This is a genomic window from Martinezella miluonensis, assembly GCF_900094545.1.
Classification (GTDB): Bacteria; Pseudomonadota; Alphaproteobacteria; order Rhizobiales; family Rhizobiaceae; genus Rhizobium; species Rhizobium miluonense.
This window is the reverse complement of sequence record NZ_FMAH01000034.1, coordinates 1-56153: the sequence shown is the minus strand read 5'-3', so window position 1 is coordinate 56153 and position 56153 is coordinate 1. Positions and strand designations below refer to the sequence as shown.

Here is a 56153-nt window from a genome sequence, read left to right as displayed (position 1 = left end):
ATGGTGTCTCGCCGGGCGCCCCGAGCATGGACGTGTGGGACGTCCGGCCAAAACACCCAACGGACAGCCAAAGCATGTCGCGCAAGAGTGTTTCGCGGTTTTGCGATAACGACATGCAAAAGATCAAAGACATAAAGCGCAAGAAGCGAATCTGAAGGATCGCAACGCGCGTTAGCCATCAACGTCAGATCGGGAGAAGACCGGACCGATGACCAGCCCCAGCAACCCTAAAAAGGGTGCTTTCGCTACCCGTCCGGCGCTGGCGCGCATGGTTGCGGTCAAGCGCTTCCTTGCCCGGATCGTGCTGGTCTCGGAGCAGCTTCTGCCGCGGCTGCTGCTGCCGGCGTCCATTCTTGCCCTGTTTCTGTCTGCCGCCTGGTTCGGCATTTTCCGCATCGCGCCGGATATTCTGCACTATTTGCTGATTGCCGCCTTCGCCATCGGTTTCGCCTTCTCCCTCCATCCGCTGCGCCGCCTGCGCTGGCCGAGCATCGGCGAGGCCGACCGCCTGCTGGAGGAGCGCAATGGCCTCGCGCATCAGCCGGTCACCGTGCAGGAGGATGAGCCCGCGCTCGACACCCCCTTTGCCCGCGCGCTTTGGCGCGAGCATCAGACCCGCATGGCGGAACGCATCGCCGCTTTGGATGCCGGCCTCCCCCGCCCGGATATCGCGCGCTACGACCGCTTTGCCCTACGCGCCGTTCCGGCACTGCTGCTGGTCACGGCCTTCAGCTTTTCCATGTCGAACAACGGCGGCTCTTTGAGCGACGTCTTCGCGGCGCCGGTCTCCATGACGAGCAATCCGGATGTCCGCGTCGATGCCTGGGTCACCCCGCCCTATTACACGGGCGAAGCACCGATCTACCTGACCGGGAATGTCGCCAACGCCAGCGACAACCTCAACGTACCGCAATTCTCGGAACTCACCGTGCGTGTCACCGGCACGTCGGCGGACGAAAAGGTCCTGTTCCAGGCAGCCGGCACCGGCAAGGGCGTCGAGGTTCCGGAACAGGTCGGCGATGCCGTCAAACAAGCAGCGCCAGTCGGCAGCGGCCCCATCACAGGACAACCGGCGACAGCCGGCAATGCCAATTCGCCGGCCGCCGATGGCATGATTGCCCGCACTCATGTCCTGAAACTTGAAAAGGGCGGCGCGCTCACCGTCAACGGCAGGTCCTGGTCCTTCAATGTGATCGCCGACAAACCGCCGGAGATCGCCTTTGATGGCATTCCGCATGCGACCGCCAGCAGCGCACTGGAACTCGGCTTCAGGGTCAAGGACGATTACGGCGTCGAGGAAGCGCATGCCGAAATCGTGCCTGTCGTTCCGGATGTGGCCGCGACCCCGCTCTATGGATTGCCGGAATACAAGCTGGACATTCCCCGCCGCGACCGTCGCAACGGCAAGGGCCTGGCGAGCCGCGACCTGACGCAAGATCCGCTTGCCGGCAGGCGCGTCCGCATTACCTTGGTTGCCAAGGACGGCGCGGGCCAAACCGGCCGCAGCGCACCCTACGAAATGGTGCTGCCGTCGCGCAATTTCAGCCAGCCGCTGGCTGCCGCCGTCGCTGAAGAGCGCCAAGTCTTTGCGCTTGATACCCGCAAGATGCCGGAGGCGATCGAGCTCAACAAGTCGCTGACCATCCGCCCGGAAGAGGCCATTCCCGATCTCGGCAACTTTCTGGCTATTAAATCGGCGCTGACGCGCATGAAGCTCGCAAACACCCAGGCTTCGCTGAAGGATACGGCCGATTATCTCTGGCAGATCGCGCTCGGCATGGAAGATGCGCAGCTGACCGATGCGGAAAAAGCCCTGCGCGACGCCCAGCAGAAGCTTTCCGACGCTCTGCAGCGCAACGCTTCTGATGCCGAGATCAAGAAGCTGACCGATGAGCTCCGCAAGGCGATGAACGCCTATATGAAGGAACTGGCGGAGCGCATTCGCAATATGCCGGCTCAGCCCAACCAGCGCTCGGCCAACATCCTGCGGCAGCAGGATCTGCAGCGGATGATGGACCAGATCGAGAACTTGGCCCGCTCCGGCGATCGCCAGGCGGCTCAGCAGATGCTCTCCGAGCTGCAGCAGTTGATGAACAGCCTCCAGGCCGGCAAGCCACAACCCGGGCAGCAGCAGAGCCAGGCAAATGACAAGATGCGCGAGCAGATGGATAAGCTCGGCCGCATCATGCGCGATCAGCAGAAGCTGATGGATCAGACCTTCAAGCTCGATCAGGCCATGCGCGACCGCATGCAGCGCGGCGATTCCAACGAGGACGGCGATGGCCTGATGGACCAGCCGCTACCCAATCTCGGCGATCCGATGCGCCCGGATATGGGCCAGCGCAATCAGGGCCAGCAGGATCAGCAGCAAGGTCAGAACCAGCAGGGCCAAAAGGGCAAGGATCCCACCGATGGCATGACGGCAGACCAGCTGCGCGACGCGCTGAAGCAACTGCGCCAGCAGCAGGACGATCTTGGCAAGCAGCTCGGCGAACTCCAGAAAAACCTGGGCTCACTCGGCATGAAGCCGAACCAGAATTACGGCAAGGCTCAGCAGGAAATGAAGGGCGCATCAGGCCAGCTCGCCGAGGGTAACGGCGAAGGCGCCGTACAGGGCCAGGGTCGCGCACTGGACGCTCTGCGCAAGGGCACACGCGACATGATGAACCAGCTCATGGCGCAGATGCAGCAGCAGGGACAAGGTCAAGGCCAGGGGCAAATACCGGGACAAACGGGCCCAAGCGGCCGCGATCCGCTTGGCCGGCTACGGGATGGCCCCTTGGATAGTCCTGATAAGGAAATGGTGCCGAAGGTCATCGAAGCTCAACGCGCCCGCGAAATCCTCGACGCCATTCGCGAGCGGTTGAGTAACAATCCCTCGCTTAGCGAAGAGCGAAGCTACCTGGAACGATTGCTGAATCTGGGGCAGTAGGACGAGCGGGAACGGATCACGCGGCCAAGGCGCGAGCGACGGCCTTGCGGATATCGGGCAGCGCAAACGGCTTGGCGACGACATCGACGATCTTTTCCATGAGATCGTCGGCACGTTCGCGCTGTTCGGCATAGCCGGTCATCAGCAGGATCTTCATGCCAGGGCAGGTCAAATGCGCCTGATGCGCAAGCTCGATGCCGTCCATGACGGGCATACGGATATCCGACAGCAGCAGGTCGTAGCCGCCCGCCTTCAGCTTTTCCAAACCTTCGGCGCCATCGGCTGCCTCTTCAGTCTCGTGGCCGTCCAGGCGCAATGCGCGCGCGACGAAGGTGCGAAGCGAGTCTTCGTCTTCCGTGATCAGAATTTTTGCCATAGCCCGTGCTCCTGGTCCGTCATGTTCCGCGACCGAAATCACCAGAATTCCGTTTGCGATAGGTAAACGACGGGAGGGCGATAGGCTCCGTGGTTAATGAGTGGTGATCACTGGAGCAGAATGGGACAGCCAGTTCGGCTGTCCGCGTTAACGCAAATTCACGAGGCAGCGTCGCCCGTGACGACGCCCACGAAGGGCAGCTCGCGGAAAGCATAAGCAACGTCCATGCCGTAGCCGACGACGAAATAATCGGGACATTCGAAGCCGACATAATCGGCCTCCAGCTCCTCCTGGCGCTTGACGCTCTTGTCGAGCAAGACGGCCAGACTGACATGGCGGGCACCGCGCTCATAGAGCAGCTCCTTGGCAAAACGCAGCGTGCGGCCCGATTCCAAGATATCGTCGATCAGCAGAACGTCGCGATCCTTCACGTCGCTGTCGATGTCCTTGACGATGCGCACGCCCTGCGAAACCGTGCCGGCGCCATAGCTCGAAAGGGTGATGAACTCGACCTCCGGAGCAAGCCCGGTCTCATGCAAGGCGCGCAACAAGTCGGCCGCGAAAATGAAGGAGCCCTTGAGGACTGCGATGACGAGGAGGTCCTTCGTCGGTCCGCTGGCGATTTCCTTCGCCATGGCGTGATTGCGCTCGGCAATCTGCTCGGCAGTGAAAAGCGGCTCGATATTCTTCCCGCGTACGACAGGCATTGATTGGCATGCTCCATGGCTGCGCGGCCCTTGGCCGCCGATCAAGCTGTAGCCCGTAGCACAATCAGCAAGCCCGACACACCCCCTAAGGCATGAAGGAGAGCCGAACATCCGGCGTTTTTCCACCGGGATGCTGCAATCGCGTCGAAAACCCGCGGCTTTCATGCGGTCCGAGGCGATCGATCGGCGTGTCCACAACGATGCTTCTGACCAGCTGATCGCCAGCGAAAAGATTGGCGCGCACCTGCGGGACAGACAGCGTAGCACCGCTGACATTCTCGATGATGCCATTCAGCCGCAATACGCGCAGGCCATTCTCGTCCCGTGGCGTCAGCGTCACATGCGAGAATTGCAGCGGCTCGGCCGCCGTCGCGACCGGTGCGCCGGAAAGGCCGGAAAACCCGCCCGAAAGACCGAAGATCAATATGGCAAGGGAAACGATGAGCGCCACGAAGCTGCGCCGCGACGCCTGCTGCAAAACCTGTTCGACGCCGCGCAGGACGGAGAGGATACGCGAGAAGGCATTCCTGCGCGTCGCCGGCTGCGAACGTGATGCGGCACGGCCGCCATAGCGCATGTTGACGCCGGAGGCGGCCCTTCCGCGCGCGCCGGAAACGGTCACGAATTCGGCATCGACGATATCGGGCTTCGGCACGAAGCGATGCGGCTGGCCAGCCCCCGATCCGCGTTCGGGCGGAATGAGGTCATATACCAGCCCCGCCTGCTGTTGACGGTGGCGAAAAGCGCCCATGATGGCCTTCCTTTGCGGTTGATCCACATGGTTTCGACGCCCATAGCCAATCTGGGCATTGAAACGAATCCTGCCCAGTCGTAAATTTTATTGGTTAATGCTTCGCAAAGATCGCCATGAATCGGGCGCCTTTCCAGAAAAATTTACCGGCTGTTAATGCCATTGGTTAACAAGTCGCCTGATTGAACACTGCGGAAGACTGGACAGCCCGTTGATTCATTTTGAGAACGTCGGTTTGCGCTACGGCATGGGTCCGGAAATCCTCCGCGATCTGAGCTTCGACATTCCGCGAAAATCGTTCCAGTTCCTGACCGGTCCGTCCGGCGCCGGCAAGACGACGCTGCTGCGGTTGCTCTTCATGTCGCTTCAGCCGACCCGCGGGCTGATCCGCATGTTCGACCGGGAGATCTCCTCGATCCCGCGCAGCGAACTGCCGCTGCTGCGCCGCCGCGTCGGCATCGTCTTTCAGGATTTCCGCCTCCTCGAGCATCTGACGACTTATGAAAACGTCGCATTGCCCCTGCGCGTGCGCGGCAAGGAGGAAAGCTCCTATCGCACCGACGTGTTGGAGCTGCTGAAATGGGTCGGCCTCGGCGAGCGCATCAATGTGCTGCCACCGGTGCTCTCGGGCGGTGAGAAGCAGCGAGCCGCCATCGCCCGCGCCCTCATCGACCGCCCGGAAATCCTGCTCGCCGACGAACCGACAGGTAACGTCGATCCGCCGATGGCGCGCCGCCTCCTCAACCTGTTTCTGGAACTCAATCGCCTCGGCACGGCCGTCGTCATCGCCACGCACGACCTCGCTTTGATGGATCAGATCGAGGCGAGGCGCATGATTCTATCGGGGGGGCATCTCGATATCTATGACTGAGCCCGGCCCCCGCAGGAATACCCCGAACGCCAAGGCGCCGCAGGCACGGCAAGCGCCCGCAGCATCGGCGGAGCGCAAGCGCCCGGAGATGCGCGTGCGCCCGACAGGGCCGATCGTGCCCTCCTCCAATATTCAGGGCAATGCACTCATCGTCGTCATCGCCATCATGGCCTTTCTCGCCTGCCTCACGCTCGGCGCAGTCAGCATGGTGCGCGCGACGGCGGCGAGCTGGGAGAGCCAGATTTCCCGCGAGATCACCATCCAGATCAAGCCTGACGACAATCTCGACATGGACAGGGCGCTCGCCAGCGCCCGCGATATCGCACTCAGCTTCGTCGGCACCAAGTCGGGCCAGATCGTCGACGAGGCGGCAACCGCACGCCTTCTCGAGCCTTGGCTCGGCGCCGGCCTCGACATCAAGGAACTGCCCGTCCCGCGCCTCGTCATCATCACCATCGACGAGACGCATCCGCCGGATTTCGAGGCGATGCGCAGCCTGCTCAAGGCACAGATCCCGCAAGCGACCTTGGATGACCATCGCACCTGGGTCGACCGGCTCGTATCAATGGCGCACACCACCGTTCTCATCGGCACCGGCATCCTGCTGCTGGTCTTCACCGCCATGGTCCTGACCGTCGTCTTCGCCACGCGCGGCGCACTGTCAGGCAATCGCCATATCGTCGAGGTACTGCATTTCGTCGGGGCCGAAAGCACCTTCGTCGCCAATGAATTCCAGAAGCATTTCCTGAAGATCAGTCTGAAGGGATCGGCAGCCGGCAGCGCGCTGGCCGCCCTGTTCTTCGCCAGTGCCGGCTTCCTGCAGAGCCGCACGCTCGCGACGCCCCAGACGGACCAGGCAACCGCCCTCTTCGGCACATTTTCCGTCGGCGCGCTTGGCTATATCGGCATCCTCGCGACCATGATCGTCATCGCCCTGCTCACGACGCTCACGGCGCGCTTTACCGTGATGCGCACGATTTACGAGATCGATTTGATCCGTTCCGACCCCGGCAGATCCGACAGTGTGCAGAATTGATGCCCCGGTGATAATTTTTTGCCGATTGGCAGCCCGTTCCTTGCCGCAATTGTCGTATAATGACGAATCATGAGCATGGATCTGACGACTCGCAAGACCGTGAGTTCGCAGCCGTTGCGGGAGCAATCCAGCAGCGATAAACCCGTACGCCGCAGCCTATTCCGGCGTCTTCTGCGCTGGGGCGGCTTCGCCTTCATCTTCCTCGTCGCCATCATTTTCGGCGGTTTCCTGCATTTTGCCGATTCGATCACGACGCTGAAGCCGCCGCTCGAGCCCAAGGCGGATGCCATCGTCGTGCTGACGGGCGGCTATCAACGCATCGATCAGGCCGTGGAACTGCTGCGCTCCGGCGCCGGCAACCGCCTGCTGATATCGGGCGTGCACCCGACCACCACGCCATCGCAAATCCGCAGGCTGACGCAGAGCTCCGTCAATCTGTTCAGCTGCTGTGTCGACATCGGTTATGACGCGCTCGATACCATCGGCAATGCCCGCGAAGCGGCAAAGTGGATCCATGCCAAGGGCTATAAGAGCGTCCTGGTGGTCACCAACAACTACCACATGCCCCGCAGCCTGGCGGAACTGAAATATGTCGATCCAACGACCGATTTCATCCCTTATCCGGTCGTCAGTTCCGACCTGAAGGCCAAGAACTGGTTCACGGATCCGAACGCATTGCGCACGATGATCTCTGAATATGCCAAGGTGCTTCTCGCCGGCGCCCGCAACATCACCGGCCTTGGACGTCCGACCGGCTTGAGGTCGCGCCAACCGACCGATGACGACGACTGAAGCATGTCGCGCAAACTGTGCAGCGGTTTTGCGATAACGACGCGCCTGAAGACGCGAAAACCACGCAGGCACCGACTTTTTATTGACGTTGTAATCGTGTAGGCAAACCCTTGGATGCCGGCGCAAGCCGGCGCGTTGGGAAAGCCTCGATGATTATCTTGCGTTCGGTCCTGTTCAATACACTCTTCTATGCCAATCTGATCATTCGCATGATCGTGTTGACGCCGATCTATTTCCTCATGCCGCGCAAGGCCGCCTACGCGATCCCCAAGGCATGGGCGAAATCCAGCACCTGGCTGATGGAAAAGATCGTCGGCACGACCTTCGAGGTCGAAGGCCTGGAGAATATCCCCAAGGGCAGCTTCATCTTCGCGCCCAAGCATCAATCCTTCTGGGATACGTTTGCGCTGCTGCCCTATCTCGACGATCCGGTCTACATTCTGAAGCGTGAGTTAATGTGGATTCCGTTGTTCGGCTGGTATGCCGGGAAGCAGCGCATGATCCCCGTGGACCGTAGCGCGCGCGGCAAGGTGATGTTCGACGTCCTGAAGCGCACGCGCGAAGAGCTCGCCACCGGCCGGCAGCTGATCATTTACCCCGAGGGCACGCGCCGCCCGCCGGGCGCCGAGCCCGTCTACAAATACGGCATCGCGCGCATGTACCGCGACCTTGGGATTCCCGTCGTCTCGGTCGCCATGCATCCTGGCCTGTTCTGGCCACGCCGCACCTTCCGCAAATATCCCGGTCACCTCAAGGTGCGCGTCCTGCCGCCGATCGAGCCGGGCCTGGACCCTGATGTCTTCTTTGCGCGCCTGATCGAAGAAACGGAAAAGGCAAGCGACCAGCTGCTGGTAGAGACGATCGCTGAAAACCCGCATCTGCCAATTCCGCCGACGGCGGCTCAGCGTCTGGCTGAAATCAGCAAGACGAAACCGGTGACCGCCGCGGTTTGAAGCTGCGCGAAGGCTCGCAACCGGACTAAATGGAATCAGGATGCCTTTCGCATCCGCTCCACTTCGCCGGCGACCTGCTCGAGCCAGTGATCGCGGATGCCCATATCGCGCAGATGCGTCAGCGTATTGAAGAGATAGGCATCGTTCGGGCCGGAACGCCCGCTGGCGGCTTCCACCACATGGGCTGCCTCGACCGCATCCAGAGAGCCGGCATATTGCCTGTGAGCGCGATCGACGACATAGGCGACGGCGATAACACGCCGCCCATCGGCAAGCCGGATCGGCACCGTCTTTTCCAGATAGACGTTGGTGACCAGCTCCCGCTCGCGCAGATAGATCAGCACCTCGTCCCAAGTGGAGGCCGGCACGCGAAAAGCCATGCCGCGGCAGGAGCCGCCATGATCGAGGCCGAGCACCAGGCCGGGACTTTCCTCCGTACCGCGATGAACCCAGGAACGGACGCAGAGCGAGCGACGATAACCGAAAATAAGGGCCTCGGCCCGTTCGTCATAACCAAAGCCCGGATTCCACATGAGGGATCCGTAGCCAAATACCCAAAATTCGTCCATATCCAACGCCAAATCACTATGAAGCTTCGGTTCAACCATTGGAGAACAACATGGCAGCGTCAAGCCAGAGCGTAGCAACCAGTCGAGGCAAACGCCTTTGGCTCGTCCTGCTCGGTCTGTTGGTGGTTCTCGCCGCGCTCTATACCGGCGGATGGTATTACGCGACAGGCTTTGTCAGGGCCAATATTTTGAAGGCGCTCGGCCAGCAGAACAGCGCCGGCATTGCCGGAAAATGCGAGAACATGGCCTTCAGCGGCTTCCCCTTCTCCATCGGGCTGACCTGCGACAGGGTGATGGTCGACAACCAGAACCAGGGCGTATCGGCCAATTTCGATACGCTGAGCGCATCCGCGCCGGTCTTCCAGCCCAACCACGTTAGCTGGAGCCTCAAATCGCCGGCAGAATTGCGCACCACCCAGGGCCTGACCGTATCGGCCGAGTGGACGGACCTGCAATCAAACCTCGTCGCCAAGGGCCGTGGCGTCGCGCGGACCCAGACCGTTATCGACGGGTTGAAGGCAGGCATCGTCTCCTCCTTCACTGGTCAGAGCGCCAATGTGACCGCCGCCCACACCGAGATGCACGCCAGCCAGAACGGCAACGATTTGGATTTTGCCATCGGCGTCGAGAATGCCAATGCCGTGATCAAGGATTTCCCGCAGACGCTGCCGACCGCATCGACAAGCGCCAGCGTCACGCTGACGGGCAAGGCCGGCCTGCTCGACGGCAGCGACCGCGAGGGGTTGCATGGAGCGGCGGGCGTGTTGCATCGAGCCGTCATCGATATCGGCGACGGCCGCATCATGACGCTTTCCGGCCCCTTCAATTTCGACGGGGACGGATTTTTGTCCGGTCAGTTCAAGCTGGAGATCAATCAGATCGGCCCTTGGGGCGATAGCCTGACCACCACGCTTCCCGCCGCCAAGAATCTGATCAAGACGGCCACGAAGATGCTGAAGGCGCTTGCCAGCGGCGCCGACAAGGTCTCCGTCGACCTTACCGCCGATCGTGGCCGCCTCTCGCTCAGCGGCTTTATCCCGCTCGGCAAGATCCCGCCGATCTGAAGCCCTATCCTCTACGTGCGCCGGAGATATCCTTCAGGAAGAATATCTCCGGGCTCGGCTGGACAATGCGAAGGTCGATGCTGCCCGCAGCCTGAAAGCCATTGCGGCGATGCCAGGCCTGGGGCTCGGCTTGCGCCCATTCGCTTGACGTCATCAGATGCTGCTCGCCCTCTTCGATCATGGCGTCTTCCCAAGCACGGAACAGGGCCGTCCCGACGCCGGGGCGCTGATGCGACGACAGCACGCGGATCATGTCCATATAGGGTATTTTGCCCCAGAAGCGGCTGAATCGCAGGAAGCCCGTCAGTTCGCCATCCTGCTCGGCCACGAAATATTCTTCGAATTGGATGCAGCGCCTGATCCAATCCTCACTCGCATCGTCGTGACCGACGAGCCAGGGCAAATCTTCGGAGCGCCCGCGTCTGACGATCATGACCGCCCCTCCCTCGCGTGAGGATTTCTATTCCTTCACATCCAGGGCATGACGGCCGAAATCCGGTGCATCGACGTCCTGGCCGGCCTCGACGATCGAGCGGCGGATAGCACGGGTGCGGGTGAAAAGTTCGAAGATCTTGTCGCCCTCGCCCCAACGGATGGCGCGCTGCAGCGACGCAAGATCTTCCGAGAAACGCGACAGCATCTCCAGAATGGCATCGCGATTGTGCAGGCAGACATCGCGCCACATGGTCGGATCGGACGCGGCAAGACGGGTGAAGTCGCGGAAACCCGAGGCCGAATATTTGATGACTTCCGACTCGGTCACCGTTTCCAGATCGTCGGCCGTGCCGACAATGTTGTAGGCGATGAGATGCGGCAGATGCGAAACGATCGCCAGCACCTTGTCGTGATGCTCGGGGTCCATCTCATCGACGCGGGAGCCCAGGGTTTCCCAGAAATCGCGCAGCTTCGTGATCGCGGCCGCATCGGTGCCAGGAACCGGCGTGAAGATGCACCAGCGTCCCTTGAACAGCCCCGGAAAGCCGGCATCCGGGCCGGATTTCTCCGTGCCCGCCAGCGGATGGCCCGGAATGAAATGCACGTTGGAGGGCATATGCGGCTGCATCTGCGCGATGACGGACGCCTTGGTCGAACCGACGTCGGTGACGATGGCACCCGGCTTCAGCTGCGCCGAAATTTCCCTGGCGACGCTCTCCGAGGCGCCAACCGGCACGGAGACGATGACCAGATCGGCACCCTTGACCGCTTCAGCCGAGGACGGCGTATAGCGATCGGCGAGTTTCAGCTCCTCAGCACGCTTCAGCGTTTCGGCGCTGCGCGTCGAGATCACCACTTCCTTGGCAAGGCCCAGCCGCTTGATGTCATAGGCGATGGAAGAGCCGATCAGGCCGATGCCGATCAGCGCAATGCGATCGAACTGGGTCGTGCTCATGCCTTACGTCCCATAAACTCCGTCAGCGTGTCGATGACGCCGAGATTGGCCTCTTCGGTGCCGATGCTCATGCGCAGCGAATTCGGGAAACCATAGGCGCGAACCGCCCGCACGATATAGCCGCGGCTGGTGAGGAAATCGTCAGCCGCGACGGCGCGCTTGCCATCGATGTCGGGGAAATGGATCAGAACGAAGTTCGCGACCGACGGCGTTACCTTGAGGCCGATGGCCTCCAACGCAGCCGTGACCTTCTCGATCCACTGCAAATTGAATGCAACTGTCTCAGCCGTGAACGCCTGATCGCGAACGGCAGCAGCCCCAGCGGCGATGGCGGCGCTGTTCACGTTGAACGGGCCGCGCACACGATTGACGGCATCGATGATATCGACCGGCGCATACATCCAGCCGACGCGCAGCGCCGCCAGGCCATAGACCTTCGAGAAGGTGCGGGTCATCACGACATTCTGGTTGGCCGAGACGAGCTCGAGGCCAGCCTCGTAGTCGTTGCGGCGAACATATTCGGCATAGGCTGCGTCAAGCACGAGGATGACATGCTTCGGCAGGCCCGCCTGCAGGCGGCGGATTTCGCTCACCGGAACATAGGTGCCGGTCGGATTGCCTGGATTGGCGATGAAGACCATCTTGGTCTTCTTTGTAACGGCGGCAAGGATGGCATCGACATCGACCGTGCAATCCTTTTCCTTGACCGTCACCGGCGTCGCGCCGGCAGCCATGATCTGGATCTTGTAGACCAGGAATCCATGCTCGGTGATGATGCCTTCGTCGCCGGCACCGAGATAGGTGTGGCAGAGCAGGCCGAGCAGCTCGTCGGAGCCGTTGCCGCAAAGGATGTTGGCGATGTTCAGCCCGTGCACGTCGGCAAGCGCCTGACGCAGCTCCTTCGCCTGTCCGTCAGGGTACCGTTCCAGTTGGTCGGCAGCCGCACGGAAGGCTTCGATGGCCTTGGGGCTCGCGCCAAGCGGTGTCTCGTTGGAGGAGAGCTTGAACACGCGCTCGACGCCCGGCGCATGCTCCTTGCCCGGCACATAAGCGGCGATGTCGAGAATACCGGAACGCGGGACGGGCTTGCTCATTTCCATGCTCATGGGATCGACCTTGCGAAGGACCGGGAAATTCCGGCTTGAAACACCTCGTCGCATTAAAGCGGAAACGCAGTTTTGTCGAGTGTCAGCGCCTCATCGATCGCATCAGGCGCCATCGCGCGTCGTCGGAATGCCGCGCGGTGCCAGCACAGGCACGAAGACGCGACGCGACGCGCGCACGGCGACCGGCAGGCCCTGATAGAGCCTCTTTTGCGCCTCGACAATGATGACCCCGGAAAAAGCCGGCCAAAGAGCGCGGCCAATCCGTTCGAAAGCGCGGCGCAGCCGCAGCACGGTGCGCAGCTTGGAGGGCGGGAAAAACAGCGCTTCGGCCGTCGCACCCGGCGTGAAATTGGTTTCCCGCAATAGCGAAGTCAGCTGGCCGCGCGAATAGGGCCTACCGGAACCGAACGGTGTGTGCTCCATGCGCGCCCAGACGCCGCGGCGGTTCGGTACGGCGATGACAAGCCGCCCGCCGGGCGCCAGCACGCGCCAAAGCTCCTTCAAGGTCTCGCGCGGGCTCTCGGCAAATTCCAGCGAATGCACCATCAGCACACGGTCGATCGAGCTGTCCGGCAAGGGCAGCTCTTCATCGAAGATCAGCGCCGTCGACGATGCCGAGCCCATCGGCCAGTTCACTGCGCCCTGCCCCGCCGGCATGAAGGCGAAAGTGCGCTCGGTATCGGCACGGAAACGATCGAGATAGGGAACGGCATAGCCGAGGCCGACAAGCCGCTCTTCCGGCATGCGCGCCCAAATGGAGGAAAGCGCCATGGCAATCGACTGCTCCGCCAAGCGACCAAGCTCGGAATGATAAAACTGGCGGAGATCGACAATATCGGCGTGCATCGAAACAAATGTTATCAGCCGAACGTTGGACTTCAAGACCGAACGACTTACATTCTCTACCAACGTAAAAGACGAGGACGATTTCAATCATGAAGCCATTGGAATTAGAGATATTTATCTGCCGTTCCGACAATTTCGGCGTCTTGGTCCATGATCCGGAAACCGGATTGACGGCATCGATCGACGCTCCGGAGGCGGATGCGATCATGAAGGCGGCCAAGCGCCGCGGCTGGACCATCAGCCATATCCTGACGACCCACCACCACACCGATCACGTCGAGGGCAATCTCGCGCTGAAAGAGCAATTCGGCTGCCAGATCATCGGCCCGATCAATGAAGCCGTCGCCATTCCCGGCCTCGATCGCGCCGTCGGCGATGGCGACAGCTTCGAGTTCGCCGGCCATACGGTCAACGTCATCGAAACCCCCGGCCATACTGCCGGTCATGTCTGCTATCATTTCGCCGATGACAAGCTGCTCTTTGCCGCCGACACGCTGTTTGCGCTAGGCTGCGGCCGCCTGTTCGAGCGAACGCCGGCTGATATGTGGGCCTCGCTGCAAAAGCTCGCTGTCTTGCCGGACGAAACGGCCGTTTATTTCGGCCACGAATACACGCTCTCCAACGCCCGCTTTGCGGTGACGATCGATCCCAACAATGAGCGGCTGAAAGCACGCGCTGCCGATATCGAGGCACTAAGGGCGCAAGGCAAATTCACCATCCCGACGACGCTGGCTCTGGAGAAGGAGACGAACCCGTTCCTGCGCGCCGCAGATCCTGCAATCCGCCGCCACCTGCTGATGGAAAGCCGTGGCAATGACGAGGTCTTCGCCGAAATCCGCAAGCGCAAGGACAATTTCTGATGCAGGTGAAAGAGATCATCGAAACGCTTTCCATGCAGCGGCATCCGGAGGGTGGCTGGTACGTGCAGACGTTCCGCGACGAGAATGGCGGTGCACGCGGCCACTCCACGGCGATCTACTATCTGCTTGAGGCCGGCGAGCGCTCGCATTGGCACCGGGTGCACGATGCCGCCGAGGTCTGGCACTACTACGCCGGCGCGCCGCTCGCCTTGCACCGTTCGGCGGACGGCAAGGCGAGTGAAAGGCTCGTTCTCGGCACCGATCTGGCAAAGGGCGAGCGCCCGCAGGCCATCATTCCAGCCAACTGGTGGCAATCCGCCGAAAGCCTCGGCGAATTCACGCTCGTCGGCTGCACGGTCTCCCCCGGCTTCGAGTTTTCGAGCTTCGAAATGGCCCCGCCGGACTGGAAGCCCGCCTCAGACCGAACCTCACTTGCCTTTCGTTGACATCACGCGAGATGCGGCCACAAAACGCGGACCGGCAGCCTTGAAAAGACGTCGCACCGTCGCAGCTTCACACGGGGAGAGAGAAGATTGATCTATCTGGAGGAGGTTTTTTCGTGCGATTGTTGTTTTCTTTGCTCGTCGCGGGAGGCTGTGTCATGAGCGCCCCTGTCTTTGCCCTTGATGCGCCGGCGTCGCCGCCGGCCGAAAAGCCTCTGAAAAACTTCGTCACCTCGGTCGAAAAGGACGGCTCGATCACTTTTCGGCTCTATGCCCCTGGCGCAAAGGCCGTCTCCGTCGGCCTCGGCTCGCGCGATCCGATCGCCATGCAACGTGGTGATGATGGCACCTGGAACGCGAAGACCGAGGCATTGAAGCCCGACCTTTACGAATATTATTTCAACATCGACGGCTTCCGCAGCATCGACACGGGAACCAACGCGCCCAAGCCGCAGCGGCAGGTCAACACCAGCCTGATCCTCGTGCCCGGCAGCATTCTCGATATCCGCAACGTGCCGCATGGCGATCTACGGCTGGTGACCCTGCATTCCAACGCACTCGAATCGGAGCGGCAGATGTATGTCTACACTCCGCCCGGCTACACCGATGCCTCCGAGCCACTGCCCGTGCTCTACCTCTATCACGGCTTCGGCGATACGGTCGGCTCCTGGGTTGCGCAGGGACGCGCACCGCAGATGCTCGACAATCTCCTCGCCGAGAAGAAGATCGAGCCGATGATCGTCGTTATCCCGGATACGGAAACCGACGTGCCGATCGCGATTGCCGAAAACTTCCCAGCCGCCGATCGTCGTGCGAATTTCTATCCGGCCAATGCCGAGGCAGCCGATCGCGAGCTGATCGACGATCTCATCCCATACATTAAGACGCACTATCGGGTGCGAAACGAGGCTGACGGCCGTGCCGTTGCCGGGCTCTCGCAGGGCGGATATCAGGCCCTCATCTCAGGCCTCACGCATCTGGACGCCTTCGGCTGGGTCGCGACCTTCAGCGGTGTCAGCACCACGACCGTTCCAAACAAGGCGGTAGACGCCGTGCTGAACGAGCCGGAAAAGATCAACAAGGCATTGCGCAATTTCACGGTAACCGTTGGCAGCAAGGACCAGGTCGTTGGCAAGGACGTTGCCGGCCTGAAGGCGACGCTCGACCAGAAGAAGATCAATCACGAGTACTACGAATATCCGGACCTCCAGCACGAGATGGACGTCTGGCGGCCGTCGCTCGCGGCTTTCCTCGAAAAAGTCTTCAGAAAATAGCTGGCAGCGATCGCGGCGGAGCTATTCCGCCGCTTCCGCCTGCACCTGCTCCGCACGGCCATGACGCAGGATCATGCGATGCGCGGCGAGCACCGCGCCACCGGTCACCAGCAGGCAGGCAAGCGCAATGCCCCAGCTCGGCTCGGCAAAGCCGAAAAGCGTCAGGATCAGCGTCGACAGCAACGGTGCGGCATAGCTTGCTGCGCCGAGAATCTGGATATCTCCATTCTTGACGCCGTAATCCCAGGCGTAGAAGGCGGCTCCGACTGGAAAAAGGCCGAGGCCGAGCACGGCGATCCACTGAGCCGCGCTCTCCGGCCAGATGGTCTCCTCCAGGCCGAGATGGCAGAAGAAGGAGAGGATAGCCGTGACGAGGCAGAATATGGTGACGACATCGGTGGAAACGGCCTCGAAACGGCGCGTGATCAGCGAGTAGCCGGACCAGGTGAAGGCGCAAAGGAAAGCCGCGCCGTAGCCGACCGCATAGGCGCCTTCGAAATGAAAGCCGTTGCGCCCGACGATGAGAACCGTGCCCGCGAGCCCCATCAAGGCGCCGACGATATGATACCAGCGCAGCCGCTCGCCCGGCAGCAAGGCCGAACCGACGACGATCAAAAGCGGCCAGAGATAGGCGATCAGCCCCGCCTCCACCGCCGGCGCATGGCGCAGCGCCGTGAAATAGAGGAAATGATAGCCGAACAGGCCGGCAATGCCGGTTATCCAGACCTTGGCGGGCTGACGCAGAAGGTTGAGGCGCTCCGGCCGCAACAGTAGCACGACGATGCCGGGAATGCTGCCGATGGCAAAGCAGATGGCAAGCAGCTGAAACGGCTGCATCTTGCCGGATGCCACCGTCAAAAGCGCCAGAAACGACCACATCAGAATGGCCGAAAAGCCCGTCAATGTCGCACGAAACTTCAACTCTGCCCCCAGCTCGTTGCTGCGGGCATCCCTCTGCCCGCTGAAGCAATTCCAGGAAAAGTGCTCGGCGGCTTTCCGTCCGGAATTGCGGAGAAATTAAACGCTAGGGGCGTAAAGCGCTTCTGCGAAGCGTTTGGCGGTCTAGCTGCCGTATTTCACGGCGGTAATCGTCACAGTCCCGTATTGCGTCGGTATGCGCACGTAGACCGGAGCATATACATTCATGGTATCGGCCTTGGCAAACCAGATCTCCATATTGTCGCTCTTGGCAAGATAGAGATAATCCTTGCGCGTGCTTTTATAGCCGCTCTTCGGCGTGAAGCGCACGCCGCAGGCAACCGTCTTGCCCTTGAAGCCGTCGGTCGAGAAGGGATGAGACCCCTTCGGCGACAGCTTCAGATCCAGGCGCATCTCGCCATCGAAGACGGCCAGCGTCTGATTGCAGAGATTGAGGCTGGGCGTGATCGGAAAGATCATGCCGGAAATCGGATCGAGCACGGACTTAAGATCCCCCTCAGTAACAGGGATCCAGCTGTCCGGCCGCTTCGGCTCCGGCGTGATCGTGTTCGACGTCACGTTGCCGTTCGTATAGCCGACATCGTAGGTGCGCTCTTTCTTACCGCTCTTGTAGTACAGCGTGTAATGCGTCGCCTGCAGCTTGCTATCGTTGACCACACCGCTCACATCCGTCCTGGCATCGATAGAAGTGACGAGGTCAACAAGGCCGGCGGAAGTAATGTTGCCGCGGATCGTAAACTGCTTGCCGGTGACCTCGGTCTTGAAATCCGCTCTGGCGATCGGCAGGCCGGCCAGCGAAACGCGATAGCGCGTTTCATGCCGCAGCACGTCGGCCAATGCCAGCGATGGCATCGACGCAACGATAGCTGAAATGAGAAGCCACTTCCGAATTTGAACCATGATTCAGGGCCTTCAACGAGGGTCAGGCAAGATATATAGACACTATGTTCGTCTGCTGCGAGCACCAGACAACAGCAGCTTTTTGACGGAATTGCGGGAAAACACAAGGTTTAGCTTGACGCAGCCGGCCGCTCTGACTATAGAACCGCAACTTTCCAATTATGGCCTGTTGGATTGCGCGCCGGGCTTTGCTCGGGATGTTTATCCGATGGCCTAGAAAAACAAAAGTAGGTGTACCATGTCCCGCATGTGCGAATTGACCGGCAAGGCCGTCCTCGTGGGCAACAATGTCAGCCACGCCAACAACAGAACCAAGCGTCGGTTCCTGCCGAACCTCTGCCAGGTCACGCTGATCTCCGACGTTCTCGGCCAGCGCTATCGTCTGCGCGTTTCCGCAGCAGCGCTTCGCTCGGTCGAACATCGCGGCGGTCTGGACGCTTTCCTCATCAAGGCAAGCGAAAACGAACTCAGCATGCGCGCTCGCCTGCTGCGTCGTCAGATCGTCAAGAAGTCCGCTGAAGCTGCAGTCGCTGCTTAAGCTTTAACACTTCGCGATAGCATACGGGCTAAAAGGCTTGCACGGATCATCTCCGGACAAGCCTTTTTCCATGTCCGGTTTCCTTCAACTGGTGGCATCTCCCAGGATAAAAAAATGCTCACGGCACGTCGCACCCTTATCTACGTTCTGCTGATGACGCTGGTCGTCGTCGCTTCCAATATCCTCGTGCAGTATCCGCTACAGGCGACGCTCGCCGGTATCAATCTTGCGGATATCCTCACCTGGGGCGCCTTCACCTATCCGGTCGCCTTCCTCATCACCGATCTGACCAACCGCCAGTTCGGCCCGAAGGCCGCGCGCAAGGTGGTGTTTGCCGGCTTCGTCGTCGGCGTCGCGCTGTCGTTCTATACCGCACAGCCGCGCATCGCGATCGCCTCCGGTTCGGCCTATCTCGCCGGCCAGCTGCTCGACATCTCGGTTTTCAACCGCCTTCGCCGTCTGGCCTGGTGGCGCGCACCGCTGTTCGGCTCGCTCATCGGCTCGATGCTCGATACGCTGATCTTCTTCTCCTTCGCCTTCGCCCCCTTCTTCGTCCTCTTCGGACCGAACGATCCGTTCGCGATCGAATGGGCTCCGATCCTCGGCGTTTTCCCCGCCTCGGCACCGCGCTGGACTTCCTGGGCGATCGGCGATTTCTCGGTCAAGATGACCGTCGGCCTCGTCATGCTGCTGCCCTATGGCGCACTCATGAACACGCTGAAGCCGATGTCGCAGGCCCCGGCCGCCTGAGCGGTTAATTGTTCGGCGCGGATCGCTATCGGTACGCGCCGAAACACTCTTCAGCGATAAGACAGGCAGGTCAGAACGGCGGCTGCGAATGCGGCCGGATTTTCTGCCATCATCAAATGGCCGGTATCGGCGATATTGAGCCGCGCCGTGCAGAGATCATTGACCCAATCGGGAACATCCCAACCCTCCGCGGAACGGCGCCCGGCAATCAGATAGACGGGAACGTCGGACTGCAAAATGCCGCGGATCGCGTCGAGATAAGCCGCTTCTCCCGTCGCTGCTACCACCGCCTTGGCCTGCGCCTTGATCGTTGAGGGCGGCTGATTCGCAAGCCAACTTCTGGCAAGCGATGACGTCCATTCGTTGATCTGCACGCCTGCACCGGCGATCCACGCGTCCGGATCGGTCCCATAGCCGGAGATGATGCTAGCCACCTCCTCGTTCGGCTTCACGGCAATCTGCCCCGACCAGAACGCATCCTTCAACGTGAAATTGCCTTCGACGCTCGTCAGCGATTCGATGAGCTCGGGAAAATGCCGGGCGACGAGCACCGAAACCGCACCACCGACCGAATGTCCGACCAGATGCACCTTGCCTGCACCGAGGCCGGATATGAAATCTGCGATGTGGCGGGCTTGATCGAGAAGGACCAGGCTGCTGGTGTCCGCCTCGCGGTTGCGGCCATAGCCAATAAGGTCCGGCGCATGAACATCGCCACTGCCGAAAGCTGCCAGGATCTCGGGGTCATTCAGGCTGCCAAATAGCCCATGCACCAGCACTATAGGTTTGTCAGGAGCAGACATGTCGAAGAATCCCATTGTTGGAGCAATGGGGTCGCTTAGCTCACAACGAAAATTTCCTCAATGCAGCAAGATCGGCGCAGAGAATAAAATTGGCGCCGCGTCACTTCTAGTTCCGGCTGACGACGCTTTCGTCGCTCAGGCGGAACTCCAGCATCAGGCTGCGCTGCAAAATCGAGTGATTGTCGTCCGAGATAAGAATGAGATGGAGGGATCCGTCAGCCGCGCGGAAGACGTCGATCCCTTCCATATTGTCGATCTGCTCCCTGGAATCGGCCTGGAAGATCACCTTGCCGTCCACCACCGCGTCCGGCTTGATATCCGCGCCGGCAATGCGGCGGATGCGCACGCCAAGACCATGCGCCAGCCCGAAGCGGCGCTCCAGCAACAGCAGATCGCCATCGGGCAGGAAGACACCGTCGCTGACGTCGAAACCATCATAGTGCCGGACGGTGAAACGACCATGCAGCGGGCCGTCGAGAATGGCTGCCACCATATTGCCCTGCTCATCCAGGCTATCTTCCGTAATGATGACGGCGGCTCCGGCAAGCGGACTGGACTGCGGCGCGATCATCAGCGCTTCGAGGCTGCGGTTGGAACGAAGCCGCAGCCTTGGAATGGGGATCGGCAGGCTATTGTCCGGCGGCGAAATCTCGAAGCCCGGATCGGGATAGATATCGACGCGATGATACTGCTCGTAACTCACGAGGACATGATCGTCGCGCAATGCCAGACCCTCGGCATCCATCGCCCCCGTCCCGGCGTCGATGCTGCCGTGGCGGTCCATCATCGGCATGATGCGTGCCTCGGCAATACCTTTCAACCGCCCCTTCTCGTCGCGCTCTGTGGCACCCGTCAGCCAGTGGCCGGTATCCAGCACGGAAACGAAATGCCGCTGATCGGGACGAAAACGGATGGCGGAAATGGCACCCAGAAGCGCATTGTCGGAACTGAGCTCAAGACCGCCAATAAATTCCAGAGCTCCGAACTGCGTTTGCTGCGAGCCCGGCCTGAAGGTCGAGATGACATTGGCGCGAATATTGGCCGGGCCGCCATCGTCGGCTCGGTCTGCGGCATCGCACCCGGCTAGCGGCAGTGCCAGTATCGCCATCAGGCTGATGCAGCGCACCGTGCCAGGCCAGCCCTTACAGCGTAGATTGCCAAAAAGAAAAGGCATCGGCCTCAAGGCCGATGCGAAAGGAAGCCGAAGCGGGCTCAGCTTGCACGGCGCATGCGCGAACGCGGCATGCTTGCCTGATCCTCGAACAGCGAGGCGAGCTGCTCCGTCATGGCGCCTGCAAGTTCGTCGGCATCGACGATCGTGACGGCGCGGCGATAGTAGCGCGTCACATCGTGACCGATGCCGATCGCTAGCAGCTCCACAGGGGAACGCGTCTCGATCTGATCGATGACGGCCCGCAGGTGCCGTTCCAGATAATTGCCCGGATTGACCGATAGCGTCGAATCGTCGACCGGCGCGCCGTCCGAAATCATCATCAGGATGCGGCGCTGCTCGCGGCGACCGAGCAGGCGGTTATGCGCCCAGATCAGCGCCTCGCCGTCGATATTCTCCTTAAGCAGGCCTTCCCGCATCATCAGGCCAAGATTGCTGCGCGACCGGCGATAAGGCTCATCCGCAGATTTGTAGATGATGTGACGCAGGTCATTCAGGCGACCCGGTGTCTGCGGCTTGCCGCTGGCAAGCCACTTCTCGCGCGCCTGCCCACCCTTCCAGGCCTTGGTGGTGAAGCCGAGGATCTCGACCTTCACGCCGCAGCGCTCGAGTGTGCGGGCAAGGATGTCGGCGCAGGAGGCAGCAACCGTGATCGGCCGTCCGCGCATCGAGCCGGAATTGTCGATCAGCAGCGTCACGACCGTATCGCGAAACTGCGTGTCGCGCTCCATCTTGAAGGACAGCGCCTGCATCGGGTCGATGATCAGGCGCGTCAGACGTGCCGGATCGAGATAGCCCTCTTCCAGGTCGAAATCCCAAGAGCGGTTTTGCTGCGCCATCAGGCGACGCTGCAAACGGTTGGCCAGCCGTCCGACAGCCCCCTGCAGATGGGCAAGCTGCTTGTCGAGGAAGGCGCGCAGGCGCTCGAGCTCGGCCACGTCGCACAATTCCTGCGCCGTCGTGGTCTCGTCGAACTCCTCCGTATAGACGTGATAGTCGACCTTCTCGTTGAAGTCGGCGAAAGGCGTATTCGGACGGCGGGTCTCGCCCGGCGTTTCCGAGTCTTCCTCGCCCTCTTCGCTCATGTCGTCATCGGAGATCTCGCCACCGTCCTCGGTTGCGCCATCTTCCATCTGCTCGTCGGAAGCTTCGCTATCCTCGGCGGGTGCCGCGTCAGAGCCTTCGTCTTCCTTGGCCTCGTCGTTGTCCTGGTCTTCGCCGTTCGGCTTGTCTTCTTCGCTCGGCTGCTCCTCGCTGTCGGGTTCCGACTGCTCGTCACCATATTCCTCGGCCATTTCCATGGCGGTCAGAATATTGCGGACGACACGGGCAAAGCTCTGCTGGTCGTTGATTGCCGAAAGCAGGTTCTCGAGTTGACCGCCGGTCTTTTCTTCAATGAAGGGCCGCCAGAGGTCGAGCACCTTGCCAGCACTTTCCGGCGGCTTCTGGCCGGTCAGCTTCTCGCGCACGATCATCGCCATGGCCTCGCCGATCGGCGCATCCTCGCGCCGCTCGATGCCGGAAAAATTCGCCTTGGCATATTTCTCTGCATTCATCGACTTGATGTTGGCGGCAACACCACTCATGCGCAGCGAACCGATCGATTCGACACGCGCCTGCTCGACGGCATCGAAGATGCCGCGCGCATCGGCGCCCTGCGGCGCCATGACCGCATGGACACGAGCATCGTGGCAGGCAAGACGCAGGGCCATCGAATCGCCAAGCCCGCGGGTCACCGCGAGTTCATGCATCGTCGGCCGCTTCGAAAGCTCCGGCAAGCGGATGCGCTCGCCGGTCATCCCCGGACGTTCGTTGGCGAATGCAACCTCGACCTCGGCATCGCCGGCGATCGAGCGCACACAGCCAGTGATCGCCCGGCGCAACGGCTCCATGTCCACCGGAGCACCCGGCTTCGCTCTGGAATTATCTCCGCGACCTGACATGATGTGTCGGCTCTTCCCTATGCTTCAAGCACGATGTTGGCAGCACTTTCCTTCAGCTCGATGCCGAAGGCGCGCTGATAGTGCTCGGCGACCAGCGGCCGCTCCAGCTCATCGCACTTGTTGAGGAAGGTGACGCGGAAGGCAAAGGCGACATCGCCGAAGATCTCCGCATTCTCAGCCCAGGTGATGACGGTACGCGGGCTCATGACGGTCGACAGGTCGCCGTTCATGAACGCCGCACGCGTCAGGTCGGCGACGCGGACCATCTTGGAGACGGTGTCGCGGCCCTTGTCGGTGCGGAAGGACTTCACCTTCGCCAGCACGATATCGACTTCGTTGTTGTGCGGCAGATAGTTCAGCGTCGTCACGATCGACCAGCGGTCCATCTGCGCCTGGTTGATCTGCTGCGTGCCGTGATAGAGGCCCGTCGTGTCGCCGAGACCGATGGTGTTGGCGGTCGCGAACAGGCGGAAGGCCGGGTGAGGACGGATAACACGGCTCTGGTCGAGCAGCGTCAGGCGGCCCGACGATTCCAGCACGCGCTGAATGACAAACATCACGTCCGGACGGCCGGCATCGTATTCGTCGAAGACGAGCGCGACATTGTGCTGATAGGCCCAGGGCAGGATGCCGTCCTTGAATTCGGTGACCTGCAGCCCGTCCTTGACGACGATGGCGTCCTTGCCGACGAGATCGATACGACTGACGTGGCTGTCGAGGTTGATACGCACGCACGGCCAGTTGAGGCGCGCAGCGACCTGCTCGATGTGAGAAGACTTGCCGGTGCCGTGATAGCCCGAGATCATCACGCGGCGGTTGTGGGCAAAGCCGGCGAGGATGGCGAGCGTGGTCTCGCGGTCGAACAGGTAGTCCGCATCCAGATCAGGCACGTAGGCGCCGCCCTTGCTGTAGGCGGGAACGCGAATGTCGGAATCAATGCCGAAGACTTCACGAACCGAAACGGTGGTGTCGGGAATCTCGGAAATATCAAGGTCGATCTTGCTCATCATGTCTCCAGGGCGGGTGGCTTTCACCCTGCCATATCAATCTCAGCCATTTTGTCCGAATCGCCGCAGCTTTCTTGCCCGCATCCGTTCGGTCGGAACAACGGCGATACTTCTCCGGGACTAAAGCAAAATCTCGGCGCGATTGCATGATCGCTTGCGAGCATCCTTGAACAGAGTCCCGGACAAGAAACGCCGCGTCCGGAAAGTCGGCCGAGGTGCAGCCAGCCAAAAGCACACCCTGCCGCGGTTGCCCGCGACTTCAGCCGATTTGGACCATACCTGATTGAAGGCGGAGAGCAAGGACAGGAATTAACAAAAACCGTTCTGTTTCAATAATTGATAGGCCTGTATGACCGCGCGAAAGCGCTCCTCGGAACCGCGGTCGCCGCCATTGGCATCCGGATGGTGCATTTTCACCAATTCCTTGTAGCGGCGCTTGATTTCCGGCGCCGTTGCCGTGGCGCCAAGCCCCATCGTGTCGAACGCCTTCGCCTCGAGCGTTTTCAGCTTGCGCTGCTGCGGGAAGCGCGGTCCGCGCCCCTGCCCCTCTCCTTCCTTGACGAAGCCGAAAGGATCCCGCACGCGGGAATAGGAGCCGGAACGAATATCCGATTGCAGCGGGCTGTTCTTGGCAGCCTTGTTGACACCAACCGTCCAGGTCGGGCGATGGCCGGTGATGGCTTCCTTCTGGTAGCGTGCGATCTCGCCGTCCGAGAGGCCAGAGAAATAGTTGTAGCCCTTGTTGTATTCCTTGACGTGTTCGAAGCAGAACAAAAAGAACTGCCCTTCCGCATTGCGCCCGACAGGGGCGCGATGCGTACCGTGCTTGTCACAGCCGTCCCACTGGCATGTCGGCGGGCCTTGCTCGGGCTCCTGCGCGCGTTTGCGGCGGGTACGGATGCGATCGAAATATTTTGAATCAAGTCTCATGGCGTCCTAATTATGGGGCCTTGGATACCCCACAACAAGAATTGACAAACAGGAATGTTATAGGCTTTGTGGGAGCTTTTTTTCGCAGCGGAGGTCGACGCGGGAATATGGAAACGACACTGCAATCTCGCATTGAGGCGAAGCTCAACGTTGCTTTCGCGCCAGAGCGCCTCGCCGTCATCAATGAGAGCCACCTGCATGCCGGCCATCAGCCCGACATGACCGGCACCGGCGAGACCCATATAAGAATTCGCATCGTTTCTGCCAAGTTCGCCGGCATGCCGCGCCTGGCACGCCATAGGGCGATCAATGAGTTACTGAAGCCGGAGCTGGATGCCGGGCTGCATGCGCTGGCCGTGGAACCCGCGGCGCCGGGTGAGCCTGTTCGCTGGTAGCCGCGAACGGACAGCCCCTATTGCGGCTTCGTCTCTTCCGTCTCGGCGGGGCGAATGCGCAGCTTGGTGATGCGGTTCTTCTCCCGCTTCATGACGATGAAGCGCTTGCCGTAGAAAGTGAAGGCCTGCCGCTCTTCCGGGATGGTCATCGATTCGTGGATCACGAGACCGGCAATCGTCGTTGCCTCCTCGTCCGGCAGGTTCCAGTCGAGCGCGCGGTTCAGGTCGCGGATAGGCACGACGCCATCGACGACGATCGAGCCGTCGGCCTCCTGCCGCACGCCCTGGATGTCGAGATCGTGCTCATCGGCAATATCGCCGACGATCTCCTCGAGAATGTCCTCCAGCGTCACGATGCCCTGCACCTCGCCATATTCGTCGACGACGACGGCAAAATGCTGCTTGCGGCGCAGGAAGGCGTTGAGCTGGTCTTCGAGATTGGTGCTGTCGGGCACGAACCAGGGCTTCTGCGCGATCTTGACGATGTCGAGATTTTCCGGCTCGACATTCGGCTCTGCCAGCGCCCTCAGCAGGTCCTTGGCATGCACGACGCCGATGATGTTGTCGATCGAACCGCGCCAGAGCGGCATGCGCGTATAGGGGCTGTCGAGAATGGCGCGCACGACCACCTCGGGCTGGTCGTCGGCATTGATGGCGCGCATCGCCGTGCGATGCACCATGATGTCGGAAAGCTCCAGCTCGCCGAGGTCGAGCACGCCGCCCAGACGGTCACGGTCGGCCTTGACCACCGAGCCTTCCCGGTGCAGCAGATCGACCGCACCGCGCAGCTCCTCATGCGCCGATAGCATCGACACCTCTTTCGAGAGGTTGATGCCGAAAATGCCGAGAATCCAGCGGACGATGGCGTTGACGAAGCTCGACACCGGGCCGACGATGGCAACGAAGAGCCGCACCGTGCCGGCCACATTGAGCGCAAAGCGATCAGGCGTGGAAATGGCCCAGCTCTTCGGCAGCACCTCGGCGAAGATGACGAGGATGACGGTCATCGCCGCCGTTGCCAGCGCCACGCCGGAATTACCAAAGAGACCGAGAAATACGCTGGTCGCCAGCGACGAGGCCAGAATGTTCGCAAGGTTGTTGCCGATGAGCAGGGCGCCGATCAACCGGTCCCGGCGCTCGATCAGACGACGCACGATCCCAGCACTTTCGTCGCCATTGGCCTCCAGCGTATGGATGCGGCTGCGCGAAACAGCGGTAAGCGCCGTTTCCGAACCGGAAAAGAAGGCCGACAACAACACGAGCGCGACGATCGAGAGGATCTCGGGCCAATATTCGAACAAGACAGCCAGCGTGCCCTCGATCGTCATCAGGGATGTTTTTCCTTCAGGAAACTCAGGACTTCGGAAGAAGGCACATCGTCCGCAACGAAGGACTGGCCGATACCGCGAGTGAGGATGAAGGTGAGCTTGCCGCTCTTGACCTTCTTGTCCTGCGCGATCGCGTCCATCAGCGTTTCGGCCGGCGGCAGCTCACCGGGAATGTCGCCCATCCGCGTCGGCAGGCCGACAGCCTTCAGGTGCGCCTCTACTCGCTTGGCATCATCGGGACTTGCCAGATTGAGGCGGGCGGAAAATTCATGCGCGAGCACCATGCCGATGGCAACGCCCTCGCCATGCACCAGCCTGCGGCTGTCATAGGCGGTGGCGGCTTCCAGCGCGTGGCCGAAAGTATGGCCGAGATTGAGCAGGGCACGCGGACCGTTTTCACGTTCGTCGGCGACGACGACATCGGATTTCGCCTGGCAGCTCGCAGCGATCGCCTCGATGCGGGCAGCTCCGCCGGCAAAGACATCCCTCCAGTTCGTCTCGAGCCAGGCGAAGAAATCCGGCTTATCGATCAGGCCATACTTGGCGACCTCGGCATAACCGGCACGGAATTCGCGCTCGCTCAGCGTATTCAGCACATCGATATCGGCCAGCACGAGATCGGGCTGATGGAAGACGCCGACGAGGTTCTTGCCGTGACGGGTGTTGATGCCGGTCTTGCCGCCAACGGAAGAATCCACCTGCGACAGCAGCGACGTCGGAATCTGCACGAAGCGAACGCCGCGACGCACGATGCCGGCGGCAAAGCCTGAGAGATCGCCGATGACGCCGCCACCGAGTGCGATTACGGCATCGTTACGCTCGACGCGCGCGGTCAGCACCGCGTCGCAGACCGTCATGAGATGCTCGAAGCTCTTGGTCTTTTCTCCGGCCGGCAAAACGAGGCTGGCTGCCTGAATGCCCGCAGCCTCGAGGCTGGCGACCAAGGCATCCAGGTAACGCGGCGCGACGTTTTCGTCGGTGATCACAGCGGCCTTGCGGCCTTTCAACCGTGCGGCGATCTCGCGCCCGGCTCTGGCGATCAGGCCGGGGCCGATCAGGATGTCGTAGGCGCGCTCGCCGAGAGGCACACGCACGAGACGTTCTGCGGCAGCCGGTGTGATCGCATTCATGGGGCTTTGCTTTCTGCTTTCTTTCCCTCGACGATGGCAGCAAGGACTTCCTTGACCATGACTTCCTTGCTGACATCGCGGGACAGAACCGTGAGATCGGCTTCCGCATAGATCGGATAGCGCGCATTCATCAGGCTCTCGAGGGTCTGTTTCGGATTTTCTGTCTTAAGCAGCGGACGCGTGTCGCGCTTGTTGACCCGCTCCCAGAGCACGTCGATATCGGCCTTCAGCCAGACGGAAAGACCGCCGCGCTTGACATGCTGCCGCGTATTCTCGTTAATGAAAGCGCCGCCGCCGGTCGAAACCACGCGCGGACCGCCGCGCAACAGCCGCTTGATGACGCGCGTTTCCAGCGCCCGAAACTCCTGCTCGCCATAGGCAGCAAAAAGTTCCGCAATCGTCATGCGCGATACGCGCTCGATCTCGGCGTCAGTGTCGACAAAGGGGATGCTAAGCTGCTGCGCGACCAAACGGCCGACCGAGGATTTGCCCGCTCCCATCAACCCCACTAGGACAAGATTGCGCCGACCCAGGGCGGCGCGCGCCTTGTCTCTGAGGTTCTCTGCAAGGGTCAGGACTTGTTCACTCATAGGCCCATTCACAATTTCTTTGGAAACGGTATCGTCAAATGCGCCGGTAGCGTCAAGACGCCGCCGCGTAAACATGTCTGCAATATCCTTCAGCTAACGCTTGGTGGATATGATTATTGCGTCGCCAGGGCTGTGACTGGCACGAGGAGAGTGTTCGAATGCCAACCCTGTTTCGCTTCCTTGTCATCTGCGCGGTGATCGGCGGATCGATATATGGGGCAATGTGGGCGCTCGCTCTCTTCGTCGATCCGCAGCCGCGCGAGATCACCATCCGCATCCCGCCGGAGCGCATCAATCCGCCAGTCACGGGCAATCCACCAGTCACCGGCTCGTTGAAGCAATGAACGCAAGGGCTGGCGTGAGAGATCTGAGCCGGGCGCACCTTGAAGCCTTCCTCGAGATGATGAGTGCCGAGCGTGGTGCTGCGGTCAACACCCTGCAATCCTATGAACGCGATCTCGACGATCTCCATTCCTTCCTGTCCGGGCGGAGCGTCCGCCTGACCGAGGCGGGCTCGAACGATCTCGGCGCCTACCTTTCCTCCCTCTCGGCTCAGGGTTTCAAACCCTCGTCCCAGGCGCGGCGGCTCTCCGCCATGCGGCAATTCTACAAATTCCTTTATGCGGAAGGCTTGCGCACGGACGATCCCACGGGAATCCTCGACGCACCGAAAAAAGGCCGCCCCCTTCCGAAGACCATGGGCGTCGACGAAGTGACGCGTCTTCTGACACAGGCGGAAAACGAAGCCGCCGCCGCAGGCCCCGACCAGCTGCAGCGCCAGCGGATGCTCGTACTGCTGGAATTGCTCTATGCCACCGGCATGCGCGTCAGCGAACTCGTTACCCTGCCCGCCAAGGTGCTCGATCATGAAGGGCGCTTTCTGATCATCCGCGGCAAGGGAAACAAGGAAAGGCTGGTGCCGCTGTCGCAATCGGCCATCGCCGCCTTGAAGGCCTATGGACGCATACAGGCCGAACTGGCTGCAAACGCCAAGCAGCCGGCACCGGAAAGCCCATGGCTCTTTCCCGCAGCCTCACAGCAGGGTTATCTGCCGCGCCAGGTCTTCGCCCGCGATCTCAAGGATCTTGCCATCCGCGCCGGGCTAACGCCTTCGATGATCTCGCCGCACGTCATGCGCCATGCCTTCGCGAGCCACCTTCTGGCGAACGGCGCGGACCTGCGCGTGGTGCAGGAACTACTCGGCCATTCGGACATTTCGACCACGCAAATCTATACACATGTGCTGGAAGAACGCCTTCATCAGCTCGTGCAAACGCATCACCCCCTTGCCAAACAGGCAAAAAAACAGGATTAGGACCGGCATACTGGCTAAAGCCGCCTTCTCTCGTCCCGCGCAAAAGGATCGGAAACGCACCTCATGCACAATTATCTCGACTTCGAAAAGCCCATCTCGGATCTCGAAGGCAAGATTCACGAGCTCAAGAAACTGGCGAGCGAAGATGAGAGCATCGACACTTCCGACGAAGTGACGCGGCTCGAAATCCGCGTCCGCGAGGCGACGGCCGACATCTATTCCAAGCTCAATGCCTGGCAGAAGACGCAGGTCGCCCGCCATCCGCAGCGGCCGCATTTCGTCGACTACGCCAGTGCGCTGCTGACGGAGTTCACCCCGCTGGCCGGCGACCGCAAGTTCTCCGAGGACGCCGCCATCCAGGCGGGCTTTGCCCGCTTCCGCGGCCAGCCCGTCGCCATTATCGGTCAGGAGAAGGGCAACGACACCAAGAGCCGCCTGAAGCATAATTTCGGCAGCGCCCGGCCGGAAGGCTACCGCAAGGCAATCCGCATCATGGAAATGGCTGACCGTTTCCAGCTTCCGGTGATCACGCTGGTCGATACCGCAGGCGCCTATCCCGGCGTCGGAGCCGAAGAGCGCGGTCAGGCAGAAGCGATTGCCCGCTCGACCGAGATAAGCCTTGCCCTCAAGGTTCCGATCGTCTCCGTCATCATCGGCGAAGGCGGCTCCGGCGGCGCCATCGCGATCGCCACCGGCAACCGCGTCTATATGCTCGAACATTCGATCTATAGCGTGATTTCGCCCGAAGGCGCGGCCTCGATCCTGTGGCGCGATTCAACCCGCGCCAAGGAAGCCGCGACGAATATGAAGATCACCGCCGACGACCTGAAGAGCCTCGGCGTCATCGATGGTATCATTCCGGAACCGCTCGGCGGCGCACATCGAGATCCGCAGACCGTGATCGCCGCAACCGGCGACATTATTGCGAACGCGCTCAGCGAGCTTTCCAGCCGTTCGGGCGAACAACTGCGCACTGACCGCCGCCAGAAGTTCCTCAATATCGGCCGCAATCTCTAGACTGCAGCCTGAAAATATAATTGCAAAAATGGGAATGAGGCCAAATCTTGGCCACATTCCTGTTATCGAAGCGTTATGGCAAAGAAAAACTTGCCGGCGTGCCTCAGGCGCGTCATAGGCTGGTAAGGAATTTTCAAGTATAAGCCGTCTATGATTCCGTTTCATGCTTCGAGGGGAGTGGCGAAACAGATCGAGCTGCCGCTCTTCGCATTTATGGGCTAAGTCAGAATGCGCATCCGTCACCTTGCTTATGTTTCCCTGATGGCGCTGGCACTTGCCGGCTGCAATGACGCGTTGGACACTGCGTCGGTTGATCTGTCGAAGGTCAAGAACAAGGTCGAGCAACCTCTCCCCAGCCATATCCTCGCCGACATGGCGAAGAAGGGCATGGATCGCAATTCACCGATCATGATCCGCATCTTCAAGGAAGAAGGCGCGATGGAGGTCCTGAAGGCGAACCAGAACAGCCGTTTCGAAGTCATCGCGAGTTATAGCATCTGCGCCTGGTCCGGCCGTCTCGGCCCGAAGGTCAAGGAAGGCGACCGGCAAGCGCCAGAAGGCTTCTACATGCTGACGCCGGCCAACCTGAACCCGAATTCGAAATACTATCTCGCCATCAATACCGGTTTCCCGAACCGCTACGACGCCGCCAACGGCCGTACCGGCAACAATCTGATGATCCACGGCGCCTGCTCGTCGTCGGGCTGCTATTCGATGACCGATCAGCAAGTGCTGGAAATCTATGCCTTCGCGCGCGACGCCTTCAAGGGCGGCCAGAAGGCAGTTCAGCTGGAGGCCTTCCCCTTCCGCATGACCGCGGAAAACATGTGGAAGCACCGTCTCAGCTCCAATATCGAATTCTGGAAGATGCTGAAGGTCGGCTACGACAATTTCGAAGTCACCAAGCGGCCGCCCGAAGTCGAGGTCTGCGAGAAGAAATACGTATTCAACCAGCAGGCCAGCGGCCCGTTCAACGCCAGCGGCAAATGCCCTGTCATGACGACCCCGCCCGCCCTGCAGACAGCGCTTGCAACTTACGATAAGCAGTATCAGGCAGACTATGCCACGGCCACGAAGAAGTTTGACGGCATGGCCTGGTACGATCCGAGCGAGGCCGAGCGCAAGGCCGTCGTCGCCAAGCAGCGCAAGGGCCACGATATTGCCTATGCGCCGACCGGCACCGCGCTTGCTGCCGGCAAGATGATGAAGGTCGCCGATCTCGAGTCGATGATGTCCAACCAGTCGGCACAGCAGGTCGCTCGCGGCGGCACCGTGGCCAGCCCGACGACGACGGCAAGCATCCGCCTGGCGAATGCCGCCCCCAGTGCCGCTGCACAGCAAGCCGGCGGCCCGCTGGTCGCGGCCAACGTTCCGGCAAATGTCCCGATCCCGATGGCGAACCCGATGAATTCCGGCCCCGTCGTCAATCCGCTCGCTTATGCGCAGAACCCGGCTGTCGAGACAGCACAGACCGAGCCGCCGAAGAAGCCGCCATTCTGGAAGTTCTGGGCCAAGAGTGAATAATCCCGACGCCGAGATCTACGATCTGCGCGGACTGAAGTGCCCCTATCCGGCGATCAAGACGGAAAAGCGCCTGCGCGGCATGCCGAGCGGCGCGACTTTGGCCGTGGAAACGACCGACCCTCTCGCGGTGATCGACATCCCGCATCTCTGCAATGAAAAGGGCCACACGCTTCTCGCCAGCGAGAAGACGGACAGCGGCCATCGCTTCGTAATCCGGAGAGGGTGACGATCGGGGCCATCCTCGTGGTTCGAGGGTTGCTTGGCCTCATCAGAGCGAAGCAATTTCAGGAAAAGTGCGCAGCGGTTTTCCGTCCGGAATGCGTAAAGAAACAAGGAGGTAGGGCATTTTCACGATTCGAAGAAAAGTGGAAATGCTCTAAAACCTCATCCCCGGCACGGCGAGCGGATTGTCCTGCAGTGCCGCTCTATCAGGCGTATCGACGCGCGGCTTGCTGAGGAAGGCATCGAACAAGCCCTTCACGAAATCCTCTGGCAGATCCTTGGTGATGATCACCATGCGCGTGCGCCGGTCTTCGGGGTCTGGCCATGCCGGCAGCCGCACCGGCGGATGGAAGATGTTCTGCACGCCATGAAGCACGACGGGACGCTCCGGCCGATCCGACACGGCAACGATCGCCTTCATGCGCAGGAGCTTTTCGCCATGCGCCGAACGGAGGAGATCGATGAACATTTCCAGCGCCACCGGATCGATGGGCTGCGTCTCGACGATCGAGAAGGACCGGATCGATCCGTCATGGCGAGTGACGTCGTGGGCGTGCTGATGCCGATGGCCGTGGTGGTGCCCATGATGGTGATGATGATGGCCGTGATCGCCGTGATGGTGATCATGATCGTGGTCATCATGGTGATGGTGATGATCGTCGTCCGCCTCCAGCTCGTCCCGCAGCCAGCGGCCGACATCGGCGATCTTGGAAGCCGGATCATAGAGGCCGTTGATGAGAATGGCCGCCCGGCCCGCCTCGTCGCTGTCGGCGTTCATGATCTGCGCGCGCGGATTGAGCGCCCTCAGCCGGCTCTCGAGCTGCGCTTCCGGCACCGCGCCGGCAATTGCCGTCTTGGAAACGATCAGGCGATCGGCGACGGCCACCTGCTTGCGCGCCTCTTCATGATTGTCGAGCGTCTGCAAGCCGTTGACCGCATCGACCACCGTGATGACGCCATCCAGATCGAAATTGGTGGCGATGATCGGGTTGCCCATGATCGACTGCATGACGGGAGCCGGATCGGCAAGACCGGTCGTTTCGATGACGACGCGTTTCAGCGGCCGGATACGGCCGGTCTGCATGGCATCCATGAGGTTTGCCAGCGTATCCACCAGCTCGCCGCGCACCGTGCAGCACAGGCAGCCGTCGGAAAGCTCGATGATGGAATCGCCGGAGCTTTCCACCAGCAGATGATCGATGCCGACATCGCCGAATTCGTTGATGATGACGGCCGCATCGCGCATCGCCTCATCCTTGAGGATGCGATTGAGCAGGGTCGATTTACCCGCACCGAGGAAACCGGTCAGGATGGCAACCGGCACTCTTTGCTGCGAAACGCTCATGATTCCAATCCGATATTAGAAAGTGGGACGCGGGATCGGGATCGGCACATTGGCCGCCCGGCCGGAGACGGCGATCTTGTCGCCCTTGCTGGCCTTATCGCCATTGGCCGTGGCGTCGTCCTTATCGCCCTTGACGGCGGTCGCGACGTCCTGGCCGCCGATCAGGCCGGCATAGATGAAATTGGGCTCATGATCCATTTCGTGAATATAGGGCGACTGCACCTTTGTGCGGCCGAAGGGATCGCGGGTTTCGCTGCGCGCATGCGCACCCTTGGCGCTACAGATGTCGGCGGTGACATCGGCGACCTCATTCGACAACGGCGCACCGGGCCGCAGGGTCGCCAGCGTTTCGCTGCCGGAAAGCTGGTTCTGGAAGCCCTTTTCCAGGAAATTGGCGGAATCGTCGGCGCGGGCCGCCAGGCTGTCGGTTCCAAGAACGACCGAGATCAGCGTACGGCCGTTGCGGGTCGCCGATGCGATCTGGTTGAAACCGGACGCGCAGATGAAGCCGGTCTTCATGCCGTCGGCGCCGTCGAAGCGCCCAATGAGCATATTGATGTTCGGCACCTGCTTCACGCCGTTGGTGAAGCCCTCCAGCGAGAAATAGCCGGCATATTGCGGGAACTCGCGGCGCAGCGCCACGCTGAGGATCGCAAGGTCGCGCGCCGTCGTATATTGCCCCTTGCCGGGAAGGCCGTTCGGGTTGATGAAATGCGAGTCGCGCATGCCGAGGCGGGCCGCTTCCGCGTTCATCCGCGCCACGAAGCCCTGTTGCGAGCCGCCCACGGTCTCGGCGACGGCCATGGCAAGATCGTTTGCCGATTTGACCAGCATCATCTTCAAGGCATTGTCGAGCGTCAGCTTCTGACCGGGCTTGAAGTACATCTTCGCCGGCGGCTGCCCAGCGGAGAGCTTCGTCATCACGACGGGCGTATCGAGCTTGATCTGGCCGGACTGGAGTGCACGGAAGGTGACGTAGGTCGTCATCAGCTTGGTCAGCGAGGCGGGATACCAGCGGCGAAACGCCTCCTGCTGGTCGAGCACGCGCCCGGTGCTGACATCGACGAGAATATGCGGATTGGCTCCGGCCGTCTGCGCGGTCGACAGAAAAAGCATGGATGCTGCTGCGGCCACAGGGACAAGCCGCATGGCGGCATACAAACGATTCTGCTTCGTCGGCACGATCTATCCTTCAGAGGTCCGGAATTTTCTCGAAAGCTTCGTCTATTTAACCTATATGGCTAGGAGAAGGCAAAGGCGATTGACGACTTTATTTGCCGGTGGCACGCCGCAAAGGCCGCGACAAACGGGCCGAGGCTGTGCGACCGACCTGAAAGTTGAACCAGAACGAATATTGAGCAGCAGGAAAATCAGCATGCCGATCTTGAACAGAGCCGCAGAACTCCAGGGCGAAGTGACCGAGTGGCGCCGCCATATCCATGCCCATCCGGAGCTCCTCTATGCGGTTGACAATACTGCCGCCTTCGTGGCCGAGAAGCTGCGCTCCTTCGGGGTCGACGAGGTGGTGACCGGCATCGGCCGCACCGGCGTCGTCGGCCTGATCCGCGGCAAGGGCGAAGGGCGCACGGTCGGCCTGCGCGCCGATATGGACGCCCTGCCGCTGACCGAGATCACCGGCAAGCCCTATGCTTCCGAAACCCCCGGCAAGATGCATGCCTGCGGCCATGACGGCCACACCGCCATGCTCTTGGGCGCGGCGAAATATCTCGCTGAAAACCGCAATTTCAACGGCAATATCGCCGTCATCTTCCAGCCGGCCGAGGAAGGCGGTGCCGGCGGCGACGCCATGGTCAAGGACGGCATGATGGAGCGCTTCGAAATCGCGGAAGTCTACGGCATGCACAATATGCCAGGCCTTCCCGTCGGCCACTTCGCCATCCGCAAGGGTCCGATCATGGCGGCGACGGACGAATTCACCATCTCCATCAAGGGTGTCGGCGGCCACGCCGCCATGCCGCACAATACGATCGACCCGATCGCGATCGGCGCGCAGATCATCTCCAACCTGCAGCTCATCGCCTCGCGCAGCGCCAATCCGCTGAAATCCGTCGTCGTCTCCGTCACCACGTTCAATGCCGGCAACGCGCATAACGTCATCCCGAACGATGCGCGCTTCACCGGCACCATACGCACGCTCGATCCCGAGATGCGCGATCTCGCCGAACAGCGCTTCAAGCAGATCGTCTCCGGCATCGCCGCAAGCCACGGCGCCGGGGTGGAGATCGAGTTCCAGCGCAACTACCCGGTCACCTTCAACCATGCCGACGAGACCGACCATGCGATCGCGGTCGCCGAGGAGATCGCCGGCGCCGGCAACGTCATAGCTGATATCGACCCGATGATGGGCGGCGAGGATTTCTCCTACATGTTGAACGCCCGCCCCGGCGCCTTCATCTTCGTCGGCAACGGTGACACCGCCGGCCTGCACAACCCGGCCTACGACTTCAACGACGAAGCCATCGCCCACGGCATTTCCTACTGGGTGCGGCTCGCCGAACAGCGCCTCAACGCCTGAACGCCGCCGCCCATACCCGTGCGCCACATAAGGGCGCACGGCACAGCAAAAGCGAATTGTCCCGAGGACGTAAAAGGGCTTGGCTTCCTGGCTTTGCTTTTGTATGGATCATCCCGAGTGGTCTCGTAGCTCAGCAGGATAGAGCACCAGATTCCTAATCTGGGGGTCACGCGTTCGAATCGCGTCGAGATCACCATTCGCCATGATCAAACTGGCTTTCTCTCCATCAGCTTATTTATAATCAAACCCATCCGGAGGGTTCCCCAGGCTGCCGGTCAGTGCCGCGTAGAGAATGGTCCTGCCATCGATCGATACATTGCCGGCGCCGAGGTTCATCCATGTCAGCCTTTCCGCTCTGGTCTCGGGATCGGCAAGCAGCAGCAGGCCATATATGATCTTTTTGCCGGGATCGTACATGACGGCGATCTGCTCGGCGCCGCAATCATGCTGCTTGCAGACGCTCATCACATAGACTTTCTCTCCCCCGAACATGACCTCATGGCCCAGGGATTCGACGGTCTTTCCATGAATCCAATCCGGCAGCCGGTGCCCTTGCGCCATTGCCTTGAAGGCTGAAGCGGCAGCGGGCCGGCGGCGATTTCGCGGAATGTGGCGAGATGATTTTGCGCGGACGCGCCCGTTGCGGCCGAAACGATGCCCAGCAGGGCGACGGCCATCATGAACGTTCTCATGCGCTTACCTCAAAACTGCGATGCTACGCAAATCCGTATCGGTCGCAGGATGACTATGGGCTGAAAGCCCTCAGATCAGCCCACCGCGATCCTGTTCCTGACCAGCCGGACACCGGGAATGGATTCGGCGACCGCCGTTGCCCGCTTAACCTCCTGCAGTGTCGCCACCGAGCCATCCAGGCGGATTTCCTGGCCCGCGGCAGTCACCATGACATCGGAAGCATCGATACCGCCGGCCACGGCGAGCGCATTGGCAACGGCGGACTCCAGGGCGGAGCGCCTTGCCTGTTCGCTTTCCAAAGAGAGTTCCGTGCCGTGAAACGTCGCTGCCTTAAAAACCATTCATCACTCTCCGCATCCGAGTGGTCGGAAAACGCAGCACTTCGCATTTGGTTCAACAGGGAGCGAAAATATCGGCAAATCAGTGAGTTCAGCCTCGCTGCGCCGCGGCGCCTGGGCGCGCCCGCGCAGTGGCGGACTTGCCGGTCCAGGCAATCCCCTGTAGAGCCTTGGAGAACAGCAGCAAATGCGGATACCTGAATGAACACCGGCAGCAAGGCGCGTCGTCGCCTGACGATATTGGGTTCGACCGGCTCCATCGGCCAGAATACACTTGACGTTATTACCCAGCTGGGCGGACGTGACGCCTTCGACATCGCGGCGATCACCGGGCATGACAATATCGGCCTGTTGGCCGAGCAGGCCAAGGCCTGCGGCGCGGCTTTCGCCGTCACCGCCAATGAAGAGCGCTATCAGGATTTGAAGGATGCCTTGGCCGGATCAGGCATTGCCGCCGGTGCGGGCAAGAGCGCCTTGATCGAAGCCGCCTCGATGCCCTCGGATTGGGTGATGGCGGCGATCGTCGGCACGGCCGGCCTTGCGCCGACGCTGGCAGCCGCCCGTCGCGGCGCCGATATTGCGCTCGCCAACAAGGAATGCCTCGTTTCCGCGGGCGATCTCTTCGTGCGCGCCGTTGCCGAAGGCGGCGGCCGGTTGATCCCGGTCGATAGCGAACACAGCGCCATTTTCCAGGCGTTGGAAGAGGACCAGCAGCACGCGGTGGAGCGCATCATCCTGACCGCTTCCGGCGGCCCCTTCCGCACCTGGACGCGCGAACAGATGGCCAATGTGACCCCCGCCATCGCCCGCGCCCATCCCAACTGGTCGATGGGCTTCAAGATCTCCATCGGCAGCGCCTCGATGTTCAACAAGGCGCTGGAAATGATCGAAGCCAAGCACCTGTTCAATGTGCGGCCGGATCAGATCGAAGTTGTGGTGCACCCGCAATCCGTCATTCACTCGATGGTCGGCTATACGGACGGCTCGGTGCTGGCGCAGCTCGGCTGTCCCGACATGCGCACCGCCATCGGCTATGCGCTCACCTATCCCGCCCGCACCAAGCTCAGCGTCGACCGGCTGGATTTCGCCAAGCTGGCGCGGCTCGATTTCGAGGCGCCGGACGAGATTCGCTTCCCGGCATTGCGCCTCGCCCGCACCGCGCTGGAACGCGGCGGTCTGCAGGGGGCAATCATGAATGCCGCCGAAGAAATCGCCTTCCACGCCTTCGTGGATGGCCGCATCGGCTTCCTGGAAATGGCCGATATCGCCGAAGCCGTCATGGACGAGATGATTGCGACCGGCAGCGCCGAAACCATGGAAGCCGTCTTTGCTGCGGATGCAGAAGCACGCAGCCGCGCCGCCGTGCTCATCGCCCAGCGGGAAAAAGCGGCCTAAACCCCATCGCCGACAACACCCTCCGGATCGATCACTCCATGCCGCTGCATCTCGAAACGCCGCTTCTCGAATCCCGACCGCTAAGCCAGGCATCAGGACGCTCCATCTGGCTAAAAATGGATGCGCTCCAGCCGCCCGGCTCCTTCAAGATCCGGGGCATCGGTGCGGCCTGCGAACATCATGCCAGCAACGGAAAGCGGCGCTTCGTATCCTCTTCCGGCGGCAATGCTGGCATCGCAGTGGCTTACGCCGGACGTCGCCTTTCGATCCCCGTATCCGTCTTTGTTCCCGAGACGACGTCGGACCGGGCGAAGTCGCTGATCCGCCAGGAAGGTGCCGAGGTTTTCGTGCATGGTGCATCCTGGCAGGAGGCAAACGAACGCGCGCTGCAGGCCGTCGATGCGGAAACGGCATTCGTCCACCCCTTCGATGATCCGCTCCTCTGGACAGGCCACGCGACGATGATCGACGAGGTCGTCAGGGCTGGCGTGCCGTTCGATGCGGTCGTTCTTTCGGTCGGCGGCGGCGGGCTGCTTGCCGGCGTCTCGGAAGGGCTCGACCGCAACAGCCTTCAAAATGTTCCGATCATCGCTGCCGAAACGGAAGGCGCTGCCTCGCTTGCCGCAGCCGTAAAGGCCGGCAAACCGGTGGAACTGCCTGCCATCACCAGCATTGCGACATCGCTTGGCGCTCGAAAAGTCGCCGAACGCGCCTTCGAGATCACCCAAAACAGACCGGTCGATTGCGTTGTCGTCGATGACCGCACTGCCGTCGACGCTTGCATGCGCTTCCTCGACGATCATCGTGTCCTGGTGGAACCGGCTTGCGGCGCCGCATTGGCCGTCGCCTACGCCCATGCCGATCGGCTGGCACGTTTCGAGCGCGTGCTGATGATCGCCTGCGGTGGAGCAACCGCTACCCTCACCCAGCTGCAGGCCTGGCAAGCATCGTGATCGTTGAGCGTCTTCGGCGAAGACGCCGTTCACTCGCATCGTCATCAGCTTTCTGTCAGATCAATTGGTAAGTATATTATTACCCATTGATCTCCGATGTTGCCATTCCCGGCAATGATGCTAGAGAGGAATTCCGGCCTCACTTTCAAGGGAATCAAGATGCCGGACTTCTCCACCATCATTCTATTTGCCGCCGCTGCATTGGTGCTCACCGCCACGCCCGGCCCCGACATGCTCCTCATCGCCTCGCGCAGCGTCAGCCAGGGCCGTTCCGCCGGCTTCCTCACCTATGCCGGCATAGCGCTCGGAACCTATTGTCACGCCATGGCCGCAGCGCTTGGTCTGTCGCGGCTGTTTCTGACCGTGCCAATTGCCTATGAAATCGTGCGTTGGGCCGGCTGCGCCTATCTGCTCTATCTGGCCGTCAAGACGCTCCGCTCCCAGGGCTCCGCCTTCGCGCCCTCGGCCGGGCTCAAGCGGCTTTCGGGCAGGCGCATCTTCATCGAGGGCCTCGCAACCAATATCCTCAACCCAAAGATGGCCTTGTTCGTGCTCGCCCTCTTCCCGCAGTTCGTCGATCCCAACGGCTGGATGATCGCGCAGATGGCTCTGCTGGCCACCATTCTGAATGGGATCGGCTTTCTCGTGAACGGCTCCGTCATCCTGCTCGGCAGCCATATTCGAGGACGGCTCTCGGCGGTCAAGCGCATTCCGAAGCTGCCGCAATATCTGCTTGCGACGGTCTTTGCGGGCCTCGCATGCCGCCTGGCCTTGGGAAGGCGCGGCTAACATTGACACAAAAAATCATTGCGGAAATCGGCTGTTTGCCGATATTCCGCAATGAACTGCATTTCAATTTTTCGACAGACTCGCCTCTTACGCGACCGCGCGAGCCAGCGCACAGCGCGACCAGAGGGCGTGCAGCGCGCCGACCAGCTGTTCGATATCGCCGTCCGAATGCAGCGGCGTCGGCGTGATGCGCAGGCGCTCGGTCTTCTTCGGCACTGTCGGATAATTGATCGGCTGAACATAGACGCCAGCATCGAGCAGCAAATCCGAAATCCATTTGCACTTGGCCGCATCGCCGACCATCACAGGCACGACGTGGCTCGGATTCGGCATATGCGGAATGCCAGCCGCATCGAGCTGAGCGCGCAGCTTGCGCACACGATCCTGATGGCGCATGCGTTCGAACTGGCTGACCTTCAGATGCTGGATGGAGGCGACGGCGCCCGCAGCCAAAGCCGGCGGCAGCGACGTCGTGAAGATGAAGCCGGACGCAAACGACCGGACGAAATCGCAGAGCGCAGTCGAAGCAGCGATGTAGCCGCCCATGACGCCGAACGCCTTGCCGAGCGTGCCTTCGATGACGGTCAGGCGATCCATTAAGCCTTCGCGCTCGGCAATGCCGCCGCCGCGCGGGCCGTACATGCCAACGGCGTGCACTTCATCGAGATAGGTCATCGCGCCATACTTGTCGGCGAGATCGCAGATTTCCTTGATGGGGGCGATGTCGCCATCCATGGAATAGACGGATTCGAAAGCGATCAGCTTCGGCGCCTTGGGATCTGCCGCCTTCAGCTTGGCTTCGAGATCATGCAGGTCGTTGTGCTTCCAGATGACCTTGTCGCACTTCGCATAGCGGATGCCTTCGATCATCGACGCATGGTTAAGCGCATCCGAGAAGATGATAAGGCCGGGAATGCGTGCGCCGAGCGTGCCGAGCGTCGCCCAGTTGGAAATATAGCCCGAGGTGAAGATCAGGGCTGCTTCCTTGCCGTGCAGATCGGCGAGCTCTTGCTCGAGCAGAACATGGTAGTGGTTGGTACCAGAAATATTCCGGGTGCCTCCCGCACCCGCGCCACAGTGATCGATCGCTTGCTTCATCGCCTCGATCACGTTCGGATGCTGGCCCATGCCGAGATAGTCGTTGGAGCACCAGACGGTCACTTCCTGAGGACCATTGGGCGTATGCCGGATTGCGCGGGGGAAATTGCCACGGCGGCGTTCGAGATCTGCGAAGATCCGGTAACGGCCCTCATTGTGAAGACCTTCCAGCTCGCCCTTAAAAAATGCTTCGAAATCCATCATCTGCTCCAGTACCGTACGACCGTTTTCGAGAATGCCGGTTCGCACGTCAACCCCTCTGCATTGCTTTCGCGCCCGCTGCGGCAAATGGCCCCTAACTTTGAACAATTCCAGACAAGAATACGCATTCACGTCAAATTGACAATCGAAACCGTGATGGAAACACTCTCTCCGGAGCGAAGGGTAAACCACTCCGCTCCGGGCTTATTCGTAGCGAATCTATGCGGCAGCCACTGCACGTTTGGCCATGACCTTGATCAAATTGGCGCGATATTCCGCCGTGGCATGCAGATCGGACAGCAGCGTCGATGAATCCACAGTCACGGCCGCAATGGCATCCGGCGACCAGTTCGCCGCAAGCGCCTGCTCCATATCCGCCTGGCGGAATACGCCGTCGGCACCCGCACCGGTGACGGCTACACGCACGCCACCCGCACCCTTGGCGACGAAGACCCCCGTCATCGCATAGCGCGAGGCCGGATTGGGGAACTTGGCATAACCAGCCCTTTCCGGTGCGTCGAAGGCGATGGAGGTGATCAGCTCGGCCCCTTCCAGCGCCGTCTCGAACAGGCCCCGGAAGAAGTCGTCGGCCGCGATCTGGCGCCGGTCGGTGACGATGATGGCATTCAGCGCCAGCATCGCCGACGGGTAATCCGCCGCCGGGTCATTATTGGCGACGGAACCGCCGATCGTGCCCATGTGCCGCACATGCGGATCGCCGATCATGCCGGCAAGGTCGCAAAGCGCCGGACAGACCGAGCGGATGGCCGCCGAAGAGGCGACCTCCGCATGGGTGGTCGCCGCCCCGATGGTGACCCTGCGCCCATCGACGCGTATCCCCTTGAGCGAGGGGATATGCCGGAGATCGACGAGATCGCTCGGCGATGCCAGGCGCTGCTTCATGGTGGCGATCAGCGTCATGCCGCCGGAGATATACTTGCTTTCCTCCGCGCTCGATTGAAGCTTGACGGCTTCGTCGACCGAGGAGGCACGATGGTAATTCGTTGCGTACATTGTCCTATCCTCCTCTCAGCCAGCCGCCCGTGCCGCTTCCCACACCTTGAGCGGGGTGGCCGGCATGGTCAGCGTGTTGTTACCGATCGCATCGGTGATGGCGTTCATCAGCGCCGGCGGCGAACCGATGGCACCCGCTTCGCCGCACCCCTTGATGCCGAGCGGGTTGCTCGGGCAAGGCGTGTTCTGATGCGAAAGCTGGAAGGACGGCAGATCGTCGGCGCGCGGCATGGTGTAATCCATGAAGCTTGCTGTCAGAAGCTGGCCGCTCTCATCGTAGTGCACGCCTTCCAGCAGCGCCTGACCGATGCCTTGCGCGATGCCGCCATGCACCTGCCCCTCGACGATCATCGGATTGATGATATTGCCGAAGTCGTCGGCGGCAACGAACTGCACGATCTCGGTCTTGCCCGTTTCCGGATCGACCTCGACCTCGCAGATGTAGCAGCCAGCCGGGAAGGTGAAGTTCGCCGGATCGTAGAAGGCGGTTTCCTTCAGGCCCGGTTCCATTCCGGCGGGCAGATTGTGCGCCGTGTAGGAAGCCAGTGCCACCTGGAACCACGGCAGCGCCTTGTCGGTGCCTGCCACCTTCACTTCGCCGTTCTCGATGACGATATCGCTTTCGTCGGCCTCCATCAGGTGAGCGGCGATCTTCTTTGCTTTCGCCTCCACCTTGTCGAGCGCCTTGACAACGGCGGACATGCCGACGGCGCCCGAGCGGGATCCATAGGTGCCCATGCCCATCTGCACCTTGTCGGTATCGCCATGGACAATGGACACGCTGTCGATCGGGACGCCGAGCCGGTCGGCCACGAGCTGCGCGAAGGTCGTCTCATGCCCCTGCCCGTGGCTGTGCGAGCCGGTGAGCACTTCGATGGTTCCGACCGCATTCACCCGCACCTCGGCCGATTCCCACAGGCCGACGCCGGCACCGAGGGACCCGACCGCCTGCGACGGCGCGATGCCGCATGCCTCGATATAGCAGCTCATGCCGATGCCGCGCTTCATGCCGCGAGCGGCAGCCTCCGCCTTGCGGGCAGGAAAACCGTTCCAGTCCGCCTGCTGCATGGCGGCATTGAGCGAAGCTTCGTAGTCGCCGGCATCGTAATTCATGATGACAGGCGTCTGGTGAGGGAAGGAACGGATAAAATTGATCCTTCTCAGCTCCGCCGGCGAGACGCCAAGCTCACGCGCTGCTGTTTCCACCGTGCGCTCCAGCAGATAGGTGGCCTCCGGCCGCCCTGCCCCGCGATAGGCATCAACAGGCACGGTATTGGTATAGACCGTGCGGACATTGGCGTGGATCGCCGGGATGTCATATTGGCCCGACAGCAGCGTCGCATAGAGATAGGTCGGCACGGCCGAGGAAAAGAGCGACATATAAGCGCCGAGATTGGCGATCGTGTCGACCTTCAGTGCCGTGATGCGGTTCTGCGCATCGAAGGCCATCTTGACCTTGGAGAGATGATCGCGACCATGCGCATCGGTCAGGAAGGCTTCGGTACGGTCGGCCGTCCACTTGACCGGGACACCAGTCTTTTTCGACGCCCACAAGCAGACGATTTCTTCCGGGTAGATATAGATCTTGGAGCCGAAGCCGCCGCCGACGTCAGGCGCGATGACGCGTAGCTTGTTTTCCGGCGCGACGTTATAGAAGGCGCTCATGACGAGCCGGGCCACATGCGGGTTCTGGCTGGTCGTATAGCAGGTATAGTGGTCTTCGGCCGCATCATAGATGCCGAGCGTGGCGCGCGGCTCCATGGCATTCGGCGAAAGCCGGTTGTTATGGAGTTCGATTTCGGTGACGTGTGCGGCCTCGGCGATCGCCTTGTCGGTCGCCGCAGCATCGCCAAGCTCCCAGTCGAAGATCAGATTGTTTGCCGCTTCCGGATGGATCTGCGGCGCACCTGCCTTCAGCGCATCCACGGCCTCGACGACGGCAGGTAGTTCCTCATAATCGACCGCCACGGCCTCAGCAGCATCGCGGGCTTCGCCGAGACTGTCTGCCACAACGATGGCGACGGCATCGCCGACGTAGCGGACGGTGTCGACCGCCAGCGGCCGCCAGGCGCCCATATTCATCGGCGAACCGTCCTTGGAATGGATCATCCAGCCGCAGATGATGTTGCCGATCCCATCGGCCAGCAACTGCTTGCCTTCAAGCACGCCGATCACGCCCGGCATGGAGAGTGCCGCCGATACATCGATGCTCTTGATCTTCGCATGCGCATGCGGGCTGCGAACGAAATAGGCGTATTTCATTCCCGGCGTCACCATGTCGTCGGTGTAGCGTCCCTTGCCTGTTAGAAATCGCTTGTCTTCCTTGCGCGCCACGCGCGCGCCAATGCCTTCCACGCCCATCACATCCTCCCATCGGGGTTGCGGGCCTGACACCACGCCAAGACGACGATCATTGGCGTTTCGCCAGACGGTCTCGGTGAAACTCTATTCGGCCGCCTGCTTGGCGGCGTTCATCTCGGCATTGGCCGACAGCACCGCCTTGACGATGTTGTGATAGCCGGTGCACCGACAGATATTGCCTTCGAGCTCGCTGCGCACCGTCTTTTCGTCCAGCGCTCCGCCGTGACGGTTGATCATGTCGACGGATGTCATCACCATGCCCGGCGTGCAGAAGCCGCATTGCAGGCCATGATGCTCCTTGAAGGCGGCCTGAACGGGGTGAAGCTCGCCGTTGGCAGCCAGACCCTCGATGGTTGTGATCTTGGAGCCGGAAGCCTGAACGGCCAGGATGGAACAGCTCTTCACTGACTTGCCATCCATGTGAATGACGCAGGCGCCACACTGACTGGTGTCGCAGCCCACATGGGTTCCTGTGAGGCCGAGTTTTTCCCTAATGAAATGGACAAGCAGCGTGCGATCCTCGCACTCGCCGCTGACCGGACGGCCATTCACCGTCAAAGTCACTTTTGCCATATTTTCCTCCTCGCCTCTCCTCCAGAGGCAGAAGGCATCATTTGACTTTTTTGTAGTGCAATCAACCTCTACTTTAGCAGGGCGGCAGATTTTCTACGCGGCATCGATTGTTTTATTGTCCGAATACGAGGTCAGCTTTGCTCGCCAATAAAAAAACTGTTCAAGCCCAATGGACAATCATATTTTGCACGATATTTTTTCGTAGTTGCAGGACTGAAAAGACAGCCCATCGTGGTGGAGCTGAAGAATAGGGACGACGTTGGCCGGGGTTCGGCTTAACTAACGTTGGAGAGAGTAAATGAAAAAAGTTCTTATGCTCGCATTGGTCGGCTTGTCTATCGCAAGCTGCACGCCGACCGAACAGGGCGCAGGCATCGGCGCGGCATCCGGCGCCATCATCGGCGGCGCTGTCACCGGTAACGTGCGCGGCGCCGCAGTCGGCGCAGCGATCGGCGGTGTCTCCGGCGCCGTTATCGGCAGCGTCCAGGAACAGCCCGGCCAGTGCTACTACCGCGACCGCTACGGCCGTCGCTACATCGACGATTGCCCGCGCGGCGGCTATCGTGGTGGCTACGGCGGCGGATACGGCGGCTACTGATCGATCCCGTTTCGGATATCGAAGTCCCGGACCGCAAGTCCGGGACTTTTTGATTCCGGCCGAGCGAAAAAACGCCTCGGCTGCAATGCGACAGTGTCAAATGCCGGCATGGCGGCGGCGCCCTTTGTGCAGTACCTGACACCTGACAGAACAAGCCGGAAATCCGCGGGAAACCTATCAATTTCCACTCATAGTGGTCATATTTTCCAGGTTTTTGACTCCAAAACGGTACACCTGAGGCACTTTTGCCTCTATGGTAGCCGCGCGTTAACCTGGGGGAAACGTCAAGCTGAGTAAGTTCTCATGTAACCGTAAAGCGGCGTATGCATAAAAGAACTGAACCGAAGAAGAGTATTGCGTATCGGCAAGCAGGAACCGTGGCAGCGGTTGCGGCAACGATTGCGCTCGGTCCGGTGTGCGCCGAAAATGCCTTTGCTTTCAAGCTCTTCGGAATAAAGCTCTGGGGTGAAGACGAAGCGACGGATCAGGTTTCCGATCCCGTTCGTTATACGGTCGATTTCAAGGCGGATAATCTCGACAAGGACCTGAAGGAAGCCCTGGAGCGCAGCTCCATGCTGGTTTCCGACAAGGACAAGCCCGTATCCGGCGACCTCGGCGTTGTCGTGAAGGCGCGCGACGATCGCGACCGGCTGATCGCCGCCCTCTATGAAAAGGCACGCTACGGCGGTGTGGTAACCATCACCGTCAACGGCACGCCTCTCGATGCATTGCCGCCGACGCCCACCTTCGGCCGCTCCAAACCTGTTGCCGTTGCCATCAGCGTAGAACCGGGCCCTCTCTTCAAGCTCGGCAGGGTCACCTTGCTTGGCGATGCCAGCAGGCTGGATCCCACTCGTTATGGGTTAGCGCATGGTGGCGATGCCGGCTCCCTGAACATTCTCAAGGCGGCTGACAAGATGGTTGCCGACTTCAACAATGAAGGGCATCCTCTTGCCAAGCTCGACAAGCGCGACGTCGTTGCCGACCACGCGACGAATACGGTCGATGTCTCGCTCAAAGTCGAAAGCGGCCCGGTGGCGCCTTTCGGCAATGTCGGCGTTACCGGCCAGAAATCGGTCGATCCGGATTTCATCAAGCGCTATGCTCGCATCAATGAAGGCAAGCCCTATTCGCCCGACGAATTGAAAAAAGCGTCGGACCGCTTGAGAAAACTCGGCGTCTTCTCCAGCGTCACCATCCGCGAGGCGGACAAGCTGGCCCCGGACGGCAGCATCCCGACGACCATCGAGGTATCCGAGGGCAAACAGCGCTTCCTCGGCGTCGGAGCGCAATATTCCACCATCGACGGCTTCGGCCTGCAGGGTTATTGGGGGCACCGCAATCTGACGGGGCGCGCGGATACGCTGCGCATCGAAGGATCGGTATCGCGCATCGGCGAAACCACCGATGTCGGCCAGCTCGATTATACCGCCGGCATTACCTACGTCCGGCCAGCAACCTTCTACCCGTCGGCGACCTTCACCGCTGGCCTGAAGATGCAGAGCCTGCACCCGGACGCCTATGACGCCAATACGGTGACTGCGAGTGCCGGCCTTGCCTATGAAATCAACGATCAGGACACGGTCTCTGGCGGCGGCGAAGTCTCCTATGAAGCCGACACGACCGACGCCTTCGGAAAGCAGAAATATCTGACGGTCGCGATCCCGCTCGAATATGTCCGCGACACGCGCGACAACAAGCTGGATCCCACCGAAGGCTTTCGCGCCTCCTTCAGCGCCAAGCCGAGCTACGAGTCGATGGGCGGCACGGTGTTCAGCTCCTTTGAGGGTTCGATCACCGGCTATAAGGGCATAGGCGCCAACAACAATGTCGTCTTCGCCGGCAAGCTTGCCGCCGGCTCGCTGCTGGGTGCAAACGGCATCCAGGACATTCCCGCCACCCGGCGCTTCTATGCCGGCGGCGGCGGTTCGGTGCGCGGCTATGGCTATCAGGAAATCACGCCCTATAATTCCAAAGGGGATGCGCTTGGCGGACGTTCCTATGTGACGGCTTCGTTGGAAGCGCGTGTGAAGATCACCGATACGATCGGCGTCGTGCCCTTCATCGATGTGGGTAGCGTCACCGACAGCGCCTTGCCCGACGCCTCAGATCTGCGCATGGGCGCCGGCGTCGGTCTGCGCTACGCCACTCCGTTCGGCCCGATCAGGCTGGACGTCGCCGTTCCGTTGAACAAGTACAACAACGGCACGGCCTATGGTATCTATGCCGGCATCGGCCAGGCCTTCTGACAAACCGCAGAGTTGTCGCGGGCATTTCACGCACGGCTACAAAATTGAGGCTACTGTTGCTTTCATGAGCATATTGATTCGAATTCTCGGGAAACTGGTGCGCTGGATCGCCTATGCGGCCGTAGCGATCCTTTTGCTCGTGATTGCGGCGGTGCTCGTCGTCGGCATGGTACCCTTAGCAACAAGCTATGCCGTCGACCAGGTGGCCAAGCTCGCCTCGACGCCGGACCGCACCATCGTCATCGCCGCGCCCTCCGGCCTGCTGAACGGCAATCTGAGAGCCGGTTCGATCACCGTCTCCGATACGAAGGGTATCTACGCCAAGGTACAGAACCTTGCCGTCGACTGGTCTCCGCTTTCTCTGCTGACGGGTACCTTCCATGCGGAGCGCGTTGCAGCCGATGTGATCGACTTCCAGCGCCTGCCGGTTTCGACGACAGCACCCAAGCAGGAAACGCAGACAACAAGCAGCGGCGGCTTTTCGCTACCTATCGCCATCAATATCGACGCGATCGCCCTGCCCGATCTGCGCGTCGGGCAAGCTGTGGCAGGCCAGGATTTCGCTCTGACCGCCGACGGCAGCGTCAAGGCAAACAGCAGCAGCATGGGCCTCACGCTCGATGCCAGCCGCCATAATGTGCCCGATGCCAAGCTTTCCGCCGATGTCGCCTTCGCGCCGGCCGAAAACCAGCTGAAGCTGAAGACCCGGATCTCCGAGCCGCGCAACGGCATGCTGGCCAGCCTTCTGCACCTGCCGGGCGGCCCGGCCATCAATATCGACCTTTCGGGCGAGGGACCTCTCTCCAATTGGGCCGGCAAGCTGCAGGCGGCACTCGACGGCAAGCCGACGGTTGCCATCAGCGGCCATCACAGTCTCTCGGCCGATGGCCTGCACCACATAGACGTCAAGGGCGGCGGCAACGTCGACTCGCTGCTGCCCCCGACCATGCGCCCTCTCTTCGCCGGCCAGACGACCATCGATGTCTCGGCAACTTTCGACGGCAAGGGCAAGATCGACATTCAGACGGGCAATCTTGCCACCGGCAGCGCCGTTCTTGCCGCATCGGGCACGCTCGATCCCACCGGCAATAACAGCCTCAATGCCAATCTGCTCGGCACATCGGGCCCTGTCGACTTCCGCTGGCCGATGGAGAATGGCGAGGTCCGCGCCCTGATTTCGCGGGTCGATATCGCACTGACCGGCGCGGCCCAATCGGTGAAAATCGACGCAAAGGCCGGGCTCGACACCGTCAGCACACCGCAGGGCCAGATTGGCCAGGTCAATCTCAGCGCCAGAAGCGATGCCTTCAATCTCGCTGGCATGTCCGGCCCGTTGCAGCTCCGCCTCGTCGTCGGTCAAACAGCTTTCATCAGCGCCGATCTCAATCGCCTGATCCGTGCACCCATTGCCTTGACGGCGCCGTTGCAGCTCTCGCCCGATACGATTGGCTTCAACAACACGACGCTGGAAAGCGCCAGCATCGGCGGCACCGTCAACGGCAAATACACGCTGTCGTCGAAGGCACTGACGGGCAATTTCAAGCTGTTCGCCCTGCCCGGCGTGCTGCCCGACGGCATATCGAACAAGTTCGAGGGAACCATTTCGCTGGAGGGCCAAGTCGCCGGCACCGTGCCGACCAAGATAACGCTCTCCAAGCTCGCGGTGAAATCCAATGTCGCCGAGATCAGCGGCAATGTCGCGCTCAACGGTCAGACGCTGACTTCAGATCTCTCAGGCAAGCTGCTCGATCTTTCCAAGCTCATCCCCAATGCGCAGGGGCAGGCCGATATCGGTCTCAAGACCAAGGGTCAGCTTACCGCGCTCGGCATCGACGCGACGGCCAAGGCCGTCAACGTCAAGCTGGCGGGACGGCTCTTGGATACGCTTGATATCGGCGTGACCGGAACGGCCGACCCCAAGGCACCGCAAGCGAATATTCAGGCGACCGGCGCGATCGACGGCAAGCCGATCCGCATCACCGCCGATGCCGTTTCCAGGGACGGCCGCACGAGCATTCCGTCGCTATCAGCCGAAATCGGTACCAACAAGCTGCAAGGCAAGCTGGACCTTTCGCCGAGCTTCGAGCCCACCGGTGCGATGACCTTCAACCTGCCCGACCTCAGCCTGCTCGCGGCTCTTGCAGGCCAGAAGGCCGAGGGAGACCTCAAAGGCTCGCTCGATATCTCCAGCGTCGGCGGCAAGATCGGGCTCAAGGTGAATGCCGATGGCAACGGCATCCGTCGTGACGATCTCATCATCAGCAAGCCGGCCGTGGCACTCACTGTGGACGATCTCAAGGCCTTCTCGGCAAATGGCAGCATCCGCGCCGACACCATCGCCTCCGGCGCCAACCGCATCGCCGATCTGGCATTGACCTTCACCCAACAAGGCAGCCGCACGAACTTCGATCTAAAATCGGCCTATGACAATGCACCGCTGACGACGCGCGGCAGCGTTGAGACGGCTGGCGGCCAGACCACCGTCAGCCTCGACGCCTTCGCCGGCGCACCGCGGACGATACCGGTGAAGCTCGCAGCTCCCACAAAGATCGTCATCAAGGACGGTGCCGCGGTGCTGAACGGCTTGACCCTTCAGACGGGCGGCGGCTCCGTCACCGTCGATGGCTCTGCCGGTCAGGCCCTGAACATCAATGCCAAGATTGCCAACCTGCCGGCAAGCCTTGCCAATGTCTTCGCGCCGACGCTATCAGCCGAGGGCGTCATCTCCGGCACGGTGACGGTCACCGGCAAGGCCACCTCTCCTGTCGTGGCATTCCAGACCAACTGGTCGGGCGCCGCCACCAGCCAGACGAAATCCGCCGGCCTTGCGCCGCTCGGCATCAAGGCGGACGGCAAGTTCGCCGACAACGTCGTCACCATCAATACGAACCTGACCGGCCAGAGCGGCTTGGCGCTCAATGGCGGCGGCACGGTCGCGATCGCCGGCAACAAGGCCATGGCGCTGAAGTTCGCTGGCAATCTGCCGTTCGACGCCCTTGCCGGCCAGCTCGCCGCACAGGGCCTTGTCATGACGGGTACCGCCAGGATCGACATGCAGATCGGCGGCACCACGGCAGCACCGGCCATTACCGGCTCGATTTCCACCGACGGCGCCAAGCTTGTCGATGTTCGCCGCAACCTGACGCTCAACGGCCTCGCCGTGACCGTAACGCTCGATGGCAAGCAGGCCGTCATTTCACGGCTGAGCGGCAATTTGACCAGCGGCGGCAGCATATCGGGCAGCGGCACGGTCGGTATTGCCCCGGATAGCGGCTTCCCGGCGGATATCCAGGTGAAGTTCAACAATGCAACCTATATCGACGGAACCTTGGTGACCGCGACCGTCAACGGCACGCTCGGCGTCAAGGGGCCGCTGATGACCGCGCCGATGCTGACGGGCAATCTCAGGATCAACAAGGCATCGATCACCGTGCCTGAAAAGCTGCCGGCTTCGCTTTCCGAGATCAATATCAAGCATAAGAATGCGTCCGCCGCGGTCAATGCCCAGTTCAAGGATCAGAAGCCGGAGGGGCCGCGAAGCAAGTCGACGACCCTTGGCATCGACCTGCAGCTTGATGCTCCCTCGCAGATTTTCGTGCGTGGTCGCGGCATCGACGCCGAGCTCGGTGGCAGCGTCACGGTACGCGGCACGGCCGCTGAGCCGATCGTGTCCGGCGGCTTCACCATGCGGCGCGGGCGCCTCAGCATCTTGAGCCGCAGGCTGGATTTCACCAATACCAGCAGGATCACCTTCGGGGGCGACCTGACACCGGCGCTTAATATGGAAGCGACATCCTCGGCGGGCTCCACCACGATCACCGTCGATGTCACGGGCCTCGCCACCGATCCGCAGATCGGCTTCTCCTCCTCGCCCGCCCTGCCGCAGGACGAAGTCCTGGCGCAGTTGATCTTCGGCCAGTCCATGTCGAAACTATCCGCCATGCAGATCGCCCAGCTCGCCGATGCCGCGAGCCAGCTGGCAGGCGGCCGCTCCACCTCGCTGTTCGAGGGCCTGCGCAGCCATCTCGGCGTCGACGATCTGGACATTTCGACCGATTCGAACGGTCAGGCTCAGGTCGGCGCCGGCAAGTACATCAACAAGCGTACGTACATCGAGCTGCAGCAAGGCGCCTCCAACAACACCAAGGCAATCATCAATCTCGACGTCGGGCGCGGGGTGAAGCTGCGCGGTGCGGCCGGATCGGACGGCGCAGGCGAAGCCGGCATCGTCTATGAACACGAGTATTGAGTTGCAACATCCATTCTGCTGACCTGCAGCAATATTGGACTCAGTCGTGTTGATGTCAGCCGATCATCCTGCTCAAGCGGAGCGTTTCGTCGAATGGCAGGGTCATCCATATGCTAGCCATTCTGGCAATTCGGATTGAACAATCTGTCGAAAGACAATCAAAATTCGACAAATTTCCATCTTTTTGCTGTCATGCAAAAAATGAATAATGCCGACCCGACAGCCTCTAACCTTCGGAGCAATGCCGATGAATACGCAATCCACCCCCATCACATTGATCGGCGTTCCCCTTGAAGAAGGTTCGGGCCGACGCGGCGCCGGCATGGGTCCGACGGCGCTTCGCATCGCCGGCATCGAGACGACGCTGATCGAGCTCGGCCATCGTGTCACCGATAGCGGCGACCTGCGCCCTGCCCCGGCGGCCGATCTGCCTGACGATCCGCGCGCCCATAATCTGAAGATCGTCGGCGCCTTCACGCGCGCGCTGGAAGCGAAAGTCTACGATGTCGCATCGTCCGGCGGCTTCCCGCTGATCCTCGGCGGCGATCACAGCCTGTCCATGGGCAGCGTTTCCGGCATGGCGCGCCATGCGGCGGAAGTTGGCCGGCCGCTCTTCGTCCTCTGGCTGGACGCGCATTCGGATTTCAATTCGCCGGCGACCTCGCCGTCGGGCAATATCCACGGCATGCCTGTCGCCTTCTTCTGCGGCGAGGCGGAAATAGCCAATGTTCTGCAGGCCGACCGGCCGCTGGTGGACCCGACGAAGGTCTTCCAGGTCGGCATCCGCTCGGTCGATCCGCGCGAGCGCGAGGAAATCCGCGAGCACGGCGTCAACGTCTTCGACATGCGCTCGCTCGACGAGCAGGGCGTCGCCGCCATCATGCGCAAGGTGCTGGACACCGTCAGCGCTGCCAACGGCCTGTTGCATGTCAGCTTCGACGTCGACTTCCTCGATCCGGATATCGCACCGGGCGTCGGTACGACGGTGCCAGGCGGCGCCACCTATCGCGAGGCGCATCTCATCATGGAGATGCTTTCCGACAGCAGCCTTGTCTCGTCGCTCGATCTCGTCGAACTCAACCCCTTCCTCGACGATCGCGGCAAGAGCGCGCGCGTTCTCGTGGAGATGGCAGCAAGCCTCTTCGGCCGCCGCATCTTCGATCGCCCGACGCGAGCCGCCTAAGCGCTTTTCTTGGTGATCCCGAGCCGTTTGGCCGGGATCACACCTCAGCACCCTCAAAACCTTGTCGGCAGATTTAGGTTTAAGCAATGTTCTTGCTCTATCTTGACCTGAACGCGCCGGATTTGGCGCCAAGGTTCAATGGGAAGAACGTTCATGGCCACGATCAATTCCACCAGCTTCAGCGGCGAAACTCTGGAGATCATTGCCTTCCGGCTGCATGATCAGGAATTCTGCGTCAAGACCACCACGATCCGCGAAATCCGCGGCTGGGCGCCGTCCACGCCGATTCCGCACGCCCCGGCCGATGTCATCGGCGTCATGAACCTGCGCGGCTCGGTGATCCCGATCATCGACCTTGCCTACAAGCTCGGCATGCAGAGCACGGTCGCCAATGAGCGAAGCGCCATCGTCGTCGCCGAAGTGCACAACATGGTCATCGGTATGTTGGTCGACCGCGTCTCCGACATCCTTACGATCGCCTCCAGCCAGGTGCAGCCGGTTCCGGAAGTTACCGCCTCCTTCGACCGCGCCTATTGCGAAGGTATTATCGCCACCGAGAACGGAATGATCTGCTTCCTGAACCTTGCCAAAATGTTCAAGGAAAATGAAACGGAAGAACTGGCGGCATAACTCTTTCCGCACCGCCCGTCTTTGAAAGCCGTCACGTTTGAACTGACCCCGTAAAGTTGGACGGTTGACGGGCTATGATAATAGGGACTGAGTTCTGTATTGGACAGGGCTCAGTCCCTTTAGTTTCAGTTTGATGCGCTGGTGATTGTAATAGTGGATGTAGTCGGCGATGCCGTCATTTAGGCTCTGGATGCTTTCGAAGCGGTTCGGATAAAAGAACTCGGATTTGAGGGTAGCGAAGAAGCTTTCTATCGCCGCGTTGTCGAGGCAATTGCCTTTGCGTGACATACTTTGGGCGATGCCGCGTTTTTGGAGCAGGCGCTGATAGGGGAGCATCTGGTAATGCCATCCCTGATCGGAATGCAGGATCGGCCGTTCGTTCTTTTCCAGCCGGTTCAAGGCTTTGTTCAACATGCTTTCCACCAGCTTGAAGGCCGGCCGTCTGGCGGTTTCGAAGGCGATAATCTCCCCGTTGCACAGATCCATAACCGGTGAGAGATAGAGCTTCTCGCCGGCCACGTTAAATTCAGTGACGTCGGTGACCCATTTCTGATTGATCGCATGTGCGGTGAACTGCCGTTTGATGAGATCGGGGGCTGTGCGCCCGACGTCACCCTTGTAGGAGCGGTATTTCTTCGGCCGCACCAGAGATTTCAATCCCATCTCGACCATCAGGCGCTGGACCGTCTTATGATTGACCGTCTGTCCGAACTGGCGGATCGCCGCCGTTACCCGGCGATAGCCATAGCGCCCCTTGTGAGCGTGGAAGACAGCCTTGATCCGGTCCTTCAGCGCAGCATGCTTGTCGCAAAGCGCCGACATCCTTTGCCGATAGTAGAACGTGCTGCGGGAAAGGCCCGAAAGCTTCAGCAACCCATCAAACGGATAGAACGGCCTTAACGCTTGGACGACTTGCGCTTTTTGAGCGCTGGTTGCTCCCGCGTTAAGGCCTCGAGTTTTTTTAGGTAGGCGTTCTCCATGCGCAGAGAGTTCAGCTCCGCCAGCAGTTCTTCACGGCTTTTTGCTTCGTCACTCTGCAAAGCTTGCGGCTGTTTTGATATCGGCGGCGCGCGCATCGATCGGAGCCTTCCTCGGCAGCTTGGGGTCAAGGCGTCGATTCCGCCAGTCTTATAGCATCGCTCCCAATCCGCCAGGCAACTCTTATTGCGGATGTCGAACAGCGCCGCCGTCTGGCGGTAGGAGAGCCCATCCTCCCACATCCGTTGGAGAACCGATAGCTTGAATGCTGCATCGTAGCGGCTGAATTTCTTCGCGAGACCCGCAGCCCCGTGTGCCTCGTAGCTTGCTACCCATTTGAGAACCGTCCCGTGGTCCACTCCGAAATGCGCGCCGACTTCCCGGCAACTACGCTCGCCCTTCTCATAAAACTCTACAACAGAAAGCTTAAAAGCCAGACTGTGTTTGGACATGCAAAACCCCCGAAAGTGGATGTCCAACTTTCGGGGGTCAGTTCAG

General features: G+C 61.0%; 53 protein-coding genes and 1 tRNA gene. 27 read left to right on the top strand and 27 right to left on the bottom strand.

Going from position 1 to position 56153, the window contains the following annotated elements:
* Nucleotides 1-208 precede the first annotated feature (208 nt).
* Nucleotides 209-2932 carry a TIGR02302 family protein gene (locus GA0061102_RS23435; RefSeq protein ID WP_092853731.1) on the top strand — a complete coding sequence of 908 codons (2724 nt, stop codon included), beginning with the start codon at nucleotides 209-211 and terminating at the stop codon, nucleotides 2930-2932.
* A gap of 16 nt (nucleotides 2933-2948) precedes the next feature.
* Here the strand turns inward: GA0061102_RS23435 and GA0061102_RS23430 are convergent, their stop codons facing one another.
* The 3 genes from GA0061102_RS23430 to GA0061102_RS23420 all read right to left on the bottom strand — a co-directional run bounded on the left by GA0061102_RS23430 (nucleotide 2949) and on the right by GA0061102_RS23420 (nucleotide 4766).
* Nucleotides 2949-3308: a response regulator gene (locus GA0061102_RS23430; protein ID WP_092853729.1), complete on the bottom strand. Its 360-nt coding sequence runs from the start codon at nucleotides 3306-3308 to the stop codon at nucleotides 2949-2951.
* A gap of 158 nt (nucleotides 3309-3466) precedes the next feature.
* A complete protein-coding gene (gene hpt / locus GA0061102_RS23425; RefSeq protein WP_092853727.1) occupies nucleotides 3467-4015 on the bottom strand; it encodes a hypoxanthine phosphoribosyltransferase in 549 nt (182 codons plus the stop codon).
* 85 nt (nucleotides 4016-4100) lie between these two features.
* The gene (locus GA0061102_RS23420) at nucleotides 4101-4766 is read right to left on the bottom strand and encodes a hypothetical protein (protein ID WP_092853725.1); all 666 of its coding nucleotides are present in this window, start codon (nucleotides 4764-4766) and stop codon (nucleotides 4101-4103) included.
* A gap of 211 nt (nucleotides 4767-4977) precedes the next feature.
* On the opposite strand from GA0061102_RS23420, the gene ftsE reads away from it, so the two are divergent.
* The 4 genes from ftsE (at nucleotide 4978) to GA0061102_RS23400 (ending at nucleotide 8418) form a co-directional block, all read left to right on the top strand.
* Nucleotides 4978-5637 (top strand): cell division ATP-binding protein FtsE, encoded by a 660-nt coding sequence (gene ftsE, locus GA0061102_RS23415; protein ID WP_092853723.1) that lies wholly within the window; start codon nucleotides 4978-4980, stop codon nucleotides 5635-5637.
* Nucleotides 5630-6673: a cell division protein FtsX gene (locus GA0061102_RS23410; RefSeq protein ID WP_425348561.1), complete on the top strand. Its 1044-nt coding sequence runs from the start codon at nucleotides 5630-5632 to the stop codon at nucleotides 6671-6673. The genes ftsE and GA0061102_RS23410 overlap by 8 nt, the downstream gene beginning before the upstream one ends.
* A 69-nt stretch (nucleotides 6674-6742) precedes the next feature.
* Entirely contained in the window at nucleotides 6743-7465 is a 723-nt protein-coding gene (locus GA0061102_RS23405; protein ID WP_092853721.1) for a YdcF family protein, read from the top strand.
* Nucleotides 7466-7614: 149 nt separating this feature from the next.
* Nucleotides 7615-8418, top strand: a complete 804-nt coding sequence (locus GA0061102_RS23400) for a lysophospholipid acyltransferase family protein (RefSeq protein ID WP_092853719.1) — start codon at nucleotides 7615-7617, stop codon at nucleotides 8416-8418.
* 35 nt (nucleotides 8419-8453) lie between these two features.
* Here GA0061102_RS23400 and GA0061102_RS23395 read toward each other — a convergent pair whose 3' ends face one another.
* Nucleotides 8454-9026, bottom strand: coding sequence for a gamma-glutamylcyclotransferase (locus GA0061102_RS23395; protein ID WP_092853717.1), 573 nt, complete (start codon nucleotides 9024-9026; stop codon nucleotides 8454-8456).
* Nucleotides 9027-9037: 11 nt separating this feature from the next.
* On the opposite strand from GA0061102_RS23395, the gene GA0061102_RS23390 reads away from it, so the two are divergent.
* The gene (locus GA0061102_RS23390) at nucleotides 9038-10051 is read left to right on the top strand and encodes a DUF2125 domain-containing protein (RefSeq protein WP_092853715.1); all 1014 of its coding nucleotides are present in this window, start codon (nucleotides 9038-9040) and stop codon (nucleotides 10049-10051) included.
* A gap of 4 nt (nucleotides 10052-10055) precedes the next feature.
* On the opposite strand, the gene GA0061102_RS23385 is transcribed toward GA0061102_RS23390, so the two are convergent.
* The 4 genes from GA0061102_RS23385 to GA0061102_RS23370 form a co-directional block, all read right to left on the bottom strand.
* Nucleotides 10056-10484 (bottom strand): GNAT family N-acetyltransferase, encoded by a 429-nt coding sequence (locus GA0061102_RS23385; RefSeq protein ID WP_092853713.1) that lies wholly within the window; start codon nucleotides 10482-10484, stop codon nucleotides 10056-10058.
* 27 nt (nucleotides 10485-10511) lie between these two features.
* Nucleotides 10512-11441 (bottom strand): prephenate/arogenate dehydrogenase family protein, encoded by a 930-nt coding sequence (locus GA0061102_RS23380; protein WP_092853711.1) that lies wholly within the window; start codon nucleotides 11439-11441, stop codon nucleotides 10512-10514.
* A complete protein-coding gene (gene hisC, locus GA0061102_RS23375) occupies nucleotides 11438-12547 on the bottom strand; it encodes a histidinol-phosphate transaminase (RefSeq protein WP_092853709.1) in 1110 nt (369 codons plus the stop codon). Before hisC ends, GA0061102_RS23380 begins: the two co-directional genes overlap by 4 nt.
* A gap of 102 nt (nucleotides 12548-12649) precedes the next feature.
* Complete coding sequence (locus GA0061102_RS23370) at nucleotides 12650-13429, bottom strand: class I SAM-dependent methyltransferase (RefSeq protein WP_092853707.1); 780 nt, start codon at nucleotides 13427-13429, stop codon at nucleotides 12650-12652.
* A 53-nt stretch (nucleotides 13430-13482) separates the two neighbouring features.
* Between GA0061102_RS23370 and gloB the strand changes: the two genes are divergently transcribed.
* From gloB to GA0061102_RS23355, 3 genes are all read left to right on the top strand, one after another.
* On the top strand, nucleotides 13483-14253 hold the full coding sequence (gloB, locus tag GA0061102_RS23365; protein ID WP_092853705.1) for a hydroxyacylglutathione hydrolase: 771 nt from the start codon (nucleotides 13483-13485) through the stop codon (nucleotides 14251-14253).
* The gene (locus GA0061102_RS23360; protein ID WP_092853703.1) at nucleotides 14253-14699 is read left to right on the top strand and encodes a cupin domain-containing protein; all 447 of its coding nucleotides are present in this window, start codon (nucleotides 14253-14255) and stop codon (nucleotides 14697-14699) included. The genes gloB and GA0061102_RS23360 overlap by 1 nt, the downstream gene beginning before the upstream one ends.
* 155 nt (nucleotides 14700-14854) lie before the next feature.
* Entirely contained in the window at nucleotides 14855-15970 is a 1116-nt protein-coding gene (locus GA0061102_RS23355; protein ID WP_245298113.1) for an esterase, read from the top strand.
* Between the two features lie 21 nt (nucleotides 15971-15991).
* Here the strand turns inward: GA0061102_RS23355 and yddG are convergent, their stop codons facing one another.
* Nucleotides 15992-16891, bottom strand: a complete 900-nt coding sequence (gene yddG, locus GA0061102_RS23350; RefSeq protein WP_092853700.1) for an aromatic amino acid exporter YddG — start codon at nucleotides 16889-16891, stop codon at nucleotides 15992-15994.
* A gap of 141 nt (nucleotides 16892-17032) precedes the next feature.
* Nucleotides 17033-17809, bottom strand: coding sequence for a DUF3108 domain-containing protein (locus GA0061102_RS23345; RefSeq protein ID WP_092853698.1), 777 nt, complete (start codon nucleotides 17807-17809; stop codon nucleotides 17033-17035).
* A 238-nt stretch (nucleotides 17810-18047) separates the two neighbouring features.
* Here GA0061102_RS23345 and rpmB point away from each other — a divergent pair, with 238 nt between their 5' ends.
* Nucleotides 18048-18347: a 50S ribosomal protein L28 gene (gene rpmB / locus GA0061102_RS23340; RefSeq protein ID WP_092853696.1), complete on the top strand. Its 300-nt coding sequence runs from the start codon at nucleotides 18048-18050 to the stop codon at nucleotides 18345-18347.
* Nucleotides 18348-18461: 114 nt separating this feature from the next.
* Complete coding sequence (locus GA0061102_RS23335) at nucleotides 18462-19097, top strand: queuosine precursor transporter (RefSeq protein ID WP_092853694.1); 636 nt, start codon at nucleotides 18462-18464, stop codon at nucleotides 19095-19097.
* A gap of 50 nt (nucleotides 19098-19147) precedes the next feature.
* Here the strand turns inward: GA0061102_RS23335 and GA0061102_RS23330 are convergent, their stop codons facing one another.
* From GA0061102_RS23330 to GA0061102_RS23310, 5 genes are all read right to left on the bottom strand, one after another.
* On the bottom strand, nucleotides 19148-19900 hold the full coding sequence (locus GA0061102_RS23330) for an alpha/beta fold hydrolase (RefSeq protein ID WP_092853777.1): 753 nt from the start codon (nucleotides 19898-19900) through the stop codon (nucleotides 19148-19150).
* Between the two features lie 106 nt (nucleotides 19901-20006).
* Nucleotides 20007-21074, bottom strand: coding sequence for an esterase-like activity of phytase family protein (locus GA0061102_RS23325; protein WP_092853692.1), 1068 nt, complete (start codon nucleotides 21072-21074; stop codon nucleotides 20007-20009).
* A 38-nt stretch (nucleotides 21075-21112) separates the two neighbouring features.
* The gene (gene cobT, locus GA0061102_RS23320; RefSeq protein ID WP_092853690.1) at nucleotides 21113-23014 is read right to left on the bottom strand and encodes a cobaltochelatase subunit CobT; all 1902 of its coding nucleotides are present in this window, start codon (nucleotides 23012-23014) and stop codon (nucleotides 21113-21115) included.
* 17 nt (nucleotides 23015-23031) lie between these two features.
* The gene (gene cobS, locus GA0061102_RS23315; protein ID WP_092853688.1) at nucleotides 23032-24021 is read right to left on the bottom strand and encodes a cobaltochelatase subunit CobS; all 990 of its coding nucleotides are present in this window, start codon (nucleotides 24019-24021) and stop codon (nucleotides 23032-23034) included.
* A gap of 309 nt (nucleotides 24022-24330) precedes the next feature.
* Complete coding sequence (locus GA0061102_RS23310) at nucleotides 24331-24951, bottom strand: J domain-containing protein (protein WP_004107729.1); 621 nt, start codon at nucleotides 24949-24951, stop codon at nucleotides 24331-24333.
* Between the two features lie 107 nt (nucleotides 24952-25058).
* Here GA0061102_RS23310 and GA0061102_RS23305 point away from each other — a divergent pair, with 107 nt between their 5' ends.
* The gene (locus GA0061102_RS23305; protein ID WP_092853686.1) at nucleotides 25059-25346 is read left to right on the top strand and encodes a BolA family protein; all 288 of its coding nucleotides are present in this window, start codon (nucleotides 25059-25061) and stop codon (nucleotides 25344-25346) included.
* Between the two features lie 17 nt (nucleotides 25347-25363).
* Here the strand turns inward: GA0061102_RS23305 and GA0061102_RS23300 are convergent, their stop codons facing one another.
* Genes GA0061102_RS23300 through GA0061102_RS23290 form a run of 3 tightly spaced genes read right to left on the bottom strand, consistent with a single transcriptional unit; the run spans nucleotide 25364 to nucleotide 28394 of the window.
* Nucleotides 25364-26674, bottom strand: coding sequence for an HlyC/CorC family transporter (locus GA0061102_RS23300; protein WP_092853684.1), 1311 nt, complete (start codon nucleotides 26672-26674; stop codon nucleotides 25364-25366).
* A complete protein-coding gene (gene aroB / locus GA0061102_RS23295) occupies nucleotides 26674-27804 on the bottom strand; it encodes a 3-dehydroquinate synthase (protein ID WP_092853682.1) in 1131 nt (376 codons plus the stop codon). The genes GA0061102_RS23300 and aroB overlap by 1 nt, the downstream gene beginning before the upstream one ends.
* Nucleotides 27801-28394 carry a shikimate kinase gene (locus GA0061102_RS23290; RefSeq protein ID WP_092853775.1) on the bottom strand — a complete coding sequence of 198 codons (594 nt, stop codon included), beginning with the start codon at nucleotides 28392-28394 and terminating at the stop codon, nucleotides 27801-27803. The genes aroB and GA0061102_RS23290 overlap by 4 nt, the downstream gene beginning before the upstream one ends.
* A 158-nt stretch (nucleotides 28395-28552) precedes the next feature.
* On the opposite strand from GA0061102_RS23290, the gene GA0061102_RS23285 reads away from it, so the two are divergent.
* From GA0061102_RS23285 to GA0061102_RS23265, 5 genes are all read left to right on the top strand, one after another.
* Complete coding sequence (locus GA0061102_RS23285) at nucleotides 28553-28738, top strand: hypothetical protein (protein ID WP_092853680.1); 186 nt, start codon at nucleotides 28553-28555, stop codon at nucleotides 28736-28738.
* A 14-nt stretch (nucleotides 28739-28752) separates the two neighbouring features.
* A complete protein-coding gene (gene xerD, locus GA0061102_RS23280) occupies nucleotides 28753-29709 on the top strand; it encodes a site-specific tyrosine recombinase XerD (RefSeq protein ID WP_092853773.1) in 957 nt (318 codons plus the stop codon).
* Between the two features lie 63 nt (nucleotides 29710-29772).
* Complete coding sequence (locus GA0061102_RS23275) at nucleotides 29773-30726, top strand: acetyl-CoA carboxylase carboxyltransferase subunit alpha (protein ID WP_092853678.1); 954 nt, start codon at nucleotides 29773-29775, stop codon at nucleotides 30724-30726.
* Between the two features lie 228 nt (nucleotides 30727-30954).
* Nucleotides 30955-32250, top strand: coding sequence for a L,D-transpeptidase family protein (locus GA0061102_RS23270; protein WP_092853676.1), 1296 nt, complete (start codon nucleotides 30955-30957; stop codon nucleotides 32248-32250).
* Complete coding sequence (locus GA0061102_RS23265) at nucleotides 32243-32476, top strand: sulfurtransferase TusA family protein (RefSeq protein ID WP_092853674.1); 234 nt, start codon at nucleotides 32243-32245, stop codon at nucleotides 32474-32476. Before GA0061102_RS23270 ends, GA0061102_RS23265 begins: the two co-directional genes overlap by 8 nt.
* Nucleotides 32477-32626: 150 nt before the next feature.
* On the opposite strand, the gene GA0061102_RS23260 is transcribed toward GA0061102_RS23265, so the two are convergent.
* Together GA0061102_RS23260 and GA0061102_RS23255 are read right to left on the bottom strand one after the other, a co-directional pair.
* Complete coding sequence (locus tag GA0061102_RS23260) at nucleotides 32627-33817, bottom strand: CobW family GTP-binding protein (protein WP_092853672.1); 1191 nt, start codon at nucleotides 33815-33817, stop codon at nucleotides 32627-32629.
* Nucleotides 33818-33832: 15 nt separating this feature from the next.
* Entirely contained in the window at nucleotides 33833-34999 is a 1167-nt protein-coding gene (locus GA0061102_RS23255; RefSeq protein WP_092853671.1) for a D-alanyl-D-alanine carboxypeptidase family protein, read from the bottom strand.
* Nucleotides 35000-35192: 193 nt separating this feature from the next.
* Here GA0061102_RS23255 and GA0061102_RS23250 point away from each other — a divergent pair, with 193 nt between their 5' ends.
* The gene (locus GA0061102_RS23250) at nucleotides 35193-36353 is read left to right on the top strand and encodes a M20 aminoacylase family protein (protein ID WP_092853669.1); all 1161 of its coding nucleotides are present in this window, start codon (nucleotides 35193-35195) and stop codon (nucleotides 36351-36353) included.
* A 119-nt stretch (nucleotides 36354-36472) separates the two neighbouring features.
* Nucleotides 36473-36549: transfer RNA gene (locus GA0061102_RS23245), tRNA-Arg, on the top strand.
* 35 nt (nucleotides 36550-36584) lie between these two features.
* On the opposite strand, the gene GA0061102_RS23240 is transcribed toward GA0061102_RS23245, so the two are convergent.
* Together GA0061102_RS23240 and GA0061102_RS23235 are read right to left on the bottom strand one after the other, a co-directional pair.
* Nucleotides 36585-36962 (bottom strand): Ivy family c-type lysozyme inhibitor, encoded by a 378-nt coding sequence (locus tag GA0061102_RS23240; RefSeq protein ID WP_280949839.1) that lies wholly within the window; start codon nucleotides 36960-36962, stop codon nucleotides 36585-36587.
* Between the two features lie 158 nt (nucleotides 36963-37120).
* On the bottom strand, nucleotides 37121-37387 hold the full coding sequence (locus GA0061102_RS23235) for a BON domain-containing protein (RefSeq protein WP_092853665.1): 267 nt from the start codon (nucleotides 37385-37387) through the stop codon (nucleotides 37121-37123).
* Nucleotides 37388-37585: 198 nt separating this feature from the next.
* Here GA0061102_RS23235 and dxr point away from each other — a divergent pair, with 198 nt between their 5' ends.
* From dxr to GA0061102_RS23220, 3 genes are all read left to right on the top strand, one after another.
* On the top strand, nucleotides 37586-38779 hold the full coding sequence (gene dxr, locus GA0061102_RS23230) for a 1-deoxy-D-xylulose-5-phosphate reductoisomerase (protein ID WP_092853663.1): 1194 nt from the start codon (nucleotides 37586-37588) through the stop codon (nucleotides 38777-38779).
* Between the two features lie 38 nt (nucleotides 38780-38817).
* Nucleotides 38818-39732 (top strand): pyridoxal-phosphate dependent enzyme, encoded by a 915-nt coding sequence (locus GA0061102_RS23225; protein ID WP_092853661.1) that lies wholly within the window; start codon nucleotides 38818-38820, stop codon nucleotides 39730-39732.
* A gap of 159 nt (nucleotides 39733-39891) precedes the next feature.
* The gene (locus tag GA0061102_RS23220; RefSeq protein WP_092853771.1) at nucleotides 39892-40521 is read left to right on the top strand and encodes a LysE family translocator; all 630 of its coding nucleotides are present in this window, start codon (nucleotides 39892-39894) and stop codon (nucleotides 40519-40521) included.
* A gap of 87 nt (nucleotides 40522-40608) precedes the next feature.
* Here the strand turns inward: GA0061102_RS23220 and hemA are convergent, their stop codons facing one another.
* The 4 genes from hemA to GA0061102_RS23200 form a co-directional block, all read right to left on the bottom strand.
* On the bottom strand, nucleotides 40609-41820 hold the full coding sequence (gene hemA, locus GA0061102_RS23215; RefSeq protein ID WP_092853659.1) for a 5-aminolevulinate synthase: 1212 nt from the start codon (nucleotides 41818-41820) through the stop codon (nucleotides 40609-40611).
* Between the two features lie 219 nt (nucleotides 41821-42039).
* Complete coding sequence (locus GA0061102_RS23210) at nucleotides 42040-42834, bottom strand: FAD binding domain-containing protein (protein ID WP_092853657.1); 795 nt, start codon at nucleotides 42832-42834, stop codon at nucleotides 42040-42042.
* Nucleotides 42835-42849: 15 nt separating this feature from the next.
* Nucleotides 42850-45195: a xanthine dehydrogenase family protein molybdopterin-binding subunit gene (locus tag GA0061102_RS23205; RefSeq protein WP_092853655.1), complete on the bottom strand. Its 2346-nt coding sequence runs from the start codon at nucleotides 45193-45195 to the stop codon at nucleotides 42850-42852.
* A gap of 84 nt (nucleotides 45196-45279) precedes the next feature.
* Entirely contained in the window at nucleotides 45280-45768 is a 489-nt protein-coding gene (locus GA0061102_RS23200; protein WP_092853653.1) for a (2Fe-2S)-binding protein, read from the bottom strand.
* A 298-nt stretch (nucleotides 45769-46066) separates the two neighbouring features.
* Between GA0061102_RS23200 and GA0061102_RS23195 the strand changes: the two genes are divergently transcribed.
* From GA0061102_RS23195 to GA0061102_RS23175, 5 genes are all read left to right on the top strand, one after another.
* Complete coding sequence (locus GA0061102_RS23195) at nucleotides 46067-46366, top strand: glycine zipper domain-containing protein (RefSeq protein WP_069612891.1); 300 nt, start codon at nucleotides 46067-46069, stop codon at nucleotides 46364-46366.
* A gap of 323 nt (nucleotides 46367-46689) precedes the next feature.
* A complete protein-coding gene (locus tag GA0061102_RS23190) occupies nucleotides 46690-48615 on the top strand; it encodes an autotransporter assembly complex protein TamA (RefSeq protein WP_092853651.1) in 1926 nt (641 codons plus the stop codon).
* 64 nt (nucleotides 48616-48679) lie between these two features.
* Nucleotides 48680-52864 (top strand): translocation/assembly module TamB domain-containing protein, encoded by a 4185-nt coding sequence (locus tag GA0061102_RS23185; protein ID WP_092853649.1) that lies wholly within the window; start codon nucleotides 48680-48682, stop codon nucleotides 52862-52864.
* A 247-nt stretch (nucleotides 52865-53111) separates the two neighbouring features.
* Nucleotides 53112-54047: an arginase gene (gene rocF / locus GA0061102_RS23180; RefSeq protein WP_092853647.1), complete on the top strand. Its 936-nt coding sequence runs from the start codon at nucleotides 53112-53114 to the stop codon at nucleotides 54045-54047.
* Between the two features lie 153 nt (nucleotides 54048-54200).
* Nucleotides 54201-54677 (top strand): chemotaxis protein CheW, encoded by a 477-nt coding sequence (locus GA0061102_RS23175; RefSeq protein ID WP_092853645.1) that lies wholly within the window; start codon nucleotides 54201-54203, stop codon nucleotides 54675-54677.
* Nucleotides 54678-54749: 72 nt separating this feature from the next.
* On the opposite strand, the gene GA0061102_RS23170 is transcribed toward GA0061102_RS23175, so the two are convergent.
* A protein-coding gene (locus tag GA0061102_RS23170) for an IS3 family transposase (protein WP_425348504.1) occupies nucleotides 54750-56107 on the bottom strand; the annotation gives its coding sequence in 2 pieces (ribosomal slippage) (nucleotides 54750-55630 and nucleotides 55630-56107; 1359 coding nt in all).
* Nucleotides 56108-56153 lie beyond the last annotated feature (46 nt).

What these genes read in the sequence shown, in the direction of transcription:
- GA0061102_RS23435 (WP_092853731.1), top strand. Translation starts at nt 209, where the DNA reads ATGACCAGCCCCAGCAACCCTAAAAAGGGTGCTTTCGCTACCCGTCCG.
- GA0061102_RS23430 (WP_092853729.1), bottom strand. Translation starts at nt 3,308, where the DNA reads ATGGCAAAAATTCTGATCACGGAAGACGAAGACTCGCTTCGCACCTTC.
- hpt (WP_092853727.1), bottom strand. Translation starts at nt 4,015, where the DNA reads ATGCCTGTCGTACGCGGGAAGAATATCGAGCCGCTTTTCACTGCCGAG.
- GA0061102_RS23420 (WP_092853725.1), bottom strand. Translation starts at nt 4,766, where the DNA reads ATGGGCGCTTTTCGCCACCGTCAACAGCAGGCGGGGCTGGTATATGAC.
- GA0061102_RS23410 (WP_425348561.1), top strand. Translation starts at nt 5,630, where the DNA reads ATGACTGAGCCCGGCCCCCGCAGGAATACCCCGAACGCCAAGGCGCCG.
- GA0061102_RS23405 (WP_092853721.1), top strand. Translation starts at nt 6,743, where the DNA reads ATGAGCATGGATCTGACGACTCGCAAGACCGTGAGTTCGCAGCCGTTG.
- GA0061102_RS23400 (WP_092853719.1), top strand. Translation starts at nt 7,615, where the DNA reads ATGATTATCTTGCGTTCGGTCCTGTTCAATACACTCTTCTATGCCAAT.
- GA0061102_RS23395 (WP_092853717.1), bottom strand. Translation starts at nt 9,026, where the DNA reads ATGGTTGAACCGAAGCTTCATAGTGATTTGGCGTTGGATATGGACGAA.
- GA0061102_RS23390 (WP_092853715.1), top strand. Translation starts at nt 9,038, where the DNA reads ATGGCAGCGTCAAGCCAGAGCGTAGCAACCAGTCGAGGCAAACGCCTT.
- GA0061102_RS23385 (WP_092853713.1), bottom strand. Translation starts at nt 10,484, where the DNA reads ATGATCGTCAGACGCGGGCGCTCCGAAGATTTGCCCTGGCTCGTCGGT.
- GA0061102_RS23380 (WP_092853711.1), bottom strand. Translation starts at nt 11,441, where the DNA reads ATGAGCACGACCCAGTTCGATCGCATTGCGCTGATCGGCATCGGCCTG.
- hisC (WP_092853709.1), bottom strand. Translation starts at nt 12,547, where the DNA reads ATGAGCATGGAAATGAGCAAGCCCGTCCCGCGTTCCGGTATTCTCGAC.
- gloB (WP_092853705.1), top strand. Translation starts at nt 13,483, where the DNA reads ATGAAGCCATTGGAATTAGAGATATTTATCTGCCGTTCCGACAATTTC.
- GA0061102_RS23360 (WP_092853703.1), top strand. Translation starts at nt 14,253, where the DNA reads ATGCAGGTGAAAGAGATCATCGAAACGCTTTCCATGCAGCGGCATCCG.
- GA0061102_RS23355 (WP_245298113.1), top strand. Translation starts at nt 14,855, where the DNA reads ATGAGCGCCCCTGTCTTTGCCCTTGATGCGCCGGCGTCGCCGCCGGCC.
- GA0061102_RS23345 (WP_092853698.1), bottom strand. Translation starts at nt 17,809, where the DNA reads ATGGTTCAAATTCGGAAGTGGCTTCTCATTTCAGCTATCGTTGCGTCG.
- rpmB (WP_092853696.1), top strand. Translation starts at nt 18,048, where the DNA reads ATGTCCCGCATGTGCGAATTGACCGGCAAGGCCGTCCTCGTGGGCAAC.
- GA0061102_RS23335 (WP_092853694.1), top strand. Translation starts at nt 18,462, where the DNA reads ATGCTCACGGCACGTCGCACCCTTATCTACGTTCTGCTGATGACGCTG.
- GA0061102_RS23330 (WP_092853777.1), bottom strand. Translation starts at nt 19,900, where the DNA reads ATGTCTGCTCCTGACAAACCTATAGTGCTGGTGCATGGGCTATTTGGC.
- GA0061102_RS23325 (WP_092853692.1), bottom strand. Translation starts at nt 21,074, where the DNA reads ATGCCTTTTCTTTTTGGCAATCTACGCTGTAAGGGCTGGCCTGGCACG.
- cobT (WP_092853690.1), bottom strand. Translation starts at nt 23,014, where the DNA reads ATGTCAGGTCGCGGAGATAATTCCAGAGCGAAGCCGGGTGCTCCGGTG.
- cobS (WP_092853688.1), bottom strand. Translation starts at nt 24,021, where the DNA reads ATGAGCAAGATCGACCTTGATATTTCCGAGATTCCCGACACCACCGTT.
- GA0061102_RS23310 (WP_004107729.1), bottom strand. Translation starts at nt 24,951, where the DNA reads ATGAGACTTGATTCAAAATATTTCGATCGCATCCGTACCCGCCGCAAA.
- GA0061102_RS23305 (WP_092853686.1), top strand. Translation starts at nt 25,059, where the DNA reads ATGGAAACGACACTGCAATCTCGCATTGAGGCGAAGCTCAACGTTGCT.
- GA0061102_RS23300 (WP_092853684.1), bottom strand. Translation starts at nt 26,674, where the DNA reads ATGACGATCGAGGGCACGCTGGCTGTCTTGTTCGAATATTGGCCCGAG.
- aroB (WP_092853682.1), bottom strand. Translation starts at nt 27,804, where the DNA reads ATGAATGCGATCACACCGGCTGCCGCAGAACGTCTCGTGCGTGTGCCT.
- GA0061102_RS23290 (WP_092853775.1), bottom strand. Translation starts at nt 28,394, where the DNA reads ATGAGTGAACAAGTCCTGACCCTTGCAGAGAACCTCAGAGACAAGGCG.
- GA0061102_RS23285 (WP_092853680.1), top strand. Translation starts at nt 28,553, where the DNA reads ATGCCAACCCTGTTTCGCTTCCTTGTCATCTGCGCGGTGATCGGCGGA.
- GA0061102_RS23275 (WP_092853678.1), top strand. Translation starts at nt 29,773, where the DNA reads ATGCACAATTATCTCGACTTCGAAAAGCCCATCTCGGATCTCGAAGGC.
- GA0061102_RS23270 (WP_092853676.1), top strand. Translation starts at nt 30,955, where the DNA reads ATGCGCATCCGTCACCTTGCTTATGTTTCCCTGATGGCGCTGGCACTT.
- GA0061102_RS23260 (WP_092853672.1), bottom strand. Translation starts at nt 33,817, where the DNA reads ATGAGCGTTTCGCAGCAAAGAGTGCCGGTTGCCATCCTGACCGGTTTC.
- GA0061102_RS23250 (WP_092853669.1), top strand. Translation starts at nt 35,193, where the DNA reads ATGCCGATCTTGAACAGAGCCGCAGAACTCCAGGGCGAAGTGACCGAG.
- GA0061102_RS23235 (WP_092853665.1), bottom strand. Translation starts at nt 37,387, where the DNA reads ATGGTTTTTAAGGCAGCGACGTTTCACGGCACGGAACTCTCTTTGGAA.
- dxr (WP_092853663.1), top strand. Translation starts at nt 37,586, where the DNA reads ATGAACACCGGCAGCAAGGCGCGTCGTCGCCTGACGATATTGGGTTCG.
- GA0061102_RS23225 (WP_092853661.1), top strand. Translation starts at nt 38,818, where the DNA reads ATGCCGCTGCATCTCGAAACGCCGCTTCTCGAATCCCGACCGCTAAGC.
- GA0061102_RS23220 (WP_092853771.1), top strand. Translation starts at nt 39,892, where the DNA reads ATGCCGGACTTCTCCACCATCATTCTATTTGCCGCCGCTGCATTGGTG.
- hemA (WP_092853659.1), bottom strand. Translation starts at nt 41,820, where the DNA reads ATGGATTTCGAAGCATTTTTTAAGGGCGAGCTGGAAGGTCTTCACAAT.
- GA0061102_RS23210 (WP_092853657.1), bottom strand. Translation starts at nt 42,834, where the DNA reads ATGTACGCAACGAATTACCATCGTGCCTCCTCGGTCGACGAAGCCGTC.
- GA0061102_RS23205 (WP_092853655.1), bottom strand. Translation starts at nt 45,195, where the DNA reads ATGGGCGTGGAAGGCATTGGCGCGCGCGTGGCGCGCAAGGAAGACAAG.
- GA0061102_RS23200 (WP_092853653.1), bottom strand. Translation starts at nt 45,768, where the DNA reads ATGGCAAAAGTGACTTTGACGGTGAATGGCCGTCCGGTCAGCGGCGAG.
- GA0061102_RS23195 (WP_069612891.1), top strand. Translation starts at nt 46,067, where the DNA reads ATGAAAAAAGTTCTTATGCTCGCATTGGTCGGCTTGTCTATCGCAAGC.
- GA0061102_RS23190 (WP_092853651.1), top strand. Translation starts at nt 46,690, where the DNA reads ATGCATAAAAGAACTGAACCGAAGAAGAGTATTGCGTATCGGCAAGCA.
- GA0061102_RS23185 (WP_092853649.1), top strand. Translation starts at nt 48,680, where the DNA reads ATGAGCATATTGATTCGAATTCTCGGGAAACTGGTGCGCTGGATCGCC.
- rocF (WP_092853647.1), top strand. Translation starts at nt 53,112, where the DNA reads ATGAATACGCAATCCACCCCCATCACATTGATCGGCGTTCCCCTTGAA.
- GA0061102_RS23175 (WP_092853645.1), top strand. Translation starts at nt 54,201, where the DNA reads ATGGCCACGATCAATTCCACCAGCTTCAGCGGCGAAACTCTGGAGATC.